The sequence below is a fragment of the Neisseria sp. P0020.S005 genome, from assembly GCF_051957055.1.
GTDB lineage: Bacteria > Pseudomonadota > Gammaproteobacteria > Burkholderiales > Neisseriaceae > Neisseria > Neisseria subflava_A.
On record NZ_JBQCWV010000005.1, the window covers coordinates 57,672 to 115,342 of the forward strand.

Here is a 57,671-nt window from a genome sequence, read left to right on the forward strand (position 1 = left end):
CAGGTTCGACACCTGAAACCCGCAGCGTGCGCGGTGCCAACCTTTGCCGTATCAGCGTTCAAAGAGCACCCGATCAAGACGATGTGTGGATTGTTCTTTCCGTCATCGACAACTTGGTTAAAGGCGCAGCCGGTCAAGCCGTGCAGAATATGAACATTATGTTCGGCCTGCCCGAAACCACCGGCCTGACTAATGCCCCTTTGATGCCTTAAGTCATCTTTATTGCAGGTACAAAGTCATCACAAACATAAGGCCGTCTGAAACAATGGTTTTCAGACGGCCTTTATTAATTCATACGCAAACATCACTCATACACCACGCCGGCAAGCATTTCTTCTTCATTCAAGTTGCCGTACTGTTGCTCCCAATCGTGGGTAGCCTCCACCATATCGCATTCTTTGGCAAAAGCCAGCAGCCTGCCGTCCATCTGATCCAAACTCAAGCTGCCAAAGCGTTCGCATTCCGAAGCCGTCAAATTACCGTCCGCTTCATGTGCTTCCGAAGATCCGAAAGGCAGGGCAAAAAAACCCAGTACCAACGCCAGTAGCACCCAAAAAATATTTTTACGCGAACGAGTCATTTCACACCTCTCATCATAATCATATAGCAGGTTTAAATCAGAAAAACTAAACTAAATAAAATTAAACTAAGAAAAATCGAATAGAAAATTAGAAATATCGATTTATCTAAGACAAAACGAATAATACTAAGGAAAAATAAAATATGCAATACTTTTTCTTAGATTGAGTAATTTTTTTCTTACAATTTTATAAAAACTAAGGTAAAATACACTCAAATCGCCCAAACCATATAAAAAACATACCTCCATAAAGGCATAAACATGGATACCTTTAAAGACCGCCTGGCTTTCTTATGGAAAGATGAAGCCCGCCAAGCCAAAATCGCCGCCGACATTGATATGACCATCGCCGGATTCAGCCGTATCTGGAACGAAGGCGGCCTGCCAAAATCGGAAACGCTAAAAAAAATCAAACAACTTAAAGGCTGCAGCATAGACTGGCTTTTGACAGGCGAAGGTTCCCCCTTCCCCGATTCCGAAGCCCCAAAAGCCACGGCAACCGACACACTGGGCAACCCTGTCGATATAGACGAATTTGTCTTTGTGCCGCGTTACGACATCCAGGCCGCGGCCGGACACGGCCAGCTCGTCGGCAACGAACAGCCAATGTTCGCCATGGCGTTCCGACGCTATTGGATTGAAAATTATGTGACGCGCGACATCAAAAACCTTTCCGTTATCTCAGTCAAAGGCGACTCGATGGAAGGCGTGCTGAATGATGGCGACACCATCCTCATCAATCACGGACAAACCACGCCGCGCGACGGCCTCTATGTTTTACGCCTTAACGAAAACCTTTTGGTCAAACGCCTGCAACTGATACCCGGCGGCATCGTCAACGTCATTTCCGCCAACGAAGCCTACCCTACTTTTGAAATCGACTTGAAAAACCCGACCGACGACGTTGCCATCATCGGCCGTGTAGAATGGTTTGGCAGAAGCATCTAAATCTGACATACTGGTGCTTGAAATTTCTGCCATGCCCTCCATGTAAGCTGGCAGACCCTGTCTGCACAAACTTGCCTTGACTAACGGTTTGCGCGACAATAGTAAAAATATTCATATAAAAGGAATCACATCATGTCAGACGAAAGCCCTATTATCTTTACTGACAGCTGCTGCACCAAAGTTGCCGACCTGATTGCCGAAGAGAACAATCCCGATTTGAAATTGCGCGTATTCGTCAACGGCGGCGGTTGCTCCGGCTTCCAATACGGTTTTACCTTTGACGAAATCAAAAATGACGACGATTTTGAAATCCAGAAAAACGGCCTGACGTTCTTGGTTGACCCGATGAGCTACCAATATTTGGTTGGTGCGGAAATCGACTACACCGAAAGCCTGCAAGGTTCTCAATTCGTCATCCGCAATCCGAATGCAGAGACAACTTGCGGTTGCGGTTCGTCCTTCTCCGTATAAACAATCCGTTTTTGCCACAAAAACAGGCCGTCTGTATCTTCAGACGGCCTTTTGTGTGAATTTATTTTAAACAATTTTAGATTTACTTTATAATAATAATATCGGGCGTGAATATTTACTCTACAATAGACATAACATTGGACATGTATGTTTCCATATAAATAAAAAATTATTGTCCAGCCGATTAACGACACAAAGGCAAACCGTACCTGGTCTGCCTGAGACTGCAGCCTCTGTTTTGGCTCGTATCATAAGCCAAAACAGCTCAAACACAATAACAAAACCTTAGGCTAAACCCATTTGGTTGACGCAGTCGAAATACTCATGGGATATCAATGAGCAAACAAGAAAAATTTTTCGACGTATACGTTTCCTATCCGCCGAACACGGATAGGGAGCTCATCCACGCCTGCCTGTATGAGAACCTGCCCGAAAACGAAGTCGAGAGCCTGATTCAAGCCTTGGCTGAGCGTCCACAAGCGATTGTGGCCGAAAAATGTACCCAAGATGAGCGCGAAAATGCGCAGCATTACTTCAGCTATTTGGGTTTGGACGTGATCGTCCGTCAGTCTATGGAATTGGAAGCAGTTGAAGAAGAAACTATGTCGGCAGCCAATACTCCCGACCCTATCCAATGCCCCGTCTGCATGACGATTATTGACGAACTAGATGCACAGGAATGTAAAACCTGCCACTTTGATTTGACAGAAAAAAATGAGCTGGCCATCCAGCGTAAGCGCATTGAATGGCAGGAAAAAATCTCTTTCGAGCATAAAAAACAAACCGAAATTGCCCACAAGCTCAAATACGAGCGCGAGCAGGAAGAGAAAAAGCTGCGCAAGAAAATCCGTGCCGAGTTGGAATCCCAACTACGCGAAGAGTTAGACCAAAATCCTGAGCTGGCAGCACTTGCAGCGAGGAAGAAAACACAGTTCCTGCTTACAATGGCTATCGTATTCGCCGTTTTGAGCCTGCTTGCACTCGGCTATATAGCTGCAAAATTCTTCTAAACCGATTCAAAAACTTAAGGCCGTCTGAAAACAGATTTTCAGACGGCCTTTTATTTCCTTATTGATTGAACCATTTCAATCAAGCCTCTTGCACATCAACGTCCACCGACCATCGGATTTTACCGTCGCGGTTTTGCTGCAACACCTGCACCCACAAACTCACGGCACGGTGCAAATCTTGTCGGGATGTCGATTCGAGGAAAACTTGCGCACGTTCGCGTTCGGCAAGGCGCACCATCAGCATGGGGGCTGCACCAAACTGGGAGACACTTTCGGGCAAAAGCGGAGCGAGGGTTTCTTTGGCGGCGTTGAGAAATTCCATCGCATCGGCAACGCGCGGCGCGTCGGCTCGGACGGCCGTCTGAAAACCGAAAGGTGGCATGGCGAACATTTGCCGCTCGTTCAATTCGTTTTCGGCAAACACGGCGTAGTCCTGCGCTTTGACGGCGGCGAAGACGGGATGTTCGGGCAGTTGGGTCTGTATCAACACCTTGCCGGGTTTGTCGGCTCGCCCCGCCCTGCCGGACACTTGCATCAGCTCGGCGAACAGCCTTTCCGGCGCACGAAAGTCCGCGCTGTACAGGCTGCCGTCGGCGTTCAACACGATCACGAGGTTGAGCCGCGCAAAATCATGGCCTTTGGCGAGCATCTGCGTGCCGACCAGAATGTCGATTTCGTTGTCGGCGATGCGGCGATACAAATCCGCCCAGTCATTTTTGTGCGCGGTGCTGTCCCTATCGACGCGGACGACGGCAGCCTTGGGCAGGAAGGCGCGCAGGGTTTCTTCAACGCGCTGCGTGCCATGGCCGACGGCAGTCAGGTCTTGGTTGCCGCAGTCGGGGCATTTGAACGGGATGGGTTCGCGGTGGTCGCAGTGGTGGCAGCGCAGTTGGCGGGCGCGTTGGTGCAGCACCATCTTGGCGGAGCAGTTCGGGCAGCCGAAGGTATGGCCGCAGTCGCCGCAAAATAATACGGGTGCGAAGCCGCGCCGGTTGAGGTACACCAGCGACATGCCGCCCGCTTCAAAATTCTGTTTCAAAAGCTGCAAGGCTTGCGGCGAGAAGCCGTTGTCGAGTTTCAGACGACCTACGTTGAGGATGTCCACTTGCGACAGTTGCGCGGCGGTATGGGCGCGTTCGGTCAGTTGCAGCAGGCGGTACGCGCCGCTTTGTGCTTTGTGCCAGCTCTCCAAGCTGGGCGTGGCGCTGCCCAACACAACGGGGCAGCCGCTCTGCTTCGCCCGCCACACCGCCAAATCGCGGGCGTGGTAGCGCAATTCGTTGTCTTGCTTGAAAGAGCCGTCGTGTTCCTCATCGACCACAATCAGCCCAACATCATCCATCGGCGTGAACACCGCCAGCCGCGTGCCAATCACCAGCTTCGCCTGCCCCAACATGGCGCGCAAATAATCCTGCGTGCGCCTGCCTGCCGCCATCTGGCTGTGCAACACGGCAGTCGGCACGTCGGCAAAACAGTTTTCCACCCGTTTCAAAAGCTGCGGCGTAAGATTGATTTCGGGCAACAGAAACAACACCTGCCGCCCCTGCGCCAACACTTTCGCCATCGCATCAAAATACACTTCGGTCTTGCCGCTGCCGGTGATGCCGTACAGCAGAAACGGTTGAAAACTGCCGAAGGCCGTCTGAATTTCATCGGAAGCCTTCTGCTGGTCGGCATTCAACACAAATTCAGAGTGCGAAGCCTGCCCGTGGTACGACCTTAAAACGGGTTTCGCCGCTTCCGTCGTTTCAATCCAACCCTGTTCCGCCCAATCTTCGATTAATTTCGCCGCATGCGCGTTCACCTGCTTCAACGCCGCCATCGTCATCCCGCCCGACAGCAGCGCGTCCCACAAAGCCGCTTTTTTGTTGAACCGCGCCGGCGGCGGCGTTTGCGCCCTGCCCGCTTCGTTCAAAGCATAAAATAGCGGCGGCCGCGGCATTTCCACGGCGCGCGTTTCCTTCAAACCTTGCGGCAATGCGGCAAATACTGCCTGCCCGGTCGGATAGTGGTAATAACGCGACGTAAATGCCAACAAATCACGCCAGCTTTGAGGCAACGGCTTTTCTTCCACAAAGGCCGTCTGAACGCTCAAAATCCGCGCCGTATCCATATCGGGCGCAATATCCGTTTCCCACACAATCCCAACAACGGTTTTATTGCGGAAAGGCACGAGCACCCGCGTTCCCGGAAGAAGCGGCTTAGAATAGGAATAAGTCAAAAGGCCGTCTGAAAGCGGCACGTTTACGGCAATACGGTGGTAGAACATACAAACAAATCAAATTATTTTTTCGTATTTTAACAGCCGAAAGCTATTTTCAGACGATAATTTGAGCCTTAGTACAATGCAGACATGACGGAGGTTTGATACAATGCCTTACTTTCAACACACGCAAGTCTCTCGCATGAAAACCAAGTTAATCAAAATCTTAACACCGTTTGCCGTCCTTCCTTTGTTGGCATGCGGTCAACCTGCCGTATCCAACGCCAACGCGGCGCCTGCTCAGGCTGCCAAAGCGGAAGCGCCTGCCGACAAATCTGTTGCCGCTTCTTTGAAAGCACGTCTGGAAAAAGTCTATGCCGCCCAAGATTTGAAAGTTTTGAGCGTCAGTGAAACACCAATTAAAGGCATTTATGAAGTTGTCGTCAGCGGCAAACAAATCATCTATACCGATGCCAAAGGCGACTATATGCTTGTTGGCGACCTCATCAACGTTAACACGCGCCAAAGCATGACTGAAGAACGCGCCGCCGATTTGAACAAAATCGACTTCGCTTCGCTGCCTTTGGACAAAGCCATCAAAGAAGTTCGCGGCAACGGCAAACTGAAAGTCGCTGTTTTCTCCGATCCGGACTGCCCGTACTGCAAACGCTTAGAGCATGAGTTTGAAAAAATGACCGACATTACGATTTATACCTTCATGATGCCGATTCCAAGCCTGCACCCTGATGCCGCGCGCAAAGCCGAGCTGTTGTGGTGCCAACCTAATCCGACCCAGGCATGGATCGACTGGATGCGTAAAGGCAAACTCCCAAGCGGCAAAGCAAACTGCGAAAACCCTGTTGCAGAAACCACTTCATTGGGCGAACAATTCGGCTTCAACGGTACACCGACCGTGGTCTTCCCTAACGGCCGCAGCCAAAGCGGTTACAGCCCTATGCCTCACCTCAAAGAAATCATCGAGAAAAACCAGTAATACAGGGTTTAATCTCCATAAAGGACGCTTTACGCGTCCTTTTTTCATGTCGCCCACCATCAAATACTTTCAGACGGCCTCGATACTGACAAGTACAAAAAAGGACGTGTCCAACACGTCCTTTTTTCCTTTACCTTACAGGTAGAATTTTTCAATCACTTTCAGGTTTTCATCCAATTTGTACACCAGCGGCTGACCGGTTGGGATTTCCAAGCCCATGATGTCTTCGTCGGAAATGCCTTCGATGTGTTTGGCCAACGCACGCAGGGAGTTGCCGTGTGCCGCCACCAATACACGTTTGCCGCTCAAGATGGCTGGAGCGATTTGGTCTTCCCAGAAAGGCAGGACGCGCTCGAGGGTAACTTTGAGGTTTTCGCCATCAGGTACGACATCGCTAGGCAGGTTGGCGTAGCGGCGGTCGTTGTGGGCGGAGTGAGGGTCTTTAGGATCCAACAGCGGAGGCAGAGTGTCGTAGCTGCGACGCCAGATGTGGACTTGCTCGTCGCCGTATTTTTCTGCGGTTTGTTTTTTATCCATACCTTGCAGCTGGCCGTAGTGGCGCTCGTTCAAACGCCATGATTTGATTTGTGGAACAAACAGTTGGTCGGATTCTTCCAAAACGATGTTACAGGTTTTGATAGCACGGGTCAGAACGGAGGTAAAGGCGATGTCGAACTCGTAGCCCTTCTCTTTCAGCTTTTTACCTGCTGCGGCGGCTTCTGCCAAACCTTGCTCGCTCAGCTTGACATCGCGCCAGCCGGTGAAAAGGTTTTTCGCGTTCCATTCGCTTTGTCCGTGACGGATGAATACTAATTCCATGATAGTTTGCTCCAATGAAGTTTGGGAAAGGGTATTTATATCACACTTTGCCGCCGCGCTGATAAAGCCGGCGGTTTCTTTTGATATGTTGCAAGTTTGCTTCTAGTCTTCAGACGGCCTTGTCGGAAGGTAAACGTCAAAACGCGTGCTTTTGCCTGTGTATTGATAAGCAGGTTTGCGCCCGTCAAGAAATTCGCCCAAGCGCGGGCGTTTGACAACAATGCGCTTTTTGGCTGTATCCAATGCCGCATCCAACAACTCGGCTTCATCTTGTGCCGCGCCGACCAAATCATGAAAGTAAGCCATTTCTTTTTTCACAGCGGCAGTTTTGCGACGTTCCGGATACATCGGGTCGAGGTACACCACATCGGGCCTGCCTTTTTGCGCGGCCAATTCCTTCATTAAATCAACGGCATTGCCGAAATGCAAAGTAATGCGTTGGGCAATCTCCCGTGTCTCTTCACTTTGCCCTGCCCTATTGAGGCCATCTGAAAGTAGACAGGCGACAGCGGGATTTTGTTCAAAAGTGTGTACATTCAAGCCCAACGAGGCAAGCACAAAACTGTCACGCCCCAGTCCGCCGGTAGCATCCCAGACAGTCGGTTGCGCAGTATGGTTGACTGCTTTGGCAATCAACTCGCCTCCGCCTTTAGTACGCCGGTAATGGGCGGCACCGCCATCAAAATCAACGCGAACACGGCCTTTTTCACCGGCGCGGCACAAGCTGATGCCGCTTTCGTCAGCAATAAGGAAACTGCCTTCCTCAGGCTGCCGGTCGATAACGATCAGCCCGAAAGGCGCGGCAAGGCTGCGAAGTTCGGCAGATGCGGTTTCGTCAAAATAAATCTTGTACATGATGCCCATGTTTCAGGCGGCCTTGAAAACTCAGGCCGTCTGAACGTTTTAATTGATGTCCAAGCGTTCCATGCGGTAGCGCATAGAGCGGAAGCTAATGCCCAAAAGTTTGGCGGCTTGGGTACGGTTGTAACGGGTTTGCTGTAAAGCCTGCTCGATGATGCTGCGTTCCACTTGGTCGAGGTAATCCTGTATCTGCATGGTACGCGGATCAAACGGCGGAATGGGGCTGTGATTGAGCGTAGTTTCACGCGTGTCAGGTTCGGCAATATCGTCAAAGGAGAAGCCGCTGCGTTCAGCCTTAACCTGTGGGGCGTTTTGAATCTGCAAGTCGTCCACTTGTATTACTTGGCCGACCGTCAGTGCGACGGCGCGTTCGAGGATATTTTCCAACTCGCGGAAGTTGCCGGGGTAACTGTAATGCAACAGGGCTTCTTGGGCTTTCGGGCTGAGTTTGTAGGTTTGATTGCCGTGACGGTGTTTATACAGCAGATACAGAATCAGCGCGCCCAAGTCTTCGCGCATTTCGCGCAAAGGCGGCATGTGCAGAGTGACAACGTTGAGGCGGTAATACAAGTCCTGACGGAATGCGCCGCTTTCAACCAAAGCTTCGAGGTTTTTGTGGGTCGCACAAATAATGCGCACATCCACAAAGGTTTCCCGCGCATCACCGATACGGCGCACGGCTTTTTCTTGAATGGCGCGCAGGAGTTTGACCTGCATGGCAAGCGGCAAATCGGCAACTTCGTCAAGGAACAAAGTGCCGCCGTCAGCGTGTTGGAAAAAACCTAAACGGTCTTGATCCGCGCCGGTAAAGCTGCCTTTTTTGTAGCCGAAAAATTCGCTTTCCATCAGATTTTCAGGAATGGCACCGCAGTTGACGGCAATAAACGGTTTGTCGGCGCGGTCGGACAGCTCGTGAATCGTGCGCGCCGCCTGCTCTTTACCCGTACCGGATTCGCCAGAGATATAAACGGGAACAAGGCTGTGAGCCAATCTGCGAATCAGGTGGCGCACTTCGACCATTTGCGGCGAAGTACCCAACAGGCGTGGCATATCATCGTCGCCTTTCAGGATAGGCTCTTCTTGCAAAGCAGGATTGATGTTGCCGGTTGAAAACCGCTCTTTTAAGGAATTGAGCCCTTCCGGAACAGTCAAAGGCCGGTTAAATTCACTCTGTACGCTCTTAGGAGGCGTAACGACAGGCTTAGCCGGCTGAGGTTCGGGTTTATACAGGGCGGCAGAAACAGGCGCAGGCTGCGATTTGACTTTTTCAGACGGCGTGGGTTCGGCAGTATTGTCTGAAACCGACACTGCCGATTTAACCAATGAACGCAACTGCGACAGCGTAATCGGTTTTTGCAGATAATCAAACGCCCCTGCTTTCAAGGCTTCAACGGCTTGGTCGGCATTGCCGAAAGCCGTGATCACGGCGACGGGCGTGTCGAGCATCAACTCGTCGATGTATTGGACAACCTCGAGGCCGGAGCCGTCGGGCATACGCATATCGGTCAACACCAGCGAATAATCGTTGTTGTCCAGCTTGTCTTTGGCTTCTTCAACACCAGCCGCAGTATCGACGCGCAGACCCATTTTCATCAGGGTCATTTCCATCAGGTCGCGGATGTCTGCCTCGTCATCGACAACCAAAACCGGCTCTTGCAATTTATTCATCCTGCGCTTGCTCCTTCGGTAAAATCAATTCAAACCCGTTCATTTCAGGGTGATAATGCAGCTGCCCCATATTGGCGTGTGCCAACTCGCGTGCGACGTAAAGCCCCAAGCCGGTGCCTTGTTTTTCGGTGGTGTAAAACGGCTCGAACAGATGATTTCGTACATCGGGCGGCACGCCTTTGCCGTTGTCCGCCACTACGATGGAAATATGCATCCTGCCGCTAGAGCGGATAAGAACGGTAATGGCGTTTTCGTCCTGACGGCTGTGTCGCCAAGCATTGTTACACAAGTTCCACATCACTTGCTGCAAATGCATGGGATCGACCAATACGGTCAGGTTGTTGCCGTCCATATTCATACGCAGACAGCCGATGGCATCGGGATTATTCAAGGTAAATTCCTGCTTGAACTCCAACCAAAATTTCATCAGATTAATCGGCTGGCGGCTGATGTTGTCTCGTTTGTTAAGCAGGGATACGTCTTCCAACATCTTGTCGATGCGTTGGATATTGCTATCGATGATGTTATAGAGCTTGGCCTTGAGCGGATCTGCCTCATCGCCCTCTTGCAACAAATCGCTGGCATGGCGGATGGCAGACATCGGATTGCGGATTTCGTGGGCAAGGTTGGCAGTCAACTGTCCGAGCGAAGTCAGCTTGGTGGACATGGCCTCCGCAGCCACTTCACGCAATGAGCGGACGTACAACATCAGCAGCTCGGTCTGCTCCTGAATCAGCGGAACGGCTCGAACGTGCATGGCGTGTTGGAAAATATGGATATCGGTTTCAAAAGGTTTGTCGGGTTGACGCTGCCAGCGTGCCACCAATTCGCCAAACACGATTTCCTGCTGATCGATAATCAGGCTGGGGAAATAGATTTTTGCCTGCTTGTTAAACAGCCACACGCGTTGGGTCGCATCAATCACCACAACCGCTTCCTGTACGCGGTTCAAAACCAAATGATTCAAGCCGCTGATACGGCGGTAGGCCAGTTGATGACGGCTGGCGGACTCTGTGGCCTGCTCCAGATAACGGGCAGCAAACGATGTCAGCATTGCCACCAGATAGCCTGCGCCGATCAGCATCGAAGAATTCACCATTGATTTTGCGTCCCAATTAAACGAATCGAAACGCATACTGCCGTCTAAAAACAGGTTCAAAATAAACAACATTGCCGTATAACCTGCGTACAGCATGGGGTAATGGCCATAACTGAGCAGACACGACGTGGCGACAAACGGCAAAACCAAAATCCCGAAACCGGAAGCTGTACCGCCGGAGATATACACCAAAACCATCATCATGGTGATGTCGACCACGGCGCTGGCATTGGGCAAATCCAAAGACTGCCACTGCCAGCCCGGACGGAACACGGAAAGCATAATCAGGAAGAAATACAGCGTTACCCAGATATAAAACTCAACGTCCGGCAACGAAACACCAATCAGGTTGCCGCCTGTATAGCTACCGAAAGCGTGCAAAACCAAAAGCGGTAAGACGATGGCTATTCGGGCAATGTTGATTACACCGGGAATCCGCTCCCTCAGATTACCCAGTTCTTGAAGATTGGCTCTGTTCATAAGTGAACCTTTTTTTATTATCATGCAATGTCGTATAAATTTAATTTATTTAGATATATTTGTTCTTGTTTCAGGACAAACTTTTCAGACGGCCTGAGATTTCCAATACCTTGCCTTTTTTACCGCGTTTGCCGTCAATATCGGCAATACGCAGTTTTTCCTGATGTTCTGCACCGCGTCGGCCGACTGATACAACGGTAAATTCAGGAGAAGTCGTCACCATAATGTGTTCCAAAGATGCACCCTCTGCCAACGACATCAGCTGCAAACCGCGGCCTTTAGGCATGACTTTGAGTTCGCCGATGGAAAACGCCAAGAGACGGTGGTCGCTGCTGGCCAGTACGACTTTGCAGTCAGGATTGATCAGCGAAGAAGCATAGACAGCAACCGGAGGCAGGACGGTTTCACCGCTGTCCACGGTCATGACCACTTTACCCGCTTTCACGCGTCCGACCATATCGGCCAACTTGGTGATGAAGCCGTAGCCGCCGCTGCCTGAGAGCAGGTAATGTTGTTCGGGCTGGCCGGTGAGCATGGCGACGGGTTTCGCGCCGTTTTGCAACTCGATTAAGGATGAAACCGGTACGCCGTCGCCGCGTCCTCCGGGAATTTCGGCGGCATCAAGCGTGTAGGTTCTGCCCAGTGAATCGAGGATGACGACGGGTAAAACAGTGCGGCCTTCAAGGGTTTGTTTGAGGCGGTCGCCTTCTTTGAACGCGGTTTGGCTCAAATCAAGGTTGTGTCCGGCACGACTGCGTATCCAGCCTTTTTCCGACAAAATCAGCGTGATCGGCTCATCGGCTGTGGTCTGCGTCAACACGGCGCGTCCGGCTTCTTCCACCAGCGTGCGGCGCGCGTCGCCAAACTGCTTCATGTCCGCCTGCATCTCTTTGATAATCAGCTTGCGTTTTTCGTTTTCGTCGCCCAAAAGAATATTCAGACGACCTTGTTCTTCGCGCAATTCGTTCAATTCTTTTTCGAGTTTGAACCCTTCCAAACGCGCCAACTGACGCAGGCGGATTTCCAAAATGTCTTCGGCTTGGATTTCGGTCAATCCGAACGCCGCCATCAGGTCGGCTTTCGGGTCGTCTGATTCGCGGATGACTTTAATCACTTCGTCAATGTGCAGAAAGACTTTCAGACGGCCTTCAAGGATGTGCAGCCGTTTTTCCACTTGGTTCAAACGGAATTTCAGACGGCGTGTTACGGTCACGACGCGGAAATCCAGCCATTCCTGCAAAATCGTTTTTAGGTTTTTCTGCGCAGGGCGGTTGTCCAGCCCCATCATCACCAAGTTCATGGAGACATTGCCTTCCAGCGAAGTCTGCGCCATCAGCGTGTTGATGAATGTATCGGTATCGATGCGGCTGGATTTTGGTTCAAATACAAGGCGCACAGGATGTTCGCCGTCTGATTCGTCGCGCACGCGGTCGATTAAATCCAGCATCAGCTTTTTGGTGTTGAGCTGGTCTTGGTTGAGCTGCTTCTTGCCTGCTTTCGGTTTCGGGTTGGTTTGTTCTTCGATTTCAGCAAGGATTTTGGCGGAATTGGCGTTCGGTGGCAGTTCGGTCACAATCACGCGCCACTGTCCGCGCGCCAGCTTCTCGATTTCGTAACGTGCACGCACGCGCACGCTGCCCTTGCCGGTTTCGTAAATCCGGTGCAATTCGTCCGCCGGCGTGATGATTTGACCGCCGCCGGCAAAATCGGGCGCAGGGATATACTGCATCAGGTCGGCGGTTTCCAGCGTCGGTTTCTTCAACAACGCAATCGCCGCCTGTGTGACTTCGTTTAAATTGTGCGATGGGATTTCGGTCGCCATACCCACCGCAATGCCCGACGCACCGTTGAGCAACACCATAGGCAGACGGGCGGGCAGGTGTACAGGTTCGTCAAACGCGCCGTCGTAGTTCGGCACAAAATCTACCGTCCCCTGATTGATTTCGGACAACAGCAATTCCGCAATCGGCGTCAGCCGCGCTTCGGTGTAACGCATCGCTGCCGCCCCGTCTCCGTCGCGCGAACCAAAGTTGCCGATGCCGTCGATTAAGGGATAGCGCAAGGTAAAATCCTGCGCCATGCGAACCATCGCTTCATAGGCAGAACTGTCGCCGTGCGGATGGTATTTACCCAAAATCTCGCCGACCACGCGTGCCGATTTCACCGGCTTCGCCCCCGCCGTCAAACCCATATCGCGCATGGCAAACAAAATACGCCGTTGTACAGGCTTTTGGCCGTCTGAAACTTCAGGCAGCGCGCGGCCTTTGACCACGCTCATGGCGTATTCGAGATAGGCGCGTTCGGCGTATTGACCTAACAGCAGGTAGTCTTCACCGACAGGAGATGGACTTGGAGCGGAAATGTGTTCTGTCATCAGAATGGTAAAACGAAATAAATTAAAGAAGGATATTGTAAAGCAAAATCGGTAGTCATAGCCAATTTGAGTGATGAACGGTAGCGCAGCGACAATAAGGCTTTCCGAATCAGGTCAGCAAATGGAATCCGTTTCGACAAAAAAGGCCGTCTGAAACCATTTCATGTTTCAGACGGCCTTTTCATTTTGGTTTTAAATCAAACTTTATTATTCTGCAGTAGCCGGTTTGGCCACAGTTTTAATGGTTAAGGTCAACGCGGCGGCAATGGCCAGGGAAACACCGGCAAAAGTCATCGCGTTGGCAGGGTTTGAACCCAAGAAGGTTTTGTACACCCAGCCGAAAGATACGGTTTCAATCAGCATTGGAATCACAATCATCATGTTCACAATACCCATGTACACGCCGTAACGTTCTTTCGGAATAGAACCGACCACAATCATAAACGGCACGCCCATCATACTTGCCCAACCGACACCGAAACCGATCATCGGAGCAAACATCAGGTATTTATTGCCGATGTGCGGAATGGTGAGCAAGGCCAGAGCGGCAAGGGTTACGGCAAAGGCGTGAACATATTTGGCGGCGTATTTGCGCGCCATCCACATCAGGCCGAAGGCGGAGATAAAGGTTACCACGTTGTAGAAACCGTTTACCAAACCGGTCCATGCAACCGCTTGACTATATGCTTCGGTATTTTCAACAGTCGAATCCCAAACGGATTGGACGATACTGTGGGAAATATATTGCCAGTAGATGAAGAGTGCGTACCATTGGAAGAGATACACCAAGGCCAGTTGCCATAGGGCAGTCGGCATTTCGCGGACAGCAACGATAATATCTTTAACGGCATGGGCCGGACCGCTCGGCTGGGCTTTAATGGCCGCCATTTCTTCAGGGCTGGGCTCGCGTTCGGCCGTTGATAAAACGGTAACCAAAACCGAACCGATGGAACAGACCGCACCAATATAAAACGAACCGAATACCCAATACGGAATGCCCGCTTCGGAAGTTTGTTGCAACCAGCCGATTTGTTGGAAGATATAGAGGGAAACGTTGGCCAGGGTAATGCCCAAGCCGGTAAACACAGACTGCATCAAGAAACCGGTGGATTGCTGGTGTTCAGGAACGGTATCGGCAATAAAGGCACGGAAAGGTTCCATTGCCGTGTTGTTGCTGATGTCCAAGAGCCACAGCAGCAATACGGCCACCCACAAGGCGGTAACGTGCGGATAAATAAAGAGGCAGAGGCTGCAACCGATGGCGCCGATCAAGAAATACGGACGGCGGCGGCCTAATCCCGGCACCCAAGTGCGGTCACTCATCGCACCAATCATCGGCTGCACCAGCAAACCGGTAATCGGACCTGCCATATTCAAAATCGGCAACTGGCTCGGGTCGGCATGAAGAAAGCTGAAAATCGGGTTAATCGCAGTTTGCTGCAACCCGAAACTATATTGAATACCGAAGAAACCGAAGTTCATCAGCATAATCTGGCGAAGTGTCATCGCCACTTGTGGGGAGATTTTCATAGGAAGGCTACTCCTGGGTAATAAACTATGGAAACAACAAACTCCAATTTCAGCGGTATGACGCTTTTATTGTATTTGGGCTGCCCTTTTTACTGAGGCAACTCCGTTTTCAGACGGCCTTTATTTTGACCGTTTACATGAATCTTATTTTGATGTGTGTTTGTGTTGTTTAAAGCTTATTATTTTCAGGTCGTCTGAAACTATTTATTAATCACAGACTGACGCCAGATGGTTTCCCCAACGACCTTGACTGGCTGAACCGCACCGGTCGGGTGTTCAATGTATTGAAACAGCAAATCCGCCGCCATTTCGCCCATGCGCAGATACGGCAGCTCGGTACTGGTCAACGGCGGAAACAGCGTCTCCGCAATCGCGCTGTGGTTATCATAGCCGGCAACCGAAACTTGCTCGGGAACCCGCATGCCGCGCGTCCTCAAAATCCCGTACACGCGCACTGCCATTTCGTCATTGCCGCAACAAATTACCGTCGGCGGAAGCGGCAAAGACAGCAGCTTCAAAATAGCCGAAATCAAAGACCCGCTGTCGTTACTGAAGTCAGGATAGCCAGTTTGCACCAAATCAGGATCGAAGACAATATCCGCATCAGCCAAAGCACGGCGGTATCCGGCTAATCTCAATCTTGTCGCTTCCACTCCCGGCTGCAAAGTCACATAAGCAATCCGTTTGTGTCCGCTTTGGATAATCCGGCGCACCAAGCCATACTGCCCTGCTTCGTCGTCCGGCAAAACCGCAGGCGTACCCGCCAAATCAAAACAGTTGACCAACACCATCGGACAACGGTTGGGCACTTCCGGCAGCAATACTTCCTGATGGAAACCTGCCACATATAAAATCCCCTCGGCACGATGCTCCATAAAGGTACGAATCAGCGGCTCCATCTGACCGGGCTGACCCGGCTTGTTGTCGATGTCGGCAATCATCAAAATCTTGCCTTGTGCGCGAATCCGCTGCTGAATGCCCTTAATCAAGAACATATCCGGAATGCCGTGTCCGCCCGTATTCTCGCCTGTCCGCGAAATGGCGCCGGTAATCAGACCGACCAATCCGGAACGGTGTGACCGCATAATCCGCGCCGCAGAAGACGGGATATAGCCCAAAGCAGCAATCGCTGTTTCTACTTTGGAACGAGTTTTATCACTGACCGGCGCATCGCCGTTAATTACCCGGCTGACCGTCTTGGGAGATACACCGGCATAAGCAGCAACATCATAAATTGTAGCCATCTTACGGACCCGCCCCGACAAGATTTCAATAATGTTACATAGGATAACACAGCAGACATCGGTGTCATACCCCCTTTTTTACAGAAACTTGATGATAATCAACCGTTTCTATTGCATTTTGCATACACTTCTTAAGCAAAACCGACCCTACCACCTCCCAAAAATTGTCCAAATTTGTTAAACTACAAACAACTATAAAAAGCAGAAAATAGATACCCTGCTTGTTTACCGTTACATACTAAGGAAAAACAAGATGTCCTCATACTCAGACGCATGGCAGGCCTTGGAAGCCCATCATGCCGATACTCAACGTGTCACCCTGCGCGAACGCTTCGACGCAGATGCCGAACGTTTCAATAATATGCACGAAATTCTGCACGGTTTGTTATTTGATTACAGCAAAAACCGCCTAGATGAGAACACCCTTGATTTATTATGCCAACTGGCCGAAGCAGCCGATTTGCCACAATATATGCAGACCATGAGCAGCGGTGAAAAAATCAACACCAGCGAGCACCGCGCCGTTCTCCACACTGCCCTACGCCTGCCTGCCAATGCCAGACCTGTTTACGTTGACGGCGAAAACATCGTGTCCAAAGTTCATCACGAACTCAACCGCACCCTCGAATTCGCACGCCAACTTTTAGACGGTACCCACGCAGGCATTACCGGCAAACCGATTACCGACTTGGTTCACATCGGTATCGGCGGCTCCGATTTAGGCCCGCGCATGGCCACACAGGCGCTGCAACCCTATTGGCAAAACATCCGCGTCCACTTTGTCAGCAACTCCGATGATGCCGACCTGACTCAAACCCTTCTCGGCCTCAATCCCGAGACCACCGTATTCAGCATTGCAAGCAAATCATTCCGTACGCCGGAAACCCTGCTCAATGCCTATGCGGCGCGTACTTGGTACCGCGATGCAGGCTTGCCCGATTCCGGCATCTACCGCCACTTCTGTGCCATTTCCGCCGATGTGGCCGCAGCCCAAAACTTCGGCATCTCCCCCGACAAAGTCTTCGCCATGTCCGACTGGGTCGGTGGACGCTATTCCGTCTGGTCGCCCATCGGCCTCCCGCTGATGGTTGCCGTCGGCGAAAAAGCGTTCCGCAAAATGCTGGCCGGCGCACACGCGATGGATACCCATTTCTTCGAAACACCATTCCGCCGCAACATTCCCGTCCTGATGGCGCTCATCAATGTTTGGTACAACAACTTCCAACATTCAGACGGCCAAACCGTTGTCCCATACAGCCACAACATGCGCCTCTTTACCCCGTGGCTCAACCAGCTCGATATGGAAAGCCTCGGCAAACAGCGTACTTCAGACGGCCAACCCGTTTCCTGCACCACCGGCGGCATTGTCTTTGGTGATGAAGGCGTCAACTGCCAACATGCCTACTTCCAGCTTCTGCACCAAGGTACGCGTCTGATTCCGGTTGATTTCATCGTCCCCATGACCACAGTCTACGGCAACCACCGCCAACACCGCTTCACCGTTGCCAATGCCTTCGCCCAAGCCGAAGCACTGATGAAAGGCAAAACCTTAGACGAAGTGCAAATCGAATTGGCCGCCCTGCCCCAAGACGAACGCGACCGCCTTGCACCGCAAAAAGAATTCCCCGGCAACCGTCCGAGCAACAGCCTGCTCATCGACAGCCTGACGCCTTTCAACCTCGGCATGCTGATGGCTGCTTACGAACATCGTACTTTCGTTCAAGGCGTGATTTGGCGTATCAACCCCTTCGACCAATGGGGCGTGGAATACGGTAAAGAGCTGGCCAAAACCATCGAACCCGAACTCGAACGCGGCACGCCTGCACACGACAGCTCCACCAACGGTCTGATCGCCTTCTACCGCAACTGCAACGCAAGATCGTAGGCCGTCTGAAAATAAAATGCCCGTAAGACAAGCATATCTGCCTGTCTTACGGGCATTTCAAAACCTAATCGGCAGTAAGAATGAACCGTTATTGTTGAAAAATCTACTGGTTAACTTCAATCAGGGAAAGCATGAAGAAGTTAGGAAGTTGGTTGGAAAGTTGATTAGGGTAGATTTTATTCAAATGAAAGACTAGGCTATGAAATCAAAATTTGTGTATAAGTTACTGGTAATTTCAAAGTACCTGTATATTTTAATTTGTATATCAATACCAATCGTTTTTATTTATGAAAGCTACCAAGGAGATAATGTTGATTTTATGATTTATATTCATGCTTTTATTATTTTTTCCATATTGGGTGTATTGGCTCAATATTCTACATCTAATTTTTTTGAAAAGGAAAAATAACATGATTGAACTATCCATTGAGGATCTGGAACTAATTTATGGAGGAGGCTTAGGAGAGAGAATCCTTCAAGGAGGAGCAAATGGTGCATAAATAGGATGCAGGTATTGGTCTGGGTGTCGGTATAGCTTTTGGCAGTATTCCTGCCGGACCAGCTATTATGGTCGGTGGCACAATTGGTGCTGCTGTTGGTGCTGCAACTGGTATGGGTGTTGCAGCATATGAGTATTACCAAGAAACTCAGCCTAAAGGGACAGTAACGGTCGGTCCGATTTCTGCTTTTGCTGTGGACAAATCAGGAAACGGCTACACTGACGGCACAAATTACCACTGATATTTCTCATCGTTCAAACGATCTCTAGGGGTCGTCTGAAACTTTCTTAACTTCAATTTTATGAATACACCCAAGCAATCCTTCTTCCGTCCTGAAGTCTCCGTTGCCCACCAGACCAGTTGTTCCAACAAAAGGCCGTCTGAAACTTAATTTGTCAAAGTTTCAGACGGCCTTTATTCAATAAAGATAGCAGAAGCTCATTCGCCATATCCCCCATCTTTGCTACAATATCCCTTTTCTTTTTTATTGATTCCACTATGACAACCGCACCCCAACCCAGCACTTGGCGCAAGATTTTTTCGCGCAAAATGCTGATTTGTATCTTTACAGGCTTCACTTCGGGGCTGCCGCTTTATTTTCTGATCAACCTGATTCCGGCATGGTTGCGCAGCGAACATGTTGATTTGAAAACCATCGGCCTGATGGCACTTATCGGACTGCCTTTCACTTGGAAATTTATCTGGTCTCCCGTCATTGATTTGGTCAGATTACCTTTTTTAGGACGGCGACGCGGTTGGATGCTGGTTACGCAAATTGGTTTGCTGCTGACCTTGCTCGTTTACGCCTTCCTAAATCCTGCTCAGCATTTATATGTAATTATGGGCTTATCATTGGTGGTCGCCTTTTTTTCTGCCAGCCAAGATATTGTATTGGATGCATTTCGCCGCGAAATTTTGTCAGATGAAGAATTAGGCTTAGGCAACTCTATCCACGTCAATGCCTACCGTATCGCCGCTTTGGTACCCGGCTCGCTCAGCTTAATCTTGGCCGACTTGATGCCTTGGCACAACGTATTCATCATTACTGCACTATTTATGCTGCCCGGTCTGCTGATGACCCTGTTTTTAGCCAAAGAGCCTGACATTCCACCATCTGTGTCGCGTACATTTGCCCAAACAGTCTCTGACCCTTTCAGTGAGTTCTTCTCCCGCAAAGGAATCAAACAGGCCATATTGGTATTGCTGTTTATCTTTCTCTACAAACTGGGCGACAGCATGGCCACTTCTTTGGCTACACCTTTTTATCTGGACATGGGCTTCAGCAAAACCGACATCGGCCTCATTGCCAAAAATGCCGGTTTATGGCCTGCTGTCATTGCCGGTATTGTAGGCGGTATTTGGATGATAAAGCTCGGTATCAATAGAGCTTTGTGGATTTTCGGCGTGGCGCAATGGGTTACTATTCTAGGCTTTGCCTGGTTAGCAAATTTTGGCAAGTTTGAAACCATCACACTGACAGAGCAAATGATGCTTGCGGCCGTGATTGGTGCAGAAGCAGCGGGCGTAGGCTTGGGTACGGCGGCATTTGTCGCCTATATGGCCCGTGAAACCAATCCTGCTTTCACGGCCACACAATTGGCCCTCTTTACCAGCCTGTCAGCCGTTCCCCGTACATTTATCAATGCTTCGGCAGGCTATCTGATTGAAGCGATGGGTTACTTCAATTTCTACTGGCTGTGTTTCGCTTTGGGCATACCGGGCATGTTGTTGCTGTTTAAAGTGGCACCATGGAATGGCGAAAAAGTGAGTAACTAGATTACCAGTCTAAAACTTCTAGCAAAACAAAAGGCCGTCTGAATATTCAGACGGCCTTTATCATACAAAAACTTTATTCGGCAGCAGGTTTGACAGTACTGCGGACATCGCCGCTTTTTTCTTTATGTTTCAAAACAGCGCGGTCAAGTTTGTCCATCAAAACATCAATCGCGGCATACATATCCTGTTCAATCGCTTCAACGTGCAAATCTTTGCCTGCCAAATGCACATCGGCTTCGGCTTTTTGATTGACTTTTTCCACCGAGAGTGTAATGGTCACGGAGATGATGTTGTCGGCGTGGCGATTGATTCGTGCCAACTTGTCGGAAACATAGTTTTTGATGGCTTCGGTAACATCAAAATTCAGACCGGTGATTTTCAGATTCATGATACAGCTCCTTCGGTTGATTAGTCCGTCAAAACGGATCGGAATATATCTACTCGGTAAATTTTCGTTTGTGTGCCGGTGGTATGTCTAATGATTCTCTATATTTTGCAACTGTACGTCTGGCGATTTCAATGCCGCGTTGTTTTAATAATTTAACGAGGGTCTCGTCCGAATAGGGTTTGCTGCTGTCTTCACTTTCAATCAGCTGGCTCAATACGGCTTTGATTGCGCCTTGGCTGAACCCTTCGCCGTCATCATCAGCATTCACTGCCTGTGTGAAGAAATAGCGTAACGCAAACAGGCCACGCGGGCAAGACAAATATTTCTGGTTGGCAGCGCGCGAAATAGTGCTTTCCGCCAAACCCAATTCGGCGGCGGCATCTTTCATCAGCATGGGCGACAGGCCGATTTCGCCGAAGATGAAAAAATCTTCCTGATTTTTGACAATATACTCGGCAAGGCGGAGGACTGTGCTTTTGCGCAGTTCCAAAGAATCAATGCGCTGTTTGGCTTCACTGATTTTTTCCTTCCACTTCGGCGCGCCCTCTTCCACCGATTTCATCAGGTCGCAATATTCCTGATTGAGCTGCAGCTTCGGCCAAGCCGCCTCGTTGCTGATGACTTCCCAGCCGTCCTTGCCCTCTTTGACCCAAACGTCAGGCTGAATATAAGGTGTAGGCGTGGCAGAGGCGAAACCGTAGGCCGGATAGGGATTGAGCCCGGCAATCATATCGAGCGCGGCTTCTATGGTTTCGCTGTCGGTATCGGGATAGAGTTTGCGGAAACGCAGAACGTTTTGTTTGCGGTTTTTGCCTAACTCTTGAAGCGAACTTTGCACCAAATGCGCGGCCATTTGCCGTGCAGGAGAAGCCGGCAAACGCATCAGCTGCAGCATGAGCGACTCGGTCAAATCGGCCGCCGCCACGCCGGGCGGCTCAAAGGTTTGCAATACATCCAGCGCATTTTGCAGGGCGTCTTCGTCCAACATCCATTCTAACGGCGTGTGGTCGATGATTTCTTCGAGGCTGTCGGTGAGGTAGCCTTGTTCATCCAAAAAATCAATCAAAACGTGAACATAGGCCGCTTCCACTTGCGAGAGCGGATGCTCGCACACTTGGGCATGCAGATAGTGTTTGAAATCCTCTTCTTCGGCGATGTTACTCCAAATATCTTCGGCATCATCGCCGCTCAACTGCTGACCTGCACGCGGCATGGTGATGGCACGGTTGAGCCCACTATCGGCAAACTCATCGGTTTCCGGACGTTCAAGCAGAGGATTGTCTAATAACCAGTCTTCCACTTCGCGCTCAAGCTCAAGACCCGACATCTGCAAGATGCGCAGAGACTGCTGCAGCCGCTGGTTGAGCTGCTGGGTCTGTTTGAGTTTAAGGACGAGTGAAGACATAGCGTTTTTTCGAAGTGTATGGATAGTTTTTCAGACGGCCTTTATACGGAGGGCCGTCTGAAAAACTAGGTTATCGTATTATATTTGTATTCTTAGTAATTATTTCAATATTTACAGATACCCTCAATTGAAATGAGAGCCTCGTGTGAAACCGGTTTTACGATTGCCGTCAAATATGCATTCAATATTTGAAATTTTCACCCAAGTAAACCGAACGGACTTGTTCATTGTTGACCAAATCATCCGGCTTGCCCGAAGCCAATACCGTACCATCACTGATGATGTAGGCACGGTCGCAGATGCTGAGGGTTTCGCGCACGTTGTGGTCGGTAATCAATACGCCGATACCGCGTGATTTGAGGAACTCGATGATTTTCTGAATATCGATGACGGCAATCGGGTCAACGCCGGCAAAAGGTTCGTCCAACAAAATGAAACGCGGCTGCATGGCCAGCACGCGTGCGATTTCGACACGGCGGCGTTCGCCACCGGACAAAGACGGCGCAGGGTTGTTGCGCAGGCGCTCGATATTCAAATCTGCCAACAGTTTTTCAAGTTCAGCATCGATGCGGCTTTTGTCCTTCATGCTGATTTCCAAAATGGCGCGGATATTTTGTTCCACGGTCATTTTGCGGAAAATCGAGGCTTCCTGCGGCAGATAGCCGACGCCGAGGCGGGCGCGTTCGTGAATGGGCAGGTGACGCAACTCTTGGCCGTCCAGCATCACGCTGCCTGCATCGGCGGCAATCAGGCCGACAATCATGTAAAAGCTGGTGGTCTTACCCGCGCCGTTGGGGCCGAGCAGGCCGATGACTTCGCCGCTTTCGATTTCAAGGGAGAAGCTTTTGACGACTTGGCGTTTTTTGAAACTTTTTTGCAGGTTTTGAACCACAAGACGGCTGTTGTTTGCGCTCATATTCTATTGACTTTCGATATTGACCTCAGGCCGTCTGAACCTTTTTCAGACGGCCTTTTTGTGTGTTTTCTTATTTGTTTTTCTGCGTGCTGGACGGCTGGATGACAACGCTGACGCGGCCGGATTTCGCAGCGGATTTCACACCGGATTTGGCACTGCCGTTAATGGTGTAAACCTCGGTTTTGGTGTTGTAAGTGATGACCGCACCTTCGGCTACATCGCCGCCTCGCTGTACTTTGGCATTACCGGTCAGGGTAACCAGACTGGCTGCGGAAGAATACGTGACGGTATTGGCTTGGCCGTTGACCACGCCTTTACCGCCGTCCAACTCTTGGCTGAATTTGACGGGAGAGCCGGTGGCTTTCATCAACTGCTCGCTTTTGTCGTTGCGCGAAACGGTCACGCTGCCGGCACGGATATTGAGCGTGCCTTGTTTGATGATGACGTTGCCGGAAAAGGTGGTGCTTTGGTTGTTTTGGTCAAGCGAGCCTTGGTCGGCTTCGATTTGAATCGGCTGCTTGCTGTCGCTTTGCAGGGCAAAGGCCGGGCTAGCGGCAAAAACGGCAACAAGGGCTAAGGTTTTACAAATTTTTTGTATCATAAATTGTGGCTTTCACTTTGGAAGGGAAATTCAGCAAACCGGTTTTGTGGTCATAAGTCATGCCGTTTGCCTGACCGCCAGACTGTCCGTATTGGAAAGTAACGGGACTGTCGGTATGGGCGTATTGCGCTTCGGTATCGACATTCAAGCGTTCGGTTTTGACGATGCCGGCCAAACGCTTGGTATCTGCCGCTTTGTTTAAGACGACATTTTGTTCAAAAACGACTTTCTTGTTTTGAATATTGTACGCAGCCTTGTCGCTGCCGACTTCGTACAGCAGGCTGCCGTCGCGGTAAAACGAAAGGTGTGGTTTATCCAAATGCACATCCGCGCTATTCGGATATTGGACGGCATCGGCCGCGCTCAGGTTTTCTTTCAGACGGCCTTCTTGGTCAAAACGTTTGCCGTTGATGCCTTTCATCGAATATTGCGGCTCATTCGGATTGAGGACGACTTCTTCGACCTGCACTTCGCTGATGCGGCCGAGCCATGCCGCCAGTGCTCCGAGTGAAACGGCCAACACCAGCGGAAAAGCGATTCCGTAACGCCATCTGATTTTCATCGTACATACTCTTTCAAAGCAGGTTCAAGCGTACCTTGCGCCTGCATAATCAAATCGCACACTTCACGCACCGCGCCTGCGCCGCCGGAACGTCGGGTTACATAATGGGCGTATTGCAAAGTAAACCAATGCGCTTCAGGGACGGCGACCGCTAATCCGCAACGCACCATCACGGGCAAATCGACAACATCGTCGCCGACAAAGGCGCACTCATACTCCTCCACACCGGCCTGTTCGCGTAATTGGGCATAGGCGGCACGTTTGTCGTGAATGCCTTTGAAGTAATAGTTGATACCGAGCTGCTTCACGCGGATACTGACGGAAGGCGCATCACGGCCGGTAATAATTGCAGTTTGCACACCGCTGGCCTGAAGCATTTTCAAACCGTGTCCGTCCAAAGTGTGGAACGATTTGATTTCTTCGCCGTTGTCACGGATAAAAATGCGGCCGTCGGTCAAAACGCCGTCCACATCCAGTATCAGCAGTTTGATATCTAAAGCGCGTTGTTGCAGGTCGGAAGAGAGGTTTTGCATAAGGTTTCCTTATTTCAGACGGCCTATTCTAGCATAAGGCCGTCTGAAAACGTTTTTGCCGTCGATTCAGACAATTCGTGCCATCAATAAATCGTGCATATTCAGCGCGCCAATCAGTACGCCGTTTTCTTCGACCACCAGCAAACCGTTCACATGGCCGCTTTGCATGGCTTTCAAGGCTTCAGTGGCAAGGCGGTCGGCGGAAATGGTTTTCGGCGAAGCGTGCATGATGTCGTCCACTTTTAAACCGGCAAAGCTGTCGCGTTCTTGAAACAGACGGCGCAAATCGCCATCGGTAAATACGCCTTTCAGACGGCCTTCGGCATCGGTTACCGCCAACATGCCCAAGCCTTTTTCACTCATGCGGACAATGGCTTCTTTCAACGGCGTGCCCAACAAAACGGCAGGCAAGGCTTCTTCTTTGTGCATGATATCCGCCACGCGCAGCAACAGGCGTTTGCCCAGGCTACCGGCCGGATGGCTTAAAGCAAAATCATCCGGCGTAAACGCACGCGCCTGCAGCAATACCACCGCCAGCGCATCGCCCAAGGCCATTACGGCAGTCGTACTGGAAGTCGGCGCAAGGCCGAGCGGGCACGCCTCTTTGGAAACCGCCGCGGTAATGTGAATATCGGCATGTCGTGCCATGGTCGAAGTCGGATGGGCAGTGATGCAGATGAGCGTGATGTTTTTGCGTTTCAACGCCGGAATAATCGCTGCAATTTCATCGCTTTCGCCGGAATTGGAAATGGCAACCACGACATCGTGGTCCACAATCATGCCCAAATCGCCGTGCGCCGCTTCGGCAGGATGGACGAAAAACGCAGGCGTGCCGGTCGAAGCCATGGTTGCCGCCATTTTGCGGCCGATGTGTCCGGACTTACCCATGCCGGTAATGACGACCCTGCCCTTGCAGTGCAACAACGCTTCCGCCGCACGGACAAAATCATGGTTCAAAGCCGCCGCAATTTCACGCAAACCTTCGGCTTCCGTATCTAATACATCGCGCGCCCAGTCGAGATAAAGTGTGTTTTCCGCCATCAAAGCCACCTTTCGTGCTTGAATTTAGGTTTGTTTTGCCCAAATTAATCGGCTGTAAACTGTTCAAATTCATCGAATCGGCGTAGCATTACCGCCACTTCACAAACAAACCTATTATGTAAAAGGAATCAGAGATGACTATTTTATCGGACGTTAAAGCATTAGGACAACAAATCTGGTTGGACAACCTCTCCCGTTCGCTGGTACAAAGCGGCGAATTGGCCGAAATGCTGAAACAGGGCGTATGCGGCGTAACTTCCAATCCTGCCATCTTCCAAAAAGCCTTTGCAGGCGATGCCCTGTACGCCGACGAAGTAGCCGCGCTCAAACAGCAAGACCTGACCCCGAAACAACGCTACGAAACCATGGCGGTTGCCGATGTACAAGCCGCTTGCGACGTGTGCCTTGCCGAACATGAATCCACCGGCGGCAAAACCGGCTTCGTCAGCCTCGAAGTTTCGCCTGAATTATCCAAAGACGCGCAAGGCACAGTTGAAGAAGCACGCCGCCTGCACGCCGCCATCGGCCGTAAAAATGCCATGATTAAAGTACCGGCAACCGACGAAGGCATCGAAGCGCTTAAAACTCTCGTTTCAGACGGCATCAGCGTCAACCTGACCCTGCTCTTCTCCCGCACCCAAACCCTCAAAGCCTATGCAGCCTACGCTCGCGGCATTGCCAAACGTTTGGAGGCAGGACATGATGTTTCCCATATCCAAGTTGTCGCCAGCTTCTTTATTTCCCGTGTCGATGCCGCATTGGACGCCACCCTGCCCGACCACCTCAAAGGTAAAGTCGCCATTGCGCTGGCCAAAGCCGCCTATCAAGATTGGGCGCAATACTTCAGCAGCAGCGAATTTGCCGCACTTTCCGAAAAAGGTGCCAACCGCGTCCAACTTTTATGGGCATCTACCGGCGTGAAAAACCCTGCCTATCCTGACACTTTGTATGTTGACAGCCTGATTGGCGCCCATACCGTCAACACCGTTCCCGATGCCACACTCAAAGCCTTTATCGACCACGGCACCGCCAAAGCCACTTTGACCGAAGGTGTGGATGAAGCCCAAGCACAGCTTGCCGAAACCACGAAACTCGGCATTGATGTCGAAACTTTGGCAACTCGTTTGCAGGAAGACGGTTTGAAACAATTTGAAGACGCTTTCGCCAAACTACTAGCTCCCTTAGCTTAAGCGGATTGAACGGACGGTCGAGAAACTTAAATCATTTTAAAAAGTCTCAGGCCGTCTGAAACTCAAATTCGGGCGTGTACGGCACGCCCTTTTCTATCACGATTTGAATACCGTGCAGGCATACTAGCCCTGCCCTACAAAACCACCCTGCCATGTATATAGGACGTTTCGCCCCCAGCCCTACCGGCCTGCTTCATATCGGCTCCCTACTGACCGCCGTTGCCTCCTATGCCGATGCGCGCGCTCATCAGGGCAAATGGCTGGTCCGCATTGAAGACCTTGACCCCCCGCGCGAAATGCCCGGCGCCGTCGCCGACATTTTGCGCACGCTTGAAGCTTTCGGCTTTGAGTGGGACGGCGAAGTCGCCTATCAAAGCCGCCGTTATAACCTATATCAAGATACCCTCGACCGCCTCAAAGCAGCCGGGCTGGTGTATCCCTGCTATTGCAGCCGCAAAGACTGGCAGGCGGTGGCAACACATGGCGCAGACGGATTTGTGTATAACGGCCGTTGCCGCAATCCTCAGCAAAGACCCGACACGCAAAACAAAACGCCGGCATGGCGCATTCAAGTTCCCGATCGCGTAATCGGTTTTTCAGACGGCATTGTCGGATATTACGCACAAAATCTGGCACACGATATCGGCGATTTCGTCCTGCTTCGTGCCGACGGCTATTGGGCATATCAGCTTGCCGTGGTTGCCGACGATGCCGATCAAGGCATAACGCATATCGTCCGCGGTCAGGACTTGCTCGTTTCCACGCCGCGCCAAATCTATCTGCAACAATGCCTAGGCGTTCCCACCCCGGCCTACGCCCACCTTCCCCTACTGACCAACAACCAAGGGCAAAAATGGTCGAAACAAACCCTTGCCCCGGCTTTGGATTTGAATCAAAAAGAACAACTTCTCCGCCAAGTCCTAACCTATCTCAACCTACCTGATGCACCTGTTGTGAACCGTCCGCAAGAATTGCTCGATTGGGCGGTCGCACACTGGCAAATGGACAAAATCCCAAAATCGTCCATTATCACGGACTGAATTAGCGCAATTACAACAAAATTACTCTAGGTATTACAATATTTCATAAAATTATGTAAGTAATCTTCCGATTCATCCCAAACCATGCCCAAGAAGCGAAAAATCATGTATATTTTAAGAATTTCCTAAAATTGTCACAAACTGATAATTTCAAGCTTACAACAACATACGGCTGACGCGTTATTGAGGACGACAAAGCGCGGCAGATCTCCCACGATACAACAAAAAGAATACCGCTATGCCAAGTGCCATTATTGTAGAAGACGAAGTATTAGCAGCAGAACGCTTACGTGTATTATTGGAAGAGTGCAATGTCGTACTGCTCAACGTCTTTCACCATGCCATGCCAGCATTGGAGTGGCTGAGCGTCCACGAAGTCGACATCGTCTTTGCCGACATCGGCATGCCAGAAATCGACGGTCTCGAGTTTGTCGAACGCATTAAGCGTACCGCCAAACGCCAGCCGGAAATTGTATTCACCACAGCCTACGAAGAACATGCCCTGCGCGCGTTTGAGCTGGCTGCCGCAGACTATCTGCTCAAACCAATCAAAATGACCCGCCTGCAAACCGCGCTTGACCGCATCATCGAGAAAAACCGCGAAAAAGCAGACAGTTTCACCCATTTCAAAGTGTACAACCGAGAACGCATGGTTGAAATCCCATGGCAACAGGCGCGTTACCTGATGGCGGAACACAAAACCGTCTATCTGTTTACCGGCGACGGCCAAAGCTACGAATTACCGAAGACCTTGGTTTACTGGGAAGAATTGCTGGGCGACAAAGTCATCCGCATCCACCGCAATGCCCTCGTCTTCCGCCACACCCTAGACAGTCTGATTCGACTGGACGATGACGAAAACGATGAATCCGCATCCACGTGGAGCGCTAAAATTCTCGATATTCCGACCCCGTTGCCCGTCAGCCGCCGGCAACTCTCCACCCTGCGGAAAATCATTAAAAACAGCATCTAACAATGCGCTCCTTGACTCGTTCTCTTTAAATCAAAGGCCGTCTGAAAAGATACTTTTCAGACGGCCTTTTAACTTATCAGCCAAATGGTAGAAATTTAAAAAAAGAATAGTCCAAATCTGTCGTTTAGCTCTATCCAAGCTTTCAATTTGATCAAAGCTTGTTTTGCCCTCAAACAAGCTTTTCTATCCACCAATCCAACATTTTTGAATTACTACTACTCAACAGAAAAGGCCGTCTGAAAAATTCAGACGGCCTCGATATTCAAGCCTTACAAATTAAAAGAACAATTCACGCCAGCTGATACGTTTGAGTCCGCATGTACGGCCTTCTACTTTCAGGCTGACCAGTTGGTTAGACAAGAGACTGCGATCACCCTTGGTTGCGAAACATTTATTGTTTGGCACGCTCGGCGTAGCGTTCAGCTCCTTATCCGTACCCGTGCCGCCGCTATCGCCATCGGCAGTTACCGGAGAATCGTCGGCTTTGCTGGAATTCAGATAAGTAAAATTGATAACACCATCAAAAGTCATACCGTTGGCGTAATAAATCTGACCATTATTTTCACGTTTGAAAAATGTGCGATCCTTATCCTTACTGGAGATACGCGCATCACGCAAGCCCAAACGTCCGCCGTTTTCGGCATTTACGCCCAGAATAATCGTTTTCGCAGTCGTTTGTTCGGACTTACTGTCCGGCAAACAAACATCGGTACCGGAAGAATCAGGATGAATTGTTTTGGTTTCATACTTACGGATGGTCAGAACAGCTGTACGCAAAATCATCGTCGGTTTGACAGTCACACGTTCATTCGGACCTAAAGTCAGACTCCAGCCTTTTTTGCCTTCACCAACCTTATTATTGCTGACATAAATGTGTTCGCCGTCACTTTCTCTGGTTTGCTGTTCCAACTCACTGCTGTTTGCCAAAACCGCTTTTTTAGATTCATCAGTAGACACATCGTCGTAAATACCATAAACGGCATTGATTTGTCCGTTGGTACCTTCTAGTTCATTCTGATAAATCTCGCTACCCGTACCAAAAATAACGACATACTTGTCTTTACCGCGACGGGAGACTGCAGGCGCAGACGTAATCGGTTGATTACCCGAGCCTTGGAAAATCATTTGTGCCGACCATTCAGACGGTGTTTCACCACTCAAGTCGAAGCGGAACATATTACCGTAACGGTCGCCTGCATAGGCAATATCGACAATACCGTCAAAATCGGTGTCTACCAAAGTGGGGGTAGAGAGGCCCCCTTTGCCATTGTGAACAGGAATTCTGCGCAAGAGCTTGCCGGCTTCTTTAGAAAAAGAAACATTAGTGCCAGTATTTTTCGTCCCTGCCTCTTTCCCTGTCATATCATAGACATATAAAGCCGTGTCATTATCCTCACTATTCAGGTCTTCAGTACGATAACCGCTGGCCAAAAAGCCCGCATAACGCACATTCGATTCCAGATTAACCGGAGTAGTATCGCGCTTGATGGAAACACGACCAATTTGTGTCGAACCAATGGTGTAACCCAGCTTATTGCCAGCGCCTTTTTCTGTTTCAAACAAAGGTACAGTCGTATCCCAACGACTACGATCACTGTCAGCCACTGCACCAATATTCAACGCATATGCACCGCGTCCACCCTGACCCATCGCACCAAACATAAAGGTTTGCTTCTTATCAGGCGTTTGACGGAGAACAAAACCACCATTGACCATATAGCGGTGTGGTTGTCCTTTTGTGGAACCATAGCCCTCACGAGCAATATCCTTCAGAACTTTGCCCAAAGTTGTCGCTTGACCTTGATCGTCCTCGCGCTCCATGCTTGCCGGGATATAGCTGAGTTTCAAGTCATAAGGATTGCTTGACGTATCATTACGACGGAAAATATGCACCATACCGTCATTGGCAGCGGCGACCAAAAACTCTTGACGGCCTTTATCCTTATCCCCAATAGCTGCAACCGAACCGTCTAAAATATCGCCCAAATTACGTTCATCTTTATTTGGATCATTAGGGTCAGTCGGACGGATACGATAAGACTGGCTATAATCTTTTGCTCCTGCATCCGCTTTAATGGCTTCATCACTCCCTGCTCGGCCAGTCCATTTCAGCAATGCATTTTTCCATTCCAACTTATCTTTCGCACTGCCGTCTGAAATGCCAAAATCAGAATTTTCAGCCTCATTATCTGCAACGCTATCGATGAAATAGATCTTACTGCCATCATTAACCAAAGTGAGGCGGTTATTAAATGATGGCTGGTCAAACTCTGTCGTATTGATAGGCGTACCATCGCGTTTTAATTTATAAAACCGCAACTGACTGCTCCAAGAGCCGGTATTCAAATGAACCGTTGCCGCCATATTGGGAATACCTGTACTAGTCGTCACCGGCGCAGTTGAAGCTGCCCCTTCAAATTTCATTATTTTGCTGTCAGTTTCAATATTGTCGATAATGGTTTTAAAGGCCTCAAGCAACTTTTCAGGTTTTGAGGCATTAAAATACCATTCCGGGCGACTGGCACCCTTTTCCAGATACTTCTTCCCGACTGGAGAGATTCCCTCACCAAAGCCCACGGTAAAAGTCTGAACCAATTGCTTGCTATAATCTACGCCTTTAGGATCGCTTGGATCACCATCCCAGCTCTTGCCTGCAGCATCTCGACGATCTTCTGGCTTAATCGCAGCATCTAGACGATTTTCTGACTTAATCGCAGGTTTAATATCTTTTTCTGCCAAAGTCTGGCTAAAGAAACGCATACCGCGTTTTTCATCCTCATAGTTCCTATCCCAATAAGGAACAATAATTTCGCCAATGCCTTTGACTTCTTGTTTACCATCTTTTTTTTCATCTAAAAGCACCCAATCCCCTGAAGCATTTTTTGCATAATCAGTATATTGGCATTGAAACTTTTTCTCCCCTTCAGGAGTATTCAATCTCGGATCATAATTTAGCAGATCAAAATATCCTTCAAGGCCGTTTCCTGAAAATTTCTTGCCTTTCCTATGTTTATCTTCATCTTCATAAGCTTTTACTTCAGACGGCCCGAAATATTCATAGACCTCATCCGAGCTACGATCAATAGCACGGTAATAGTTTGAATAATAATATTTTCGGTCATAATTGAAATTAGTATTGTCAGAATTACTTGGATTTTCTCCAGAGGACTGATTGCTACAACTCATATTGGCATCGCCATCAGAAACCACGACAACATAGGATTTCTGACAGCGGTATTTGATATTCGGTATGACAAAATTTTTGACGACCTCATAATAACGGCGCGTTGTCGGCGTAGCTTTGTAAGCCAACATCTCATCTACCTTTTTACTGACATATTCCCAGTTCCGATCGGCAGAACCATCCGTAAAGCCTTCAGTATCCTTCATATCGCCTTTGGTATCGTCAGGGCTAGGCAATTTTGCATATGCGTAAATAGCATTATTCTTTTTCCTTGTTTCCTCATCCCATTTCAAATACCGAGGATTATTGTGTAAAGTCTGCAAGCCCCAGTTAAACTGATCTTTATACCGCTCCAAAACCTGCTTTAATGCCGATTTTGCAATATTGATTTTTCTATTCTTATCATCTACACGATATTCACCCTTGGCATCAGCCAACATACTGCCCGAATCATCAATCAAAAACATAATATTGTGTTTGACTTTGGGCTGGCCAATAGGCTCGTTTACGTTTTTCAGATAAAACGGAATTTCGGCAAAACTATTCTTTTCTTTAGATTGCTGGGTATTTGCCTGAACGGAAAAGCTAATGAGGGCTAAGGCGGAAGCGATGCTTGCATGAATAAGGCGATGGCGGCCTGATGGAGCGTTTTGCATAATGTGTTCTTTTTTCATCGGATAATCTCAGTTAAAAATGACGTTGTTTTTATTTTTTATGGGGCTACGATTTTAGCATAAACAGCCTGTTTCATGTTTGATTCAGCTGAATTTCCCTAAGCGTGCATTTCAAACACAACAAAAATAAAACAATCTGTCTGCTCAGTTTTCAGACGGCCTGACTGAATATTTAGTTCAACCTTATTCATCAGGCATTCCAAAAGCAAGGGACTGTACCGTAAAGATAAAACGTTTTTAAATTATCGATTATTGGCTCTACGCTTGAAATTCCTATTACTTTGACTTAAAATACACTGCTTCTACGGCATAGACCGCTATGTCTGAAAAAGCACGTTACACAGCAAAATCAAAGCTGCGGAGCGTGTTTTTTTTTAGCCGAGATTTCCGAAGGCTGTCTTTTTTGTAAACAATTTTTATTTTTCAGACGGCCTGACCCATTTTTTTCGAACCGACCATCATCAGGCAAACAGGATTCCATCATGACCACTCCGGCTCTTCTCGTTCTCGCTGACGGCAGCGTATTTCACGGCACATCAATCGGTTACGAAGGTTCGACTTCCGGCGAAGTCGTGTTCAACACTTCCATGACCGGCTATCAGGAAATCCTGACCGACCCTTCCTACTGCAAACAAATTGTTACCCTCACCTATCCACACATCGGCAACACCGGCACCAACACCGAAGATGAAGAAAGCCGCAGCGTTTACGCCGCCGGTTTGATTATCCGCGACCTACCGCTCTTGCACAGCAACTTCCGCGCATCCGAAAGCCTGCACGACTATTTGGTACGCAACAAAACCGTCGCCATCGCCGACATCGATACCCGCCGCCTGACCACCCTATTGCGTGAAAAAGGTTCACAAGGCGGTGCAATCTTGACCGGTGCAGATGCCACGGTTGAAAAAGCACAAGAACTGATTGCCGCATTCGGCAGCATGGTCGGCAAAGACTTGGCAAAAGAAGTTTCCTGCACAGAAACTTACGAATGGACCGAAGGCGAATGGGAATTGGGCAAAGGTTTCATTACCCCTGCCGAACAGCCTTACCACGTCGTCGCCTACGATTTCGGCGTTAAAACCAACATCCTGCGCATGCTCGCCTCACGCGGCTGCCGCCTGACCGTCGTTCCGGCGCAAACCAGCGCGGAAGACGTCTTGGCACTCAATCCTGACGGCGTATTCCTGTCCAACGGCCCCGGCGACCCCGAGCCTTGTGACTACGCCATCAAAGCCGTACAAAAACTGATGGAAAGCGGCAAACCGATTTTCGGCATTTGTTTGGGACACCAGCTGATTAGCCTCGCCATCGGCGCAAAAACCCTGAAAATGCGCTTCAGCCATCACGGTGCCAACCATCCGGTACAAGATTTGGACAGCGGCAAAGTCGTCATTACCAGCCAAAACCACGGTTTCGCCGTCGATGCCGACACCCTGCCTGCCAACGCACGCATTACCCACAAATCCTTGTTCGACAACACCTTGCAAGGTATCGAACTGACAGACAAACCCGTGTTCTGCTTCCAAGGCCACCCCGAAGCCAGCCCGGGTCCGCAAGATGTCGGTTATCTGTTTGACAAATTCATTGACAATATCAAAGCAGCAAAACAATAAAGCTGATTTTTTCAGACGGCCACACTCAACTCAACAACGGGCCGTCTGAAACCCAAACCTCAAAAAATATAAATTCAGGCACACTCTCAACATCTACACAGTCTGAAACCCAACCCTCGAATCAGAAAGAAAGAACCATGACAGAAAAACAAATGCGCATTCTTTCCGTCGTCGCCACCCTGACCGCCGTCGGTATGTACGTTTCCTATATCCCACAAATCCAAAACAACCTTGCCGGCAACCCCGGCTCGCCACTGCAACCCCTCGTCGCCGCCATCAACTGCACATTATGGGTTGCCTACGGCTTTTTAAAAGAAAAACGCGACTACCCCGTCATGCTGGCAAACGCCCCCGGTATCATTTTGGGCTTGATTACGTTTGTCACTAGTTTTTAAGGAAGTTTTCAGACGGCCTGTGCAACATAAAAACGCAAAAGGTTGTCTGAAAAAAGATTGTCTTGCCGCAACATTTAATTCAATCAGCAAACCCTCCCCCTCCCGTAGGAGAGGGCAACAGGCCGCAAGGCTTACACAAACAGCAATCCGACAACAAAAATGAACCCGCCCGAAAAACTATTGACCGCCGACAACCCCGCCCTGCGCCAACGCGCCAAAGCCATGCGTCAACAAATGAGCGAGGCGGAAGCAAAATTGTGGCAGCACCTGAGGGCAGGCCGTCTGAACGGCTATAAATTCCTCCGCCAGCAGCCGATGGGAAATTATATTGTTGATTTTATGTGCGTAACGCCCAAGCTGATTGTCGAAGCAGACGGCGGGCAACACACAGAACAAGCCGCATACGACCACGCGCGAACGGCATATCTCAACAGCTTGGGCTTTACCGTGCTGCGGTTTTGGAACCACGAAATTTTGCAGCAGACAAACGACGTACTGGCAGAAATCCTGCGCGTGTTACAAGAATTAGAAAAGCAGCCTGCATCGTAGCAAATGGCTGATTTTTATTAAATTATTAAAAATTATAGAGTATAAACCGACTGAATTGAGCATTTATAGAGGCCGTCTGAAAAGTAAAAAGCAGCCTGCACAACCTATTTTCCTTGCAGAACCTTTAATCCCAACAGCCTCCCGTCCTCTCTCCCGTGGGAGAGAGCTAGAGAGAGGGCAACAAGCCGCAAGGCTTGTATTTGGGCGGTGAAGGTATCGGGAAAGATTGCCGCAATTTGGAGAATGCCCTCTCCCCAGCCCTCCCCCACTGGGGAGGGAGCAGGTTGCAGCAGATTTTGCAGTTTCAGGCAGACTGAAAATAGGTTATGCCACAAAAGAGTTGGCAAACATAACGTTTTATACAATTGAGCGATTTGTGTTGGGTTTTCAAACCAGCCTACACTCGCTTATCATGAAACAATATATAAATCAAATGGAAGATATTGATAAATGATAAATATAATTGCCACATGGGCTATGGCTCTAACATATATATTTCTTTTGCTCTTTATAATTGTTTTTATTCCAATTCAGCTATATTTAGAGAATATAAAGAAAAAGAAATTTAAATCTAGAATAATTGATATATTAAAAAATAATCACAACAACCTAGATCTTAATGATATAAAACAAATGACAGAAGCAGTAAACCTTAATAATTTTGCTGCCAGGAAAATTATTAAGCAACTATATTACACTGATGAATTAAATTTAAATTTAGTTAGACAATTACAAAAGGAAATCCAACAAGAAGAACCTTTTGATGGCTGCTCAGACGAACTAAAACCGACACTAATAGGAATAAATGAACTTTTGGAAATACATGGATCTGAAAGTCAAAAACATTTATTAACTCCAATTATTTCTGAATTAAAAGAATTAAATCAGATCAAACATGATCACAAAAAAATGAAAACACAAAGTTATATAGCCTATATCATAGCCATTATCAGTTTCTTCATAGGCAGTATTAGCTTTTATTACACAATTACAGCCCCATCAGGAAAAGAGATTGCCAATACTGTTGTAGAGCAATTAAAAGCCAATCAAAATCAGTAATAAGTTTTTAGCTAAACATTTGATTTCATAGAAAGACCCACCATGCCCAAACGTACCGACCTAAAATCCATCCTTATCATCGGCGCCGGCCCTATCGTTATCGGTCAGGCCTGCGAATTTGACTATTCGGGCGCACAGGCCTGCAAGGCTTTGCGTGAAGAAGGCTATAAAGTCATTTTGGTGAATTCCAACCCCGCCACGATTATGACCGACCCTGAAATGGCGGATGTTACCTACATCGAGCCTATTATGTGGCAGACGGTGGAAAAAATTATTGCCAAAGAGCGTCCTGACGCGATTCTGCCTACTATGGGCGGCCAGACTGCGCTGAACTGCGCGCTAGATTTGGCGCGCAATGGCGTGCTGGCGAAATACAACGTCGAGCTGATTGGCGCGACAGAAGACGCAATTGACAAAGCAGAAGACCGAGGCCGCTTTAAAGAAGCGATGGAGAAAATCGGCTTGTCTTGCCCGAAATCTTTTGTCTGCCACACAATGAACGAAGCCTTGGCGGCGCAAGAACAGGTCGGCTTTCCGACGCTGATTCGTCCGTCTTTCACGATGGGCGGTTCGGGTGGCGGTATTGCCTACAACAAAGATGAGTTCTTGGCAATTTGCGAACGCGGTTTCGATGCGTCGCCTACGCATGAATTGCTGATTGAGCAGTCTGTTCTTGGCTGGAAAGAGTACGAGATGGAAGTTGTACGCGATAAAAACGACAACTGCATCATTATCTGCTCGATTGAAAACTTCGACCCGATGGGCGTGCATACCGGCGACTCGATTACGGTTGCACCGGCGCAAACATTGACCGACAAAGAATACCAAATCATGCGTAATGCTTCGTTGGCAGTATTGCGCGAAATCGGCGTGGATACCGGTGGCTCAAACGTTCAGTTTGCGGTGAACCCCGAAAACGGCGAGATGATTGTCATTGAGATGAACCCGCGCGTGAGCCGTTCTTCCGCGTTGGCCTCTAAAGCAACGGGCTTCCCGATTGCGAAGGTGGCGGCGAAGCTGGCGGTTGGCTTTACGCTGGACGAGTTGCGCAACGACATTACCGGCGGCCGCACCCCAGCGTCGTTTGAGCCTTCCATCGACTATGTCGTGACCAAAATCCCGCGTTTCGCGTTTGAAAAATTCCCCGCCGCAGACGACCGCCTGACCACGCAAATGAAATCGGTGGGCGAAGTGATGGCGATGGGCCGCACGATTCAGGAAAGCTTCCAAAAAGCCCTGCGCGGCTTGGAAACAGGCTTGTGCGGCTTCAATCCGCGCAGCGAAGACAAAGCGGAAATCCGCCGCGAACTGGCGAACCCAGGCCCCGAACGCATGCTCTTTGTGGCAGACGCGTTCCGTGCAGGCTTCACGCTGGAAGAAATCCACGAAATCTGCGCCATCGACCCTTGGTTCTTGGCGCAAATCGAAGACTTGGTAAAAGAAGAAAAATCGGTTTCAGACGGCCAGTTGCAAGATTTGGATTACGCCGCTTTACGCCGTCTGAAACGCAAAGGCTTCTCTGACAAACGTTTGGCACAATTGTTGAACGTAAGCGAAAAAGAAGTCCGCGAACACCGCTACGCACTGAACCTGCATCCGGTTTACAAACGCGTCGACACCTGTGCCGCCGAGTTTGCCACCGAAACCGCCTATCTCTACTCCACTTACGAAGAAGAATGCGAATCCCATCCTTCCGACCGTAAAAAAGTGATGATTCTCGGCGGCGGTCCGAACCGTATCGGCCAAGGTATCGAATTTGACTACTGCTGCGTTCATGCTGCACTCGCCCTGCGCGAATCCGGTTTTGAAACCATCATGGTCAACTGCAACCCGGAAACCGTATCCACCGACTTCGATACCAGCGACCGCCTGTACTTCGAGCCGCTGACCTTGGAAGACGTATTGGAAATTGTCCGCACCGAAAACCCATGGGGCGTGATTGTTCATTACGGTGGCCAAACCCCGCTCAAGCTGGCCAATGCCTTGGTGGCAAACGGTGTGAACATCATCGGCACATCTGCCGACAGCATCGACGCCGCCGAAGACCGTGAACGCTTCCAAAAAGTGTTGAACGACTTAGGCTTGCGCCAACCGCCTAACCGCATCGCCCACAACGAAGAAGAAGCACTCGTTAAAGCCGAAGAAATCGGTTATCCGTTGGTTGTCCGTCCTTCTTACGTACTCGGCGGCCGCGCCATGCAGATTGTTCACTCTGCCGAAGAGTTGCAAAAATACATGCGCGAAGCCGTACAAGTTTCCGAAGACAGCCCTGTATTGCTCGACTTCTTCTTGAACAACGCCATTGAAGTGGACGTAGACTGCGTTTCAGACGGCCAAGAAGTCGTGATCGGCGGCATCATGCAACACGTCGAACAAGCAGGTATCCACTCCGGCGACTCCGGCTGCTCATTGCCTCCATACTCATTGGACGAAGAAATTCAAGACGAAATCCGCCGCCAAACCAAAGCCATGGCATACGCACTGGGCGTGGTCGGCTTGATGAACGTACAGTTTGCCGTACAAGACGGCGTGGTCTTCGTACTGGAAGTGAACCCACGCGCCAGCCGTACCGTACCGTTCGTATCCAAAGCCACCGGCGTACCGCTCGCCAAAGTCGGCGCACGCGTGATGGCAGGCATTTCGCTGAAAGAGCAAGGCGTAGAAAAAGAAGTCATCCCGGACTTCTACGCTGTTAAAGAAGCCGTGTTCCCATTCATCAAATTCCCGGGTGTGGACACCATTCTCGGCCCTGAAATGCGCTCTACCGGCGAAGTCATGGGCGTAGGCGCAAGCTTCGGCGAAGCATACTTCAAAGCCCAACTCGGCGCAGGCGAACGCTTGAGCACAACAGGCAAAGTGTTCCTTGCCGTACGCGACGAAGACAAACCGCTCATCGTCAAAACCGCACAAAACTTCCAAGCACTCGGCTACGGTGTCTGCGCCACTCGCGGTACCGCCGAATACTTGAAAGAACACGGCATCATCGTGCAAGCGGTCAACAAAGTGCAGGAAGGCCGCCCACACATCGTGGACGCAATTAAAAACGGCGAAATCGCACTGGTGGTCAACACCGTCAGCAGCACAGTACAATCCGTTACCGACAGCCACAGTATCCGCCGCACTTCCCTTACCCAACGCGTACCGCAATACACCACCATCGCCGGCGGCGAAGCCATGAGCGAAGGCGCAAAAAGCCGCGAGCACTTGGGCGTGTACAGCGTACAGGAATTGCATGGCCGTCTGAAAAACAAAGCCTAATCAATCCTATCGGATTTAAATAGATAAAAGGCCGTCTGAAACCTGATTGCTCAGTTTCAGACGGCCTTTCTGTAAAAATAAGGAAAACGTAATGAAACAAACTATTCAAGAAAAACTGACTCAAATTTCACTTGCCGAACCACTGCATTTTCTGCTGGCGGCGGAGAGCGGAAGCCGCGCATGGGGCTTTGCTTCGCCCGACAGCGATTATGACGTTCGCGCCATTTATATCCGCCCGCAAGAACATTATCTGCAAATCGACGAAGCAAAAGATACGTTTGAATTTATTGAAAACCAATGGTTTGACGTAGGCGGCTGGGACATCCGCAAGGCTTTGCGCCTATTGAGAAAAAGCAATGCTGTATTACTGGAGTGGCTGCGTTCGCCGATTGTTTATACACAAGATGAGGCATTCATAGGCCGTCTGAACGAACTTGCGCCCCAATACGTCCAAGCCGCCGCGTTGTTGCACCATTATCGCGGTATCGCCGGCAATACTTTGAAAGCAATGGATTTGGCGCAGCCGATTAAATTGAAGAAATGGTTTTACGTTTTGCGCCCTTTATTGGCGGCACGCTGGGCAGTGAAACAAGGCGGTATTCCGCCAATGACTTTGGTTGAGTTGATGAATGAGTGGCAGACAGATTGTGCTACCCAAATTACTGATCTGGTCGCATTAAAAGCAGGACAAGACGAAAGTTATCTGCACACATTATCGCCAGAGCTGCAAAAGCTGACTGTTGACCTATATAACGAAGTTTCTGCCTTGTCTGCCCCTGCTGCCGAACCTGCCGATAGCGGGCCTTTGAACGAATTGTTCCGCTCCACTTTGGCAACCATTTATCCGTAAAAGGCCGTCTGAATATGCTGACCCTCGAAGACTTGCACACGCAAAATCTGATTCTGCTCGAAGCCGTATCCGGCAGCCGTGCCTACGGTTTGGCAACGCCCGAGTCCGATACCGACATCAAAGGCGTGTTTTACCTGCCCAAATCCATGTTTTACGGCATGGAATACATCCCACAAATCAGCAATGAAACCAACGACATTGTGTATTACGAACTGGGACGGTTTATCGAATTGCTGCTGCAAAGCAATCCGAACACGCTGGAGCTGCTGGCTTCCCCCTCTGACTGTGTACGATACCGTTCGCCATTGATGGATGCGTTCAAAACCGAATGGTTTATCTCCAAAACCTGCCAGCAAAGTTTTGCAGGTTATGCCTACGGACAAATCAAAAAAGCACGGGGATTGAATAAAAAAATCAGCAATCCGATGCCGTCTGAAAAGAAAAGCATCCTTGATTTCTGCCACATCATAGAAGGCAGGCAAACCGTACCGTTGCAGTACTGGCTTACACAACGTGGAATGGAACAAAGGTGTGTAGGCTTAATCAAAATAGCCCACGCCCGAGAACTTTATGCACTGTTTTACGATGCCGACGGCACGATGGGCTACCACGGTATTGCACCCAAACCCGAAGCCACAACGCTGTCACTCAGCACTATTCCAGAAGGCGAAACACCGCTTGCCCATCTGTCCTTCAACCAAGACGGATACAGCAGCTACTGCCGCGAATATGCCTCTTATCAACAATGGCTGGTAGAACGCAACGAAACACGCTATCAAGGCACGCAGGCGCACGGTCAAGGTTACGATGCAAAAAATATGATGCACACCTTCCGCCTGCTTGAAACCGCGCGCGATATTGCCCTTCATGGCGAAATTCGTCCACGCCGTCCCAATCGTGACGAATTGCTGTCCATAAAGCGTGGTTCTTTTCCTTACGATGACCTGTTGGCGCGTGCAGAAACATTGATTAACGAAGTAGAAAATTTGTTCGCCCAGTCCGATCTGTCAGAAGCTGTAAACAGCACTTTGGCAATCAATGCCCTCGTCGAAATCCGAACCAAGATTTACGGATAAGAGAATCAAAAACAGAGGCCGTCTGAAATTATGTGTTTCCTCTTTTCAGACGGCCTTTTCATATTTCAAATTCTAACCGTCTGTCCATCAAAACAACCTTTTCTGCCATCTCCAAACAAGCAATAGCAACATGAAATATAATTTCGTTATTGATTGGATTCATACGACAAAATTGTTGTTTTTTCATCATAATCCAAAAATATCGAGTTTAACGCCTATTCTCCTTGCTTTATAATGGCCGTCTGAAATAAAAATACAATTAAAGCAGAAGCATGTCTTTGCAACTTAAGCAGATTTGCATAATTAACATATGCTTTAATCATAATAATGATAAAATAATACGGCTTTCCTCTAAATTAAAGGGAAAACTGCACAAGAAACGGAAAATAAAATGAGTGTCGGATTATTGCGTGTTTTGGTTCAAAGCCAAACCATCTCAAATCAACAAGCGGAACATTACAACAGCCTTTTACAATCGGGTAAAGAAATCCTGCCCAACCTGTTTTCAGACGGCATCATCTCCCCTAAAGCTCTGGGAGAGTTAGTCGCACGCGTATTCAGTTATCCCCTTTTGGATTTGCGCTACTACCCGCGCAATAATGTAGTCAGCGACATTCTGACGGAAGAGCAAATGGTGCAAAACCGTTGCATTCCGATTTTCAAACGCGGACGCAAGGTTTATTTCGCCGTATCCGATCCGACCCAAATCCAAAACTTTCAAAAAATCGCTTTTGCTTCAGGTTTAAGTGTCGACTTGGTCGTAGTTCCAGACGACCAACTCAGCTCATTGCTGGAATGGCTAGGCCAACGTTCGACCACCATTCTGAAAGAAATCAACGACGAACATGAAGCAACTCAGCAATCGCAATCACTTTATATCGACAATGAAGAAGCTGAAGACGGCCCTATCCCCCGCTTCATCCATAAAACCTTATCCGATGCCCTGAACGCTGGCGCATCGGACATCCACTTTGAATTCTACGAGCAAATGGCGCGCGTCCGTTTCCGCGTGGACGGACAATTGCGTGAAGTCGTACAGCCGCCTGTCGCCGTACGCGGCCAGTTGGCATCGCGTATCAAAGTGATGGCGCGTTTGGATATTTCTGAAAAACGTATTCCGCAAGACGGCAGAATTCAAATTGCCTTCCATAAACACGGCCGTCCGATTGACTTCCGTGTCAGCACTTTGCCGACATTGTTTGGCGAAAAAGTGGTGATGCGTATCCTAAATTCCGATGGTACATCGCTCAATATCGACCAGCTCGGTTTAGAGCCTTTCCAAAAAGAAATGCTGTTGGAAGCCATCAACCGCCCTTACGGCATGGTATTGGTTACCGGTCCGACAGGTTCGGGCAAAACTGTTTCGCTCTATACCTGCCTGAGTATTTTGAACACGGAAGATGTGAATATTTCAACGGCAGAGGACCCGGCTGAGATTAACTTGCCGGGCGTCAACCAAGTCAACGTCAATGAAAAACAAGGCCTGACGTTTGCTGCCGCACTCCAATCCTTCTTACGTCAAGATCCTGATATTATTATGGTCGGTGAGATTCGTGACTTAGAAACCGCCGACATCGCCATTAAAGCTGCCCAAACCGGCCACATGGTTTTCTCAACCCTGCATACCAATAATGCACCGGCCACTCTGTCCCGCCTTTTGAACATGGGCGTAGCGCCTTTCAATATCGCCAGCTCGGTCAGCCTGATTATGGCGCAAAGGCTGTTGCGCAGACTGTGTCCAAACTGCAAACGCGAAGTTGAGCGCCCGCCGGTTCCGGCATTGAAAAAAGCCGGCTTTACCGATGCGGACTTGGCTCAAGATTGGAAACTCTACCGCCCGGTTGGCTGCGACAGCTGCCGCGGCAAAGGCTTTAAAGGCCGCGTCGGTATTTATGAAGTCATGCCGGTCAGCGATGAAATGCAAAAAGTCATTATGAACAACGGTACAGAAGTTGATATCATGAACATGGCCTATCAGGAAGGCATGGTAGACTTGCGTCGCGCCGGCCTCATGAAAGTCATGCAAGGCCTGACCTCGTTGGAAGAAGTGACTGCTCATACCAATGACTAAACTGCCATATTTTCGAAAATTAAAATAAAGCGGCACGGGGAAACGGTCCGCTTTATTTCTTACTAACAAGGGATAACTCATGGCTCAAGCAGAGCAAAAAAGAAGTCTGTTCGGTTCAAGAAGCAAAGGCAAGCGTTTTACATTTGAAGGAAAAAATACCGAGACCGAACGTCTTGTCCGTGGTGAAGTAGTTGCCAAAGACGAAGAAGAAGCACGCAAAAAACTCCAACGCAGAGGCATTCGCCCTTTGCGTATCAGCAAAGTCAAAACCGCACGAAAACGCCGTATTACCCAAGAAGACATTACAGTGTTCACCCGCCAACTAGCAACAATGATGAAGGCAGGCTTACCGCTGATGCAGGCTTTTGAAATCGTTGCGCGCGGCCACTCCAATCCGAGCATGACCGAAATGCTGATGCAGGTTCGCTCCGATGTCGAACAAGGTAGCGCATTGGGTAAATCGTTCTCCAAATATCCAAAATATTTCGACCGTTTCTATTGCAATCTGGTCAGCGCAGGCGAGTCCGGCGGCGTACTGGAAAGCCTATTGGACAAACTGGCTGTCTATAAAGAAAAAACCCAAGCCATTAAGAAAAAGGTTAAAACCGCGCTGACCTACCCGATTGCTATTATCGTGGTGGCGATTGCGCTTATCTTCATTATGATGATGTTTGTACTGCCTGCCTTTAAAGAAGTTTATGCCAATATGGGTGCAGAGCTGCCACGTCTCACCCAACTTGTCATGAACTTGTCCGATTTATTCGTCGACTACGGCTGGATTATGATCATCCTCTTGATTGTTTCCGCCTTCGGTCTGTACAAACTCCATGAAAAATCGCCTACCTTCCAAAAACGAATCGATGCTCTGATTTTGAGACTCCCTGTTTTTGGTGCTATCGTCCGAAAAGCGACCATTGCCCGTTGGGCGCGTACGACCTCCACCCTCTTCGCAGCCGGCGTTCCTTTGGTGGAAGTATTAGATTCAGTTGCAGGCGCATCCGGCAATATTCTCTATGAAGAAGCCACTCAAGACATCAGAGCCAAGGTAACCCAAGGCCTATCGCTGACATCCAGTATGCAAAGTACAGATATGTTCCCAAATATGGTGATCCAAATGGCAGCCATCGGCGAAGAGTCAGGCTCTTTGGACGATATGCTGAACAAAGCAGCCGAATTCTACGAAGATGAGGTAGACAACTCCGTCTCCCGATTGTCTGCATTGATGGAACCTATCATCATGGTGGTATTGGGTTCGCTCATCGGTATTTTGCTGATTGCCATGTATCTGCCGTTGTTTAACTTGGGTAATGTCGTAGGTTGATATGCTTGATAGTATTTACTCTGCCATCGACGCCCTCTCCGTTCTTGCGCCATTCGCCATTCCTTTAGCCGTTATTTTAGGATTACTGATTGGCAGCTTTCTGAACGTCGTCATTTATCGCACGCCGATAATGATGGAGCGTGAATGGACACAATTTTCCAAAGAGCATTTGGGCATCGAGCTGACAGACGAAGAAAAACAGCCATTTAATCTGCGCAAACCAGATTCGCGCTGCCCAAAATGCAAAAGTCCGATCAGAGTTTGGCAAAATATACCCATCCTCAGCTATGTTTTCCTAGGCGGGAAATGCCACGTCTGCAAAACCCATATCAGCATACGCTATCCGTTGATTGAGCTGCTGACGGGCGTCTTATTCGGTATTGTCGCGTGGCAATACGACTGGTCATGGGCGACTATTGGCGGATTGATTCTGACTGCCATATTGATTGCGCTGACCTTTATCGATGCCGATACGCAATATTTGCCCGACAGCCTGACTCAGCCCCTAATTTGGATCGGTCTGTTGTTTAATCTGAACGATACATTCGTGCCCCTGCATTCAGCCGTTTGGGGTGCAATCGCAGGCTATATGAGCCTTTATACTTTATGCGCCGTCTATAAACTTCTGACCGGTAAAATCGGCATGGGCAATGGCGACTTCAAACTTTTGGCCGCACTTGGGGCATGGCTGGGCGTAGGAATTTTGCCTGTTCTGATCTTCATGGCTGCCTTGGTCGGACTGGTGGGCGCACTCATTGCCCGCGTCGGCAAAGGCCAATATTTTGCTTTTGGTCCCAGCCTTGCTGTGGCAGGATGGATTATTTTGGTTGCCAATGCACCTATTACCCAACTGGTACAATGGTGGCTCGTACAATCAGGATTCCGATAATGACATTATGGATAGGCTTGACCGGCGGTATCGGCAGCGGCAAATCATCTATCGCCCAAATGTTTGCCGAACTTGGCGTACCCATTATCGATGCCGATGCCATCAGCCGCTCACTGACTACTGAAAATGGCGAAGCCCTTCCTGCCATCCGCCAACTTTTCGGCGATGAGGTTTTTGACAGTGAAGGCCGTCTGAATCGTATGGCTTTACGGGAAGAAGTTTTCAGACGGCCTCAATCAAAAAAACAACTGGAAAATCTGCTTCTACCGTTAATCTTAAACAAAATCCAACAGCAGAAACAAAAACTTGCTTCCTCTGCCTACGGCATTGTCGATGTACCGCTTTTAATTGAAAATCCGGCATTTAAAGCGGAGACTGACCACATTTTAGTTGTAGATGTTCCAGAGTCCGTCCAAATCGAACGCGTACATCAACGCAATGGTTTTTCAGACGAACAAACGCGTCAAATCATGGCCACCCAAGCTTCTCGCTCTGACAGACTGCTTCATGCCGACGATGTGTTGGACAATACCCATAGCTTGGAAGAAGCAAAAATCAAGGTTGCCCGTTTGCATCAATACTATCAATCCATTGCACAATCACTGAAAGAAACTGCATGACCGCTCCTGTTGTAAAATGTCCAACCTGCCACAAAGAAGTCGTTTGGAACACCGACAGCCCCTACCGCCCTTTTTGCAGCAAACGGTGCAAACTCATTGATTTAGGCGAATGGGCGCAAGAAAAATACACCGTTTCTTCGGAAGACGACCCCTTTTCAGACCTGTTGGACGGCAAATAAACTGCGCCGCTTCCTTCAGCCTATCCAAAACAGGCTCAAAACAGTAAAATACCCTTTTTATTCCAATCTATTCCATCCACCATGCTCACCTTCCAACAAATTATTTTCAAATTACAAAACTACTGGGCAGACAAAGGCTGCACCGTTATCCAACCTTTCGATATGGAAGTCGGTGCCGGTACTTCGCATCCAGCCACCTGCCTGCGCGCATTAGGCCCAGAGCCTTGGTTTGCCGCTTACGTCCAACCCAGCCGCCGCCCCAAAGACGGCCGCTATGGCGACAACCCCAACCGTCTGCAACACTACTATCAATTCCAAGTTGCGCTCAAACCTGCACCAGCCAATATTCAAGACCTCTACCTCGACTCCCTGCGCGAATTGGGTATCGACCCTAAAGTACACGACATCCGCTTTGTCGAAGACGACTGGGAAAACCCTACTCTCGGCGCTTGGGGCTTGGGTTGGGAAGTTTGGCTCAACGGCATGGAAGTAACCCAATTCACCTACTTCCAACAAGTCGGCGGTATTGACTGCTCCCCTGTACTTGGTGAAATCACCTACGGTATCGAGCGTCTCGCCATGTATCTGCAAGGCGTGGAAAACGTGTACGACCTTGTTTGGGCAAAAACCCTTGATGGCAACATCGTCACTTACGGCGACGTTTATCATCAAAACGAAGTCGAACAATCCACCTACAACTTCGAATACAGCGATGCCGATTGGCTCTTGCGCCAATTCAACGACTATGAAGAACAAGCCAAACGCCTGCTTGCAGTTGAGGACACCAGTCTTGCCCTGCCTGCTTACGAGCTTGTACTCAAAGCCGGCCATACGTTCAACCTCTTGGATGCACGCGGCGCCATTTCTGTTACCGAACGCGCAACCTACATCGGCCGTATTCGTGCACTGAGCCGTATCGTTGCTCAAAAATTCGTTGAAAGCCGCGAGGAACTGGGCTTCCCATTGCTTAAAAACCAATAAGCCTGCATATACTTACCACGCCGCCCTTTGATACATTCAAGTGGCGGCGTTTCTATTTTCAGACGGCCTTGACGTCGATGCCATTGCAAACACTTCCAGCCTGCTTTCAGGTAAAATAAGCCCTTTACTACATAAACCGTCTGAAAACATGAGTTCATCCTCTACTGCAAAAATTCCCTTTTTCTTACTTTCCCTCGTTGCCATCATTCTTGACCAACTGAGCAAATGGGAAATCTTGAAACACTTTACCGAAGGCGAACGCCTCAATATCATTCCAGACTTTTTTGACCTGACGCTTGCCTATAATCCAGGCGCGGCATTCAGCTTTTTGGCCGACCAAGGCGGCTGGCAAAAATTCTTCTTTTTAGGTCTGGCCGTCGTCATCAGCCTGTATTTGGCCCGTGCCATTTTGCGTGATGAGTTTGGCCGCTGGGGCAAACTGGGGGCAGCCATGATTATCGGTGGCGCAATTGGCAATGTGATTGACCGTCTGATTCACGGCCACGTTGTCGATTTTCTGCTTTTCTATTGGCAAAACTGGTTCTATCCAGCATTTAACATTGCCGATAGCTTTATCTGCGTTGGCGCAGTTTGCTTGGTATTAGATGGTTTGCTGCACAAAAAAACATCTTCAAACGACACAAAGGCCGTCTGAAAACGGAACGCACATGACTCAAAAAACCATTATCCTTGCCAATCCCCGCGGCTTCTGTGCCGGAGTTGACCGCGCCATCAGCATTGTTGAACGTGCACTCGAAGAATACGGCGCACCCATTTACGTCCGCCATGAGGTCGTCCACAACAAATTCGTCGTGGATAATCTTCGGGCAAAAGGTGCCGTATTTGTCGATAACTTGGCGGATGTCCCAAAGGGCGCCACACTGATTTACTCTGCTCACGGCGTATCCAAAGCCGTACAGGAAGAAGCGGCACAACGTGGTTTCCGCGTTTTTGATGCCACCTGCCCTTTGGTAACCAAAGTCCATAAAGAGGTAGCCCGCCTCGATGAGCAAGATTACGAAATCATCATGATCGGCCACAAAGGTCATGTCGAAGTAGAAGGCACAATGGGACAATTGCCTCCGGGTAAAATGTTTCTGGTTGAGACAGTGGAAGATGTAGCCGGACTGAACGTCAAAAATCCTGACAAACTTGCCTACGTCAGCCAAACCACTTTATCGGTGGACGAAACCAAAGACATTATTGCAGCTTTAAACCAACGCTTCCCCAATATCCGCAATCCGCACAAAGAAGACATCTGCTACGCCACAACCAACCGCCAAACAGCCGTTAAAGAATTGGCGGAAGAATGCGACCTCGTGATTGTTGTCGGCTCGCCCAATTCTTCCAACAGCAACCGCTTGCGTGAAGTAGCCGCATTGCGAGGAGTTGATGCCTATATGGTCGATAATGCTTCCTACCTGAAAAAAGAATGGTTTGAAAACAAAACCAAGGTCGGTGTCACTGCCGGTGCATCTGCGCCCGAAGTATTGGTCCGAGAAGTCTTACAAACCATTCAAGATTGGGGACATGAGACCATACGTGAAGGAGAAGGCGCAGAAGAAAGCATTGTATTTGTCTTGCCCAAAGAGTTGCGTCGTGAGGGCGAAAACAAGCAAATCTTAAATAAAGGGTAAGTTTGTTATTTACTTTATTTGAACTTAAGGCCGTCTGAAAATTTTCAGACGGCCTTAAGTATATTTTACTAATAAAAAAGACCTGCCTTAAAGGCAGATCTTTTCATACATGATCCTGATTATTTCTCAGAAGTATGTTGCTGACGGCGCAAAATAGCAGGAATTTCAAAGTCATCCAATACAGACTGGTTGCTGAAATCAGCCGCAGTCAGATTCATAGAACGGATATTGCGGTTGGTACGAACCAGGCTTTCAGCACTGCTTTGGCTTTGAGCTTGAGGAGCTTCTTCCGCACCGCGTACCAATTGTTGGGTACGGGCAGCAGCACGCAGTTGGTTGTCAGTACCGTTTTCTTTCAAGCCGGTAGCAATAATGGTAATACGGATAGCGTCTTCGCTCATGCTCTCATCTTCGGCAGCACCAAATTTACATTCCACTTCAGGGTGTGCATTTTGGTTGACGATGCGCATAATCTCGTTGAACTCAGACATTTTCAGGCAGCCAGGAGCAGTGGTAATGTTTACCAATACACCGCGTGCACCATCCAAAGTAACATTATCCAAGAGCGGGCTGGAGATAGCTTGATCGGTAGCCAAACGGGCACGGTCGATACCTTGCGCAAAACCTGAACCCATCATGGCGATGCCGCGATTGCTCATCACGGTTTTCACGTCGGCGAAGTCCAAGTTGATCATGTCGCTCGGGCAAGTCACCACTTCGGAAATACCGGCAACCGCGTCACGCAATACATTATCGGCCGCACGGAAAGCTTCGCGCATGGTCACGTCTTCGCCCAAGGCAGTCATCAATTTATCGTTCGGGATAATAATCAGGGAGTCAACGCGCTCTTTGAGTTGATCCAAACCTGCTTGAGCGATGTGTACGCGTTTGCCTTCGTAAGCAAACGGACGGGTTACAACCGCAACGGTCAGAATACCCATTTCTTTAGCGATTTCAGCCACAACAGGAGCAGAGCCGGTACCTGTACCACCACCCATACCGGTAGTGATGAACAGCATGTTTGCACCGCGGATGGCATCTTCGATGGCTTCGCGATCTTCTTGGGCTGCGGCGCGGCCGATTTCAGGATTTGCACCGGCACCCAAACCGCGAGTCAGGTTTGTACCCAATTGAATGCGTTTAGCCGCATTGTTTTTAGCCAATGATTGCGCATCGGTATTGGCACTGATGAACTCAACACCATGGATGGTATTGGCAACCATGTTGTTGATGGCATTACAGCCGCCGCCACCCAAACCGATAACTTTAATAACAGCAGGGCTTGTTGCTGATTCTGCTACGTCGTAAACAAATTCCATTCAATAATCCTCCGCGCCCCGCTTTATAAGGACGGTTCAAAAATAACTTATTATCCGTATTATATAAGAAGTATCCAGATACTGGCAAAAATCTTCTTACCATTCGGCTGTCGGCGTTATATTTTTACTACATTTTTTAACAGAAAATATACAAGTTTTAAATTATCCACTTAGCAATTATTTAAAACCGTTTAATTCCACTTAAATATTCAGGACAAACGGTTGCTACACCGTCTGCCCTGAAAACTTTTATCAGAAATTGTCTCTGAAGAATCTTTGGATTTTTTCCCACAGACCCATTTTTTTGCCTGAATCATTCAGGGCAATTGCACCGGTTCGGCTGGTTTGCTCCCCCTCTTCGGCAGCATAGGCCGTCTGAAGCAGGCCAATTGCTGTTGAATAGCGTGGATTGCGGATACGCTCGGATACGCCGCCCATTTCCTGCGGAACACCGATACGTGCCGGCAAATTAAAGACTTCTTCCGCCAACTCAACAATGCCGGTCAACATAGAAGCACCACCGGTCAAAACGATACCGGAAGTCAACACTTCTTCTGGGAAGCCGGAACGGCGCAATTCGTTCAGCGTCAATTCCAAAATCTCTTCTACGCGCGGACCGATGATTTCAGCCAATACGCGGCGTGAAATTTGACGTGATTGACGGTCGCCAACGCTAGGAACTTCAATCATTTCATCCAAGCCGTCCATAGTCGGAATGGCGGCGCCGTAATGGATTTTGATGTACTCGGCGGCACTGTGCGGCGTACGCAGGGCTTGTGCCAAGTCTTTAGTAATCAAATCGCCGGCAACGGGAATAACTGCGGTATGGCGGATGGCGCCATTGGTATAAACCGCTATGTCGGTTGTACCGCCGCCGATATCGATGACGCACACGCCCAAATCTTTTTCGTCTTCAGTCAAAACAGCGTGACCGCTTGCCAAAGGCTGAAGCATGATTTGATCCATTTGCAGGCCGCAGCGTTGGATACATTTTTGGATATTTTGCAAAGCAGTGTTCGCACCGGTAATGATGTGCACGCGGGTATCCAAACGCACGCCGCTCATGCCGATAGGCTCTTTCACACCGGGTTGGTTGTCGATGATGTACTCTTGAACCACGGTATGCAAGATATTGTGATCAGGCGGAATATTGATGGCTTTGGCTGTTTCAATGGCACGATCGATGTCGGCTTGCGATACTTCGCCATCTTTAATTTTGACCACGCCTTGTGAGTTCAGGCTGCGGATATGGTTACCGGCAATACCGGTGACAACGTGGGAAATTTTGGTATCTGCCATCAGCTCGGCATCTTCTACTGCCTGACGAATGGCTTGCGCGGTAGCGTCGATATTGGTCACCATACCTGCACGCAGGCCGCGTGATGGACTTTGGCCCAAGCCGACAATGTGGATTTCATTATCTTCCCGAATCTCGCCGATTAAGGCGATGACCTTGGACGTACCAATGTCTAAGGCACTGATATATTTATTTTGTTGTTGTTCCATAATTGCTCGTTCGCTATGTTGTCTGACTGACGGTTTGATTATTTTTGAAACAAGATTGCTTCACGTCTAATCGGCTATTCACTGTCGGAAGGGTTTTCAGACGGTCTGTATCGGACTGAAAAACCATCCTTATAACGCATATCGACATACTCGATACGACTTTGTTTTTTACGCAGCAGCGACGGCCAAATCTGGGCAAACTGCTGCAAACGTTTGATTTCGTTTTCACGCCCCAAGCGCACGGTAATGCCGTTGTCCAATACAAGCAGCCATGCCGAACGCGGCGTGTAGATCAATTCTTTGATGGTCAGTTTCAACGGACTCAAAATACCGGAAAAGTCCGCATAATGTTTGACCATGTCTTTGCCTGTCCCCTGCTGCCCTTCAAATATAGGCAGGTCCTGTTTCAGGCTTGCGGCAAACACATTGCCCTTACTGTCCACCAAGCCGCCAGCGCGCCAGTGTGCAACTGGCACGCGCTCGGTCAGGATAATTTCCACGGTTTCCGGGAAACGGCGGCGTACCATTGCCGAGTCAATCCAAGGCAATTCCTGAAAAGCGGCCTGCGCCGAATCAATATCGGCGCGGAACATATTACCCCTGATATGCTCTCGTGCAACGGTTTGCAATTCTTTGCCGGAAGCATATTTCAGCTTACCCTGAATGGCAATCTGTTTCACAGGGAAATATTTGGAATTGTAAAGCCAAGCTATGCCAGAACCTATCAGCAGAAAGGCCATCAGCAACAATAGCCGGCGGGTCAGCCGACCCAGTGCGCCTGCATCATCCCACATGAGCGGTCTTCAAAATCTCAATACATAAATCAGCAAAATCTACGCCGGTATGGGCTGCAGATTTTGGCACCAAACTGTGGCTGGTCATACCGGGCAAGGTATTGATTTCCAAAAGATACAGCTTACCGTCCGTATCTTTCAGAAAGTCCACGCGCGAACAACCGTCCGCACCAATCGCCTGCGCGCCACGCACGGCCAGTTCGCGCATCAGGTTTTCCTCCGCCTCGCTCAAATCTTCCGACGGGCATTGATAAACCGTATCGTCGCGGTTGTATTTAGCCTCGTAGTCGTAAAACTCAGTAGCTGGAATAATATGAATGCTCGGCAGGCCTTTGCCGTTCAATACCGGGCAAGAATACTCGCCGCCGCCGATAAAGCGTTCGGCAATAATTTCGCCCTGCAAATGTTTCAATTCTTCGTAAACGCTTTTCAGACGGCCTTTTTCTTTGACTTTTACCACACCGACGCTGCTGCCTTCCGCGGCTGGTTTCACAAACATCGGCAGGCCCAATTTTTCTTCAACGGCATCAAAGTCGCTGTCGTCATGCAATACGGCAAACTCAGGAACAGGCAAACCCACGGCCTGCCAAATCAGTTTGCAGCGGTATTTGTCCATACCCAGCGCGGAAGCGGCCACACCGCTGCCGGTATAAGGAATACCCATCAGTTCCAACGCACCTTGAACCGCGCCATCTTCGCCGAAAGTACCGTGCAGAATATTGAAGGCCGTCTGAAAACCTTGTGTTTTCAATTCAGACAACGGAGTTTCTTTGGGGTCGAACGCATGGGCATCCACGCCTTTGCTTTTCAAGGCAGCCAAAATAGCAGCGCCGCTGTCCAGAGAAACTTCGCGCTCGCTGGAGAAGCCGCCCATCAACACGGCCACTTTGCCAAAATTCTGCATAATTTCTACTTTCTTAAATACTGATACAGGCCGTCTGAAATATTGTTCAGACGACCTATGTGTCCTCAAAGGCAAATATGCCTGTTTATTATGATTGTTTCGACAATTCCACCAATGCAGACGGAACGCGGTTGATGCTGCCGGCACCCATATTCAACACGACATCGCCGTCCTGCAAAACATTCAGCAACATTTGCGGCAGGTCGGCAACATTTTCGCAGTAAATCGGCTCAAGTTTGCCCAATACGCGGATGGCGCGTGCCAAGGCGCGGGAATCGGCTGCGGCAATCGGCTCTTCGCCTGCAGCATAAACTTCGGTCAACACCAACGCATCAACGGTATTGAGGACTTTGGTAAAGTCTTCAAACAAATCGCGTGTACGGGTATAGCGGTGCGGTTGGAAAGCCAAGACCAAGCGTTTTTCAGGGTATGCACCGCGCGCGGCGGAAAGGGTTGCCGCCATTTCGACAGGATGATGCCCATAATCGTCCACCAGCAGCGCGGTTCCGCCGTTTGGCAATTTGATGTCGCCATATTTTTGGAAACGACGGCCGACACCTTCAAAGCCGAGCAAGCCTTTTTGAATGGCTTCAACCGATGCGCCAACTTCCAGCGCAACGCCGATAGCCGCCAACGCATTGAGGACGTTGTGGCGGCCGGGCATATTCAAAACAACTTCAAACGGCTCTTGCTCATGTCCTTTCATTTGAACATGAACGGTAAATTTCATTTGCGCGCCGACGTTTTCAATATCGGTCGCGTAGATATCGGCAGTATCGTCCAAGCCGTAAGTGGCATAAGGTTTGCTGATTTTCGGCAAAATCGCGCGGACGTGTTCGCTGTCGATACACAAAAAGGCTTTGCCGTAGAACGGCATACGGTGGATGAAGTCCACAAACGCCTGATGCAGTTTCTCAACACTGTGGCCGTAAGTGTCCATATGGTCTTCGTCGATATTGGTTACGACGGACATAATCGGCGTCAGATACAGAAAAGAAGCATCGGATTCGTCGGCTTCGGCAACAATGTATTCGCCTTTACCCAAACGGGCGTTGGTACCAGCGGCGTTGAGTTTGCCGCCGATAACGAAAGTCGGGTCGAGTCCTGCCGCGCCGAGAATAGAAGCAGTCAGGCTGGTGGTTGTGGTTTTGCCGTGCGTACCGGCAATGGCGATACCATCGCGGAAGCGCATCAATTCTGCCAACATCAGTGCACGCGGAATCACGGGAATCTGCTGTTCCAACGCAGCAACGACTTCGGGATTGTCTTTTTTGACGGCGGTAGAGGTAACAACCACGTCGGCACCATTGACGTGTTCGGCAGTATGGCCGGGATAAACTTGGATGCCGAGAGCGCTCAAATGCTCGGTAACGGCATTACGCGCCTGATCCGAACCGGAAACTTTAAAGCCCAAATTGTGTAAAACTTCGGCAATACCGCTCATGCCGACGCCGCCGATTCCGACAAAATGGATGTTGGTGACTCGATTTTTCATCATAATGTTGCGTTCCGGTTGGTTTTTAGTGCGTAAAGGCGTTATTTTAAAGGGCTATCCGCTTCTGCGCTATGCTTTTATTGTAAAGGAATTTTAACAAAAGCAATAAAGGCCGTCTGAAACGCCGTTAATCAACTTTTCAGACGGCCTTGAACAAAGTCTGCCTGCTTATTCGGTACAGGATATGGCAATTTCTGCCACATCGTCCGCACTGTGCGGCAACGCCAAGGTACGGGCATTTTTCGCCCATTTCAGGCATTTTTCACGGCTTAATCCGCCGAGAATTTCGGCCAGCTTTTCTGCCGTTAGTTGAGTTTGCGGCAGCAGCAAACCGGCTTCGGCCTGCACCATAAAACGCGCATTGGCTGTTTGATGATCGTCCACCGCGTGCGGATACGGCACCAGTAGCGCACCCAAACCGGCAGCCGTCAGCTCGGCAATCGTCAGCGCGCCGGCACGGCAAATTACCAAATCGGCATCACGGTAGGCGGATACCATATCGGTAATAAATTCCACGCACTCGGCTTGCACACCCAACGCATCGTAATCCGCCTGCAGGTTGCCCAATTTATTGCGTCCGGACTGATGATACATTTGCGGACGGGCCGCTTCAGGCAACAATGCCAAAGCTTGCGGAACGGTTTTATTCAACACATCCGCACCCAAACTGCCGCCGACCACCAAAACTTTCAGACGGCCTTGACGGTTTTCAAAGCGTTCTTCAGGAACAGGCAATGCCGCAATATCGGCACGGACAGGATTACCCACCAATCCGCCTTCATGTTGAAAGGCTTTGGGGAAAGCGTACAGAACACGTTTTGCCCAGCGCGACAGTTGGCGGTTGGACAAACCGGCTACGGCATTTTGCTCGTGAATCACAATCGGCACCCCGGAAATTTTTGCCGCCAAGCCGCCGGGGAAAGTCACGAAACCGCCAAAACCGATAACACACTCGACACGGTGTTTCTTAATAATCTGCTGCGCCGCGCGGACGGTTTTATACAGCGTAAACGGCAACATCAGCTTACGCTTGATGCCGTTGCCACGGATGCCTTTAATCGCCAGCGTTTCCAAGCGTATGCCGTATTGCGGCACGATGCGCTCTTCCATCGAATCTTTACTACCCAGCCAAATCACATGATGGCCGCGCTTTTGCAGCGACTCTGCAACCGCCAATGCAGGGAAAATATGGCCGCCCGTACCGCCGGCCATCAGCATAAAAGTTTTACCGCTCATGGTTTTACTCCACCGAATAACCGCGCATTTTTTGGCGGTTTTCATAATCAATGCGCAATAACAAAGTAACGCACACCAGCATGATAAAGACAGCCGAACCGCCGTAAGACATAAACGGCAAAGTCAGGCCTTTAGTGGGCAGGATACCGATGTTCACACCGATATTGAAGAAACTTTGAATACCAATCCAAATACCGATGCCGTTGGCGATGTACGCGCTGAACATCAAGCCCGAATCACGCGCCTGTTTGCCGATGGAAAACGCGCGCCACACCAGCCAGCCGTAGCAGAACACCAAAACCAGCATCCCTAAAAAGCCGAATTCTTCGCCGATAACGGCAAAAATAAAGTCCGTGTGCGCTTCCGGCAGATAGAAACGTTTTTCCAAACTTGCGCCCAAACCCTCGCCAAACCAGCCGCCGCGCGCAATCGCCATCAAAGAATGCGTCAGTTGATAGCCTTTGCCCAAAGGATCGCTCCACGGGTCCAAAAACGCCGCCACACGCGCCATACGGTAAGGCGCGGCCAAAATCAGCAAACCCATACCGCTCACAACGGTCGCCACCAATACGGCAAAATACTTCCACGGAAAGCCTGCCAAAAACAGCATACCCATGGTAATCACGACAATCACGACAAACGAGCCGAAATCCGGCTGGCCCATAATCAAAACCAAACCGACCGCCACCAACATAATCGGCAGAATCAAGGTCTTAAACTTGCGGAAGCGTTCCTTTACCCTTACCCGAGCTTCATTTTTGAAAGGGCTGCACACCAAATCGCCAATACCGGTAAACAAAGACGACCAACCCAAAGAATCCAAATCACGCAACATTTCTTCACGGCGCGTAAACAGGCTGGACAAATACAAGACCGTCGCCAATTTGAAAAACTCGGTTGGCTGCAAGTTGAGCGGTCCGATATGAATCCAGCGCGTCGCACCGTTAATCTCGCGGCCGACAAACAAAAC

General features: G+C 49.5%; 50 protein-coding genes (2 of these 50 cut by a window edge). 26 read left to right on the top strand and 24 right to left on the bottom strand.

What is annotated here, in order from left to right; genetic code table 11:
* Positions 1 to 212: the end of an N-acetyl-gamma-glutamyl-phosphate reductase gene (gene argC / locus ACTHTU_RS05625; RefSeq protein ID WP_440362016.1), read on the top strand. It extends 835 nt beyond the left edge of the window; the window shows 212 of its 1,047 coding nt (coding positions 836-1,047); the start codon falls outside the window, past its left edge; its stop codon occupies positions 210 to 212.
* Positions 213 to 304: 92 nt separating this feature from the next.
* On the opposite strand, the gene ACTHTU_RS05630 is transcribed toward argC, so the two are convergent.
* On the bottom strand, positions 305 to 580 hold the full coding sequence (locus ACTHTU_RS05630) for a hypothetical protein (RefSeq protein WP_440362017.1): 276 nt from the start codon (positions 578 to 580) through the stop codon (positions 305 to 307).
* Between the two features lie 261 nt (positions 581 to 841).
* Here ACTHTU_RS05630 and ACTHTU_RS05635 point away from each other — a divergent pair, with 261 nt between their 5' ends.
* The 3 genes from ACTHTU_RS05635 (at position 842) to ACTHTU_RS05645 (ending at position 3,009) form a co-directional block, all read left to right on the top strand.
* The gene (locus tag ACTHTU_RS05635) at positions 842 to 1,528 is read left to right on the top strand and encodes a S24 family peptidase (RefSeq protein ID WP_250579053.1); all 687 of its coding nucleotides are present in this window, start codon (positions 842 to 844) and stop codon (positions 1,526 to 1,528) included.
* A 132-nt stretch (positions 1,529 to 1,660) separates the two neighbouring features.
* Positions 1,661 to 1,999 (top strand): iron-sulfur cluster insertion protein ErpA, encoded by a 339-nt coding sequence (erpA, locus tag ACTHTU_RS05640; RefSeq protein WP_003680162.1) that lies wholly within the window; start codon positions 1,661 to 1,663, stop codon positions 1,997 to 1,999.
* A 335-nt stretch (positions 2,000 to 2,334) separates the two neighbouring features.
* Positions 2,335 to 3,009 (top strand): hypothetical protein, encoded by a 675-nt coding sequence (locus ACTHTU_RS05645; protein WP_070585107.1) that lies wholly within the window; start codon positions 2,335 to 2,337, stop codon positions 3,007 to 3,009.
* Between the two features lie 79 nt (positions 3,010 to 3,088).
* Here ACTHTU_RS05645 and ACTHTU_RS05650 read toward each other — a convergent pair whose 3' ends face one another.
* Positions 3,089 to 5,278 carry a primosomal protein N' gene (locus tag ACTHTU_RS05650; RefSeq protein WP_440362018.1) on the bottom strand — a complete coding sequence of 730 codons (2,190 nt, stop codon included), beginning with the start codon at positions 5,276 to 5,278 and terminating at the stop codon, positions 3,089 to 3,091.
* A 136-nt stretch (positions 5,279 to 5,414) separates the two neighbouring features.
* Here ACTHTU_RS05650 and ACTHTU_RS05655 point away from each other — a divergent pair, with 136 nt between their 5' ends.
* A complete protein-coding gene (locus ACTHTU_RS05655; RefSeq protein ID WP_070608512.1) occupies positions 5,415 to 6,206 on the top strand; it encodes a DsbC family protein in 792 nt (263 codons plus the stop codon).
* Between the two features lie 135 nt (positions 6,207 to 6,341).
* Here the strand turns inward: ACTHTU_RS05655 and ACTHTU_RS05660 are convergent, their stop codons facing one another.
* The 7 genes from ACTHTU_RS05660 to ACTHTU_RS05690 all read right to left on the bottom strand — a co-directional run bounded on the left by ACTHTU_RS05660 (position 6,342) and on the right by ACTHTU_RS05690 (position 16,281).
* The gene (locus ACTHTU_RS05660) at positions 6,342 to 7,025 is read right to left on the bottom strand and encodes a 2,3-diphosphoglycerate-dependent phosphoglycerate mutase (protein ID WP_003679823.1); all 684 of its coding nucleotides are present in this window, start codon (positions 7,023 to 7,025) and stop codon (positions 6,342 to 6,344) included.
* 102 nt (positions 7,026 to 7,127) lie between these two features.
* Complete coding sequence (locus ACTHTU_RS05665) at positions 7,128 to 7,880, bottom strand: class I SAM-dependent methyltransferase (RefSeq protein ID WP_440362019.1); 753 nt, start codon at positions 7,878 to 7,880, stop codon at positions 7,128 to 7,130.
* 48 nt (positions 7,881 to 7,928) lie between these two features.
* On the bottom strand, positions 7,929 to 9,554 hold the full coding sequence (locus ACTHTU_RS05670) for a sigma-54-dependent transcriptional regulator (protein ID WP_440362020.1): 1,626 nt from the start codon (positions 9,552 to 9,554) through the stop codon (positions 7,929 to 7,931).
* A complete protein-coding gene (locus tag ACTHTU_RS05675; RefSeq protein ID WP_254324445.1) occupies positions 9,547 to 11,133 on the bottom strand; it encodes a two-component system sensor histidine kinase NtrB in 1,587 nt (528 codons plus the stop codon). Before ACTHTU_RS05675 ends, ACTHTU_RS05670 begins: the two co-directional genes overlap by 8 nt.
* A 70-nt stretch (positions 11,134 to 11,203) precedes the next feature.
* On the bottom strand, positions 11,204 to 13,507 hold the full coding sequence (gene parC, locus ACTHTU_RS05680) for a DNA topoisomerase IV subunit A (RefSeq protein ID WP_440362021.1): 2,304 nt from the start codon (positions 13,505 to 13,507) through the stop codon (positions 11,204 to 11,206).
* A 207-nt stretch (positions 13,508 to 13,714) separates the two neighbouring features.
* Positions 13,715 to 15,037 (bottom strand): MFS transporter, encoded by a 1,323-nt coding sequence (locus ACTHTU_RS05685; protein ID WP_440362022.1) that lies wholly within the window; start codon positions 15,035 to 15,037, stop codon positions 13,715 to 13,717.
* Positions 15,038 to 15,237: 200 nt separating this feature from the next.
* Positions 15,238 to 16,281, bottom strand: a complete 1,044-nt coding sequence (locus ACTHTU_RS05690) for a LacI family DNA-binding transcriptional regulator (RefSeq protein WP_440362023.1) — start codon at positions 16,279 to 16,281, stop codon at positions 15,238 to 15,240.
* A 253-nt stretch (positions 16,282 to 16,534) separates the two neighbouring features.
* Between ACTHTU_RS05690 and pgi the strand changes: the two genes are divergently transcribed.
* The 3 genes from pgi (at position 16,535) to ACTHTU_RS05705 (ending at position 20,442) form a co-directional block, all read left to right on the top strand.
* Positions 16,535 to 18,166 (top strand): glucose-6-phosphate isomerase, encoded by a 1,632-nt coding sequence (pgi, locus tag ACTHTU_RS05695; protein ID WP_440362024.1) that lies wholly within the window; start codon positions 16,535 to 16,537, stop codon positions 18,164 to 18,166.
* Positions 18,167 to 18,733: 567 nt separating this feature from the next.
* Positions 18,734 to 18,907, top strand: coding sequence for a hypothetical protein (locus ACTHTU_RS05700; protein ID WP_224783520.1), 174 nt, complete (start codon positions 18,734 to 18,736; stop codon positions 18,905 to 18,907).
* A gap of 257 nt (positions 18,908 to 19,164) precedes the next feature.
* Positions 19,165 to 20,442: an AmpG family muropeptide MFS transporter gene (locus ACTHTU_RS05705; protein ID WP_440362025.1), complete on the top strand. Its 1,278-nt coding sequence runs from the start codon at positions 19,165 to 19,167 to the stop codon at positions 20,440 to 20,442.
* A gap of 73 nt (positions 20,443 to 20,515) precedes the next feature.
* On the opposite strand, the gene hpf is transcribed toward ACTHTU_RS05705, so the two are convergent.
* The 7 genes from hpf to ACTHTU_RS05740 all read right to left on the bottom strand — a co-directional run bounded on the left by hpf (position 20,516) and on the right by ACTHTU_RS05740 (position 25,888).
* Positions 20,516 to 20,830, bottom strand: coding sequence for a ribosome hibernation-promoting factor, HPF/YfiA family (gene hpf, locus ACTHTU_RS05710; protein ID WP_049335299.1), 315 nt, complete (start codon positions 20,828 to 20,830; stop codon positions 20,516 to 20,518).
* A gap of 49 nt (positions 20,831 to 20,879) precedes the next feature.
* Entirely contained in the window at positions 20,880 to 22,235 is a 1,356-nt protein-coding gene (rpoN, locus tag ACTHTU_RS05715) for an RNA polymerase factor sigma-54 (RefSeq protein ID WP_440362026.1), read from the bottom strand.
* Positions 22,236 to 22,416: 181 nt separating this feature from the next.
* Positions 22,417 to 23,151 (bottom strand): LPS export ABC transporter ATP-binding protein, encoded by a 735-nt coding sequence (lptB, locus tag ACTHTU_RS05720; RefSeq protein ID WP_003679854.1) that lies wholly within the window; start codon positions 23,149 to 23,151, stop codon positions 22,417 to 22,419.
* Positions 23,152 to 23,221: 70 nt separating this feature from the next.
* Positions 23,222 to 23,752: a lipopolysaccharide transport periplasmic protein LptA gene (lptA, locus tag ACTHTU_RS05725; RefSeq protein WP_049328829.1), complete on the bottom strand. Its 531-nt coding sequence runs from the start codon at positions 23,750 to 23,752 to the stop codon at positions 23,222 to 23,224.
* The gene (lptC, locus tag ACTHTU_RS05730) at positions 23,733 to 24,314 is read right to left on the bottom strand and encodes an LPS export ABC transporter periplasmic protein LptC (RefSeq protein WP_440362027.1); all 582 of its coding nucleotides are present in this window, start codon (positions 24,312 to 24,314) and stop codon (positions 23,733 to 23,735) included. The genes lptA and lptC overlap by 20 nt, the downstream gene beginning before the upstream one ends.
* Positions 24,311 to 24,847, bottom strand: a complete 537-nt coding sequence (locus ACTHTU_RS05735; RefSeq protein ID WP_440362028.1) for a KdsC family phosphatase — start codon at positions 24,845 to 24,847, stop codon at positions 24,311 to 24,313. The genes lptC and ACTHTU_RS05735 overlap by 4 nt, the downstream gene beginning before the upstream one ends.
* 66 nt (positions 24,848 to 24,913) lie before the next feature.
* Entirely contained in the window at positions 24,914 to 25,888 is a 975-nt protein-coding gene (locus ACTHTU_RS05740; RefSeq protein ID WP_440362029.1) for a KpsF/GutQ family sugar-phosphate isomerase, read from the bottom strand.
* A gap of 134 nt (positions 25,889 to 26,022) precedes the next feature.
* Between ACTHTU_RS05740 and tal the strand changes: the two genes are divergently transcribed.
* From tal to ACTHTU_RS05755, 3 genes are all read left to right on the top strand, one after another.
* Positions 26,023 to 27,078, top strand: a complete 1,056-nt coding sequence (gene tal / locus ACTHTU_RS05745) for a transaldolase (protein ID WP_440362030.1) — start codon at positions 26,023 to 26,025, stop codon at positions 27,076 to 27,078.
* Between the two features lie 152 nt (positions 27,079 to 27,230).
* The gene (gluQRS, locus tag ACTHTU_RS05750) at positions 27,231 to 28,118 is read left to right on the top strand and encodes a tRNA glutamyl-Q(34) synthetase GluQRS (protein WP_440362031.1); all 888 of its coding nucleotides are present in this window, start codon (positions 27,231 to 27,233) and stop codon (positions 28,116 to 28,118) included.
* Between the two features lie 238 nt (positions 28,119 to 28,356).
* Positions 28,357 to 29,091, top strand: a complete 735-nt coding sequence (locus tag ACTHTU_RS05755) for a LytR/AlgR family response regulator transcription factor (RefSeq protein WP_070459495.1) — start codon at positions 28,357 to 28,359, stop codon at positions 29,089 to 29,091.
* Between the two features lie 276 nt (positions 29,092 to 29,367).
* Here ACTHTU_RS05755 and pilC read toward each other — a convergent pair whose 3' ends face one another.
* Entirely contained in the window at positions 29,368 to 32,949 is a 3,582-nt protein-coding gene (gene pilC / locus ACTHTU_RS05760) for a PilC family type IV pilus tip adhesin (protein ID WP_440362032.1), read from the bottom strand.
* 482 nt (positions 32,950 to 33,431) lie between these two features.
* Here pilC and carA point away from each other — a divergent pair, with 482 nt between their 5' ends.
* The 15 genes from carA to ispH all read left to right on the top strand — a co-directional run bounded on the left by carA (position 33,432) and on the right by ispH (position 49,447).
* On the top strand, positions 33,432 to 34,562 hold the full coding sequence (gene carA, locus ACTHTU_RS05765; RefSeq protein ID WP_440362033.1) for a glutamine-hydrolyzing carbamoyl-phosphate synthase small subunit: 1,131 nt from the start codon (positions 33,432 to 33,434) through the stop codon (positions 34,560 to 34,562).
* Between the two features lie 137 nt (positions 34,563 to 34,699).
* Positions 34,700 to 34,957: a SemiSWEET family transporter gene (locus ACTHTU_RS05770; RefSeq protein WP_049331825.1), complete on the top strand. Its 258-nt coding sequence runs from the start codon at positions 34,700 to 34,702 to the stop codon at positions 34,955 to 34,957.
* Between the two features lie 159 nt (positions 34,958 to 35,116).
* Positions 35,117 to 35,506 carry an endonuclease domain-containing protein gene (locus ACTHTU_RS05775; RefSeq protein ID WP_440362034.1) on the top strand — a complete coding sequence of 130 codons (390 nt, stop codon included), beginning with the start codon at positions 35,117 to 35,119 and terminating at the stop codon, positions 35,504 to 35,506.
* 450 nt (positions 35,507 to 35,956) lie between these two features.
* The gene (locus ACTHTU_RS05780; protein ID WP_296184808.1) at positions 35,957 to 36,565 is read left to right on the top strand and encodes a hypothetical protein; all 609 of its coding nucleotides are present in this window, start codon (positions 35,957 to 35,959) and stop codon (positions 36,563 to 36,565) included.
* Between the two features lie 42 nt (positions 36,566 to 36,607).
* Positions 36,608 to 39,823: a carbamoyl-phosphate synthase large subunit gene (gene carB / locus ACTHTU_RS05785; protein WP_440362035.1), complete on the top strand. Its 3,216-nt coding sequence runs from the start codon at positions 36,608 to 36,610 to the stop codon at positions 39,821 to 39,823.
* 91 nt (positions 39,824 to 39,914) lie between these two features.
* On the top strand, positions 39,915 to 40,673 hold the full coding sequence (locus tag ACTHTU_RS05790; protein WP_440362036.1) for a nucleotidyltransferase domain-containing protein: 759 nt from the start codon (positions 39,915 to 39,917) through the stop codon (positions 40,671 to 40,673).
* Between the two features lie 14 nt (positions 40,674 to 40,687).
* Complete coding sequence (locus tag ACTHTU_RS05795) at positions 40,688 to 41,749, top strand: nucleotidyltransferase domain-containing protein (protein ID WP_440362037.1); 1,062 nt, start codon at positions 40,688 to 40,690, stop codon at positions 41,747 to 41,749.
* Between the two features lie 391 nt (positions 41,750 to 42,140).
* Positions 42,141 to 43,820 carry a type IV-A pilus assembly ATPase PilB gene (gene pilB, locus ACTHTU_RS05800; protein WP_440362038.1) on the top strand — a complete coding sequence of 560 codons (1,680 nt, stop codon included), beginning with the start codon at positions 42,141 to 42,143 and terminating at the stop codon, positions 43,818 to 43,820.
* A 79-nt stretch (positions 43,821 to 43,899) separates the two neighbouring features.
* A complete protein-coding gene (locus ACTHTU_RS05805; RefSeq protein ID WP_440362039.1) occupies positions 43,900 to 45,141 on the top strand; it encodes a type II secretion system F family protein in 1,242 nt (413 codons plus the stop codon).
* 1 nt (position 45,142) lies between these two features.
* The gene (locus ACTHTU_RS05810; RefSeq protein WP_440362040.1) at positions 45,143 to 46,030 is read left to right on the top strand and encodes a prepilin peptidase; all 888 of its coding nucleotides are present in this window, start codon (positions 45,143 to 45,145) and stop codon (positions 46,028 to 46,030) included.
* On the top strand, positions 46,030 to 46,650 hold the full coding sequence (gene coaE / locus ACTHTU_RS05815; protein WP_440362041.1) for a dephospho-CoA kinase: 621 nt from the start codon (positions 46,030 to 46,032) through the stop codon (positions 46,648 to 46,650). The genes ACTHTU_RS05810 and coaE overlap by 1 nt, the downstream gene beginning before the upstream one ends.
* Entirely contained in the window at positions 46,647 to 46,829 is a 183-nt protein-coding gene (gene yacG / locus ACTHTU_RS05820; RefSeq protein WP_003682475.1) for a DNA gyrase inhibitor YacG, read from the top strand. The genes coaE and yacG overlap by 4 nt, the downstream gene beginning before the upstream one ends.
* Before the next feature lie 81 nt (positions 46,830 to 46,910).
* Positions 46,911 to 47,810: a glycine--tRNA ligase subunit alpha gene (gene glyQ / locus ACTHTU_RS05825; RefSeq protein ID WP_315038310.1), complete on the top strand. Its 900-nt coding sequence runs from the start codon at positions 46,911 to 46,913 to the stop codon at positions 47,808 to 47,810.
* A gap of 148 nt (positions 47,811 to 47,958) precedes the next feature.
* The gene (lspA, locus tag ACTHTU_RS05830; RefSeq protein ID WP_440362042.1) at positions 47,959 to 48,465 is read left to right on the top strand and encodes a signal peptidase II; all 507 of its coding nucleotides are present in this window, start codon (positions 47,959 to 47,961) and stop codon (positions 48,463 to 48,465) included.
* Between the two features lie 13 nt (positions 48,466 to 48,478).
* Complete coding sequence (gene ispH, locus ACTHTU_RS05835; protein ID WP_440362043.1) at positions 48,479 to 49,447, top strand: 4-hydroxy-3-methylbut-2-enyl diphosphate reductase; 969 nt, start codon at positions 48,479 to 48,481, stop codon at positions 49,445 to 49,447.
* Between the two features lie 119 nt (positions 49,448 to 49,566).
* Here ispH and ftsZ read toward each other — a convergent pair whose 3' ends face one another.
* The 7 genes from ftsZ to ACTHTU_RS05870 form a co-directional block, all read right to left on the bottom strand.
* Positions 49,567 to 50,766, bottom strand: a complete 1,200-nt coding sequence (gene ftsZ / locus ACTHTU_RS05840; protein WP_003682480.1) for a cell division protein FtsZ — start codon at positions 50,764 to 50,766, stop codon at positions 49,567 to 49,569.
* Between the two features lie 252 nt (positions 50,767 to 51,018).
* Complete coding sequence (ftsA, locus tag ACTHTU_RS05845; protein ID WP_003682483.1) at positions 51,019 to 52,272, bottom strand: cell division protein FtsA; 1,254 nt, start codon at positions 52,270 to 52,272, stop codon at positions 51,019 to 51,021.
* Between the two features lie 74 nt (positions 52,273 to 52,346).
* Positions 52,347 to 53,066 carry a cell division protein FtsQ/DivIB gene (locus ACTHTU_RS05850; RefSeq protein WP_070824170.1) on the bottom strand — a complete coding sequence of 240 codons (720 nt, stop codon included), beginning with the start codon at positions 53,064 to 53,066 and terminating at the stop codon, positions 52,347 to 52,349.
* Positions 53,056 to 53,970 (bottom strand): D-alanine--D-alanine ligase, encoded by a 915-nt coding sequence (locus ACTHTU_RS05855; RefSeq protein WP_440362044.1) that lies wholly within the window; start codon positions 53,968 to 53,970, stop codon positions 53,056 to 53,058. Before ACTHTU_RS05855 ends, ACTHTU_RS05850 begins: the two co-directional genes overlap by 11 nt.
* Positions 53,971 to 54,058: 88 nt before the next feature.
* Positions 54,059 to 55,468 (bottom strand): UDP-N-acetylmuramate--L-alanine ligase, encoded by a 1,410-nt coding sequence (gene murC, locus ACTHTU_RS05860; protein ID WP_070645581.1) that lies wholly within the window; start codon positions 55,466 to 55,468, stop codon positions 54,059 to 54,061.
* Positions 55,469 to 55,633: 165 nt separating this feature from the next.
* Positions 55,634 to 56,701, bottom strand: coding sequence for an undecaprenyldiphospho-muramoylpentapeptide beta-N-acetylglucosaminyltransferase (gene murG / locus ACTHTU_RS05865; protein ID WP_440362045.1), 1,068 nt, complete (start codon positions 56,699 to 56,701; stop codon positions 55,634 to 55,636).
* Between the two features lie 4 nt (positions 56,702 to 56,705).
* On the bottom strand, positions 56,706 to 57,671 hold the 3' portion of the coding sequence (locus tag ACTHTU_RS05870) for an FtsW/RodA/SpoVE family cell cycle protein (RefSeq protein WP_440362046.1). Its footprint extends 297 nt past the window's final position; only the last 966 of its 1,263 coding nucleotides appear in the window; its start codon lies beyond the right edge, outside the window — the gene reads right to left on this strand; it ends in the stop codon at positions 56,706 to 56,708.

What these genes read in the sequence shown, in the direction of transcription:
- ACTHTU_RS05630 (WP_440362017.1), bottom strand. Translation starts at nt 580, where the DNA reads ATGACTCGTTCGCGTAAAAATATTTTTTGGGTGCTACTGGCGTTGGTA.
- ACTHTU_RS05635 (WP_250579053.1), top strand. Translation starts at nt 842, where the DNA reads ATGGATACCTTTAAAGACCGCCTGGCTTTCTTATGGAAAGATGAAGCC.
- erpA (WP_003680162.1), top strand. Translation starts at nt 1,661, where the DNA reads ATGTCAGACGAAAGCCCTATTATCTTTACTGACAGCTGCTGCACCAAA.
- ACTHTU_RS05645 (WP_070585107.1), top strand. Translation starts at nt 2,335, where the DNA reads ATGAGCAAACAAGAAAAATTTTTCGACGTATACGTTTCCTATCCGCCG.
- ACTHTU_RS05650 (WP_440362018.1), bottom strand. Translation starts at nt 5,278, where the DNA reads ATGTTCTACCACCGTATTGCCGTAAACGTGCCGCTTTCAGACGGCCTT.
- ACTHTU_RS05655 (WP_070608512.1), top strand. Translation starts at nt 5,415, where the DNA reads ATGAAAACCAAGTTAATCAAAATCTTAACACCGTTTGCCGTCCTTCCT.
- ACTHTU_RS05660 (WP_003679823.1), bottom strand. Translation starts at nt 7,025, where the DNA reads ATGGAATTAGTATTCATCCGTCACGGACAAAGCGAATGGAACGCGAAA.
- ACTHTU_RS05665 (WP_440362019.1), bottom strand. Translation starts at nt 7,880, where the DNA reads ATGTACAAGATTTATTTTGACGAAACCGCATCTGCCGAACTTCGCAGC.
- ACTHTU_RS05670 (WP_440362020.1), bottom strand. Translation starts at nt 9,554, where the DNA reads ATGAATAAATTGCAAGAGCCGGTTTTGGTTGTCGATGACGAGGCAGAC.
- ACTHTU_RS05675 (WP_254324445.1), bottom strand. Translation starts at nt 11,133, where the DNA reads ATGAACAGAGCCAATCTTCAAGAACTGGGTAATCTGAGGGAGCGGATT.
- parC (WP_440362021.1), bottom strand. Translation starts at nt 13,507, where the DNA reads ATGACAGAACACATTTCCGCTCCAAGTCCATCTCCTGTCGGTGAAGAC.
- ACTHTU_RS05685 (WP_440362022.1), bottom strand. Translation starts at nt 15,037, where the DNA reads ATGAAAATCTCCCCACAAGTGGCGATGACACTTCGCCAGATTATGCTG.
- ACTHTU_RS05690 (WP_440362023.1), bottom strand. Translation starts at nt 16,281, where the DNA reads ATGGCTACAATTTATGATGTTGCTGCTTATGCCGGTGTATCTCCCAAG.
- pgi (WP_440362024.1), top strand. Translation starts at nt 16,535, where the DNA reads ATGTCCTCATACTCAGACGCATGGCAGGCCTTGGAAGCCCATCATGCC.
- ACTHTU_RS05700 (WP_224783520.1), top strand. Translation starts at nt 18,734, where the DNA reads ATGGTCGGTGGCACAATTGGTGCTGCTGTTGGTGCTGCAACTGGTATG.
- ACTHTU_RS05705 (WP_440362025.1), top strand. Translation starts at nt 19,165, where the DNA reads ATGACAACCGCACCCCAACCCAGCACTTGGCGCAAGATTTTTTCGCGC.
- hpf (WP_049335299.1), bottom strand. Translation starts at nt 20,830, where the DNA reads ATGAATCTGAAAATCACCGGTCTGAATTTTGATGTTACCGAAGCCATC.
- rpoN (WP_440362026.1), bottom strand. Translation starts at nt 22,235, where the DNA reads ATGTCTTCACTCGTCCTTAAACTCAAACAGACCCAGCAGCTCAACCAG.
- lptB (WP_003679854.1), bottom strand. Translation starts at nt 23,151, where the DNA reads ATGAGCGCAAACAACAGCCGTCTTGTGGTTCAAAACCTGCAAAAAAGT.
- lptA (WP_049328829.1), bottom strand. Translation starts at nt 23,752, where the DNA reads ATGATACAAAAAATTTGTAAAACCTTAGCCCTTGTTGCCGTTTTTGCC.
- lptC (WP_440362027.1), bottom strand. Translation starts at nt 24,314, where the DNA reads ATGAAAATCAGATGGCGTTACGGAATCGCTTTTCCGCTGGTGTTGGCC.
- ACTHTU_RS05735 (WP_440362028.1), bottom strand. Translation starts at nt 24,847, where the DNA reads ATGCAAAACCTCTCTTCCGACCTGCAACAACGCGCTTTAGATATCAAA.
- ACTHTU_RS05740 (WP_440362029.1), bottom strand. Translation starts at nt 25,888, where the DNA reads ATGGCGGAAAACACACTTTATCTCGACTGGGCGCGCGATGTATTAGAT.
- tal (WP_440362030.1), top strand. Translation starts at nt 26,023, where the DNA reads ATGACTATTTTATCGGACGTTAAAGCATTAGGACAACAAATCTGGTTG.
- gluQRS (WP_440362031.1), top strand. Translation starts at nt 27,231, where the DNA reads ATGTATATAGGACGTTTCGCCCCCAGCCCTACCGGCCTGCTTCATATC.
- ACTHTU_RS05755 (WP_070459495.1), top strand. Translation starts at nt 28,357, where the DNA reads ATGCCAAGTGCCATTATTGTAGAAGACGAAGTATTAGCAGCAGAACGC.
- pilC (WP_440362032.1), bottom strand. Translation starts at nt 32,949, where the DNA reads ATGAAAAAAGAACACATTATGCAAAACGCTCCATCAGGCCGCCATCGC.
- carA (WP_440362033.1), top strand. Translation starts at nt 33,432, where the DNA reads ATGACCACTCCGGCTCTTCTCGTTCTCGCTGACGGCAGCGTATTTCAC.
- ACTHTU_RS05770 (WP_049331825.1), top strand. Translation starts at nt 34,700, where the DNA reads ATGACAGAAAAACAAATGCGCATTCTTTCCGTCGTCGCCACCCTGACC.
- ACTHTU_RS05775 (WP_440362034.1), top strand. Translation starts at nt 35,117, where the DNA reads ATGAACCCGCCCGAAAAACTATTGACCGCCGACAACCCCGCCCTGCGC.
- ACTHTU_RS05780 (WP_296184808.1), top strand. Translation starts at nt 35,957, where the DNA reads ATGATAAATATAATTGCCACATGGGCTATGGCTCTAACATATATATTT.
- carB (WP_440362035.1), top strand. Translation starts at nt 36,608, where the DNA reads ATGCCCAAACGTACCGACCTAAAATCCATCCTTATCATCGGCGCCGGC.
- ACTHTU_RS05790 (WP_440362036.1), top strand. Translation starts at nt 39,915, where the DNA reads ATGAAACAAACTATTCAAGAAAAACTGACTCAAATTTCACTTGCCGAA.
- ACTHTU_RS05795 (WP_440362037.1), top strand. Translation starts at nt 40,688, where the DNA reads ATGCTGACCCTCGAAGACTTGCACACGCAAAATCTGATTCTGCTCGAA.
- pilB (WP_440362038.1), top strand. Translation starts at nt 42,141, where the DNA reads ATGAGTGTCGGATTATTGCGTGTTTTGGTTCAAAGCCAAACCATCTCA.
- ACTHTU_RS05805 (WP_440362039.1), top strand. Translation starts at nt 43,900, where the DNA reads ATGGCTCAAGCAGAGCAAAAAAGAAGTCTGTTCGGTTCAAGAAGCAAA.
- ACTHTU_RS05810 (WP_440362040.1), top strand. Translation starts at nt 45,143, where the DNA reads ATGCTTGATAGTATTTACTCTGCCATCGACGCCCTCTCCGTTCTTGCG.
- coaE (WP_440362041.1), top strand. Translation starts at nt 46,030, where the DNA reads ATGACATTATGGATAGGCTTGACCGGCGGTATCGGCAGCGGCAAATCA.
- yacG (WP_003682475.1), top strand. Translation starts at nt 46,647, where the DNA reads ATGACCGCTCCTGTTGTAAAATGTCCAACCTGCCACAAAGAAGTCGTT.
- glyQ (WP_315038310.1), top strand. Translation starts at nt 46,911, where the DNA reads ATGCTCACCTTCCAACAAATTATTTTCAAATTACAAAACTACTGGGCA.
- lspA (WP_440362042.1), top strand. Translation starts at nt 47,959, where the DNA reads ATGAGTTCATCCTCTACTGCAAAAATTCCCTTTTTCTTACTTTCCCTC.
- ispH (WP_440362043.1), top strand. Translation starts at nt 48,479, where the DNA reads ATGACTCAAAAAACCATTATCCTTGCCAATCCCCGCGGCTTCTGTGCC.
- ftsZ (WP_003682480.1), bottom strand. Translation starts at nt 50,766, where the DNA reads ATGGAATTTGTTTACGACGTAGCAGAATCAGCAACAAGCCCTGCTGTT.
- ftsA (WP_003682483.1), bottom strand. Translation starts at nt 52,272, where the DNA reads ATGGAACAACAACAAAATAAATATATCAGTGCCTTAGACATTGGTACG.
- ACTHTU_RS05850 (WP_070824170.1), bottom strand. Translation starts at nt 53,066, where the DNA reads ATGTGGGATGATGCAGGCGCACTGGGTCGGCTGACCCGCCGGCTATTG.
- ACTHTU_RS05855 (WP_440362044.1), bottom strand. Translation starts at nt 53,970, where the DNA reads ATGCAGAATTTTGGCAAAGTGGCCGTGTTGATGGGCGGCTTCTCCAGC.
- murC (WP_070645581.1), bottom strand. Translation starts at nt 55,468, where the DNA reads ATGATGAAAAATCGAGTCACCAACATCCATTTTGTCGGAATCGGCGGC.
- murG (WP_440362045.1), bottom strand. Translation starts at nt 56,701, where the DNA reads ATGAGCGGTAAAACTTTTATGCTGATGGCCGGCGGTACGGGCGGCCAT.